The following is a 55,461-nucleotide window of genomic DNA, read 5'->3' as shown; positions in this document are numbered from 1 at the left end:
TGGGGTCATCCAGCTGATGCTGGTCGAGACCAGCACCAATTTCCTGGTGGACACTGCACGCATCCGCAACCGGGGCGGTTTTCTGACGTTCTACGATCAACGCCCGGAAGACCTGCTGGCGCCGCCGCTGCGCGACTATGCCCAGCGTCTGCTGGGGCTGAACACGAGGTGAGCATGAGCGAATCAGGCAAGGCCAACGATCTTCTGGCGCAGATCCCCAAGGGGGAAAAGAAAGGCCTGCCGCCCGTGCACTTGTGGAACCCCGACTTCTGCGGCGACATCGACATGCGCATCGCCCGGGACGGCACCTGGTACTACTTGGGAACACCGATCGGGCGAAAGCCAATGGTCAAGCTCTTCTCCACCATCATCCGGCGCGATGGCGACGATTATTTTCTGATCACGCCCGTGGAAAAGGTCGGCATCAGGGTGGACGACGCGCCGTTCGTGGCGCTGACGTTGCAGGTGGAAGGCGAGGGCGAGCGCCAGGTACTGCGCTTCATGAGCAATGTCGATGATGAAATCGTGGCCGGTGAAGAGCATCCGATCCGGGTGATGCTCGACAAGGACACCGCGGAACCTGCGCCTTATCTGCGGGTGCGCGGCAACCTCGATGCGCTGATTCACCGCAATGTCTTCTACCAGATGGTCGAGCTGGCGGTGCCGCGCGATCAGGATGGCGAGTGCTGGCTGGGTGTCTGGAGCAGCGGCGTTTTCTTCCCCATCGGACGGCTGCCGGCTTGATGCCCGCGCTTTTCCGCACCCCACAAAAAAGGCCCCGAGGGGCCTTTTTCATTACTCACATGTTGGGGTAGTTCGGCCCGCCGGTGCCTTCCGGGGCGACCCAGGTGATGTTCTGCGCCGGGTCCTTGATATCGCAGGTCTTGCAGTGGACGCAGTTCTGCGCGTTGATCTGGAAGCGCTTCTCGCCATCTTCCTGAGTCACCACCTCATAGACGCCTGCCGGGCAGTAACGCTGGGCCGGTTCGTCGTACAGCGGGAGGTTCTGGCCGATCGGAATGCTCGGATCGGTCAGTTTCAGGTGGATCGGCTGATCCTCTTCGTGGTTGGTGCTGGAGAGGAATACCGAGGAGAGCTTGTCGAAGCTGATCTTGCCGTCCGGTTTCGGGTAGCTGATCTTCTCGGCTTCCGCGGCTTTCTTCAGGCAGGTGTGATCCATGCGCGTGTCGTGCAGGGTCAACGGCAACTTGCCACCGAGCAGGTTGTACTCGACGAAGCTGAACGCCGGGCCGAGCAGCGGGCCGAACTTGTGCATCGCCGGGCCGAAGTTGCGGGTCTGGTACAGCTCGTCATGCAGCCAGCTGGCCTTGAAACCGTCCACGTAGTTGTTCAGCTCATCGGCCTCGCGACCGGCGGCGAGCGCCTCGGCGATGGCTTCGGCGGCGAGCATGCCGGACTTCATCGCGGTGTGGCTGCCCTTGATCTTGGCCGCGTTGAGTGTGCCGAGGTCGCAGCCGATCAGCGCGCCGCCGGGGAAGACCATCTTCGGTAGCGAGTTGTAGCCGCCCTTGACCAGCGCGCGTGCGCCGTAGGAAATGCGCTTGCCTCCTTCCAGGTACTGCTTGATCACCGGGTGGTGCTTGTAGCGCTGGAACTCGTCGAACGGCGACAGGTGCGGGTTGCTGTAGGCGAGGTCGACGATCAGCCCGACGACGACCTGGTTGTTCTCCAGGTGATAGAGGAACGAACCGCCCGGGTTTTCCTTGTTCAGCGGCCAGCCGGAGGTGTGTACCACCAGGCCTTGCTCGTGCTTGGCCGGGTCGATTTCCCAGAGTTCCTTGATGCCGATGCCGTAGTGCTGCGGGTCGGCATCCTTGGCCAGGTTGTAGCGCTTGCCCAGCTGTTTGCCGATATGACCGCGGCAGCCCTCGGCGAACAGCGTGTACTTGCCGCGCAGCTCCATGCCGGGGGTGAACACGCCTTCTTTCGGATGGCCTTCGCGATCGACGCCGAGATCGCCGGTGACGATGCCGCGGACGATGCCGCTCTCGTCGATCAGCGCTTCCTGGGCGGCGAAGCCCGGATAGATTTCGACGCCGAGGTTCTCCGCCTGCTGGGCCAGCCAGCGGCACAGGTTGCCGAGGGAAATGATGTAGTTGCCTTCGTTGTGCATCGGCTTGGGCACGAAGAAGTTCGGGACCTTGGTGGCTTTGTCTGCGCTATTCAGCAGATAGATGTCGTCGCGCTTCACCGGCGTGTTGAGCGGTGCGCCGAGCGCTTTCCAGTCGGGAAAGAGTTCGTTCAGGGCGCGCGGCTCGAACACGGCGCCAGATAGAATGTGGGCGCCGACCTCGGAACCTTTCTCGACCACGCAGACGCTGATTTCCTGGCCCGCTTCGGCGGCCTTTTGCTTCAATCGACAGGCGGCGGACAGACCAGCAGGGCCAGCGCCTACGATGACGACGTCGAATTCCATGTATTCGCGTTCCACAGCTATCTCCTAATCAAGGCTCTTCGGTTTTATGATGGTGCCGGTCTTTCCCTGACCAGAGCTGCGCGCATTATATCCACACCCTCGTGCGGGTCCAATACAAACGTTTGTTTGAATCTGCGCAAAGCCTGATAGAATAGGCTTTGGCGGCTGTTTTGGGATCTTTTCCTCGTATTGACCCGATTGGGCGATACGGTCAAGATACGAGCCATTTTGCGGTTGACGTACAGTTCGACAGTCGGTCCCGGCCGACATGCAATGCCCATCAGGCCTGTCTGACGGGTTTCTTTTTCACCGGAGAACAACGAGGAATCCATGAAGGTTCTTGTAGCTGTCAAACGAGTGGTTGACTACAACGTCAAGGTTCGCGTCAAAGCGGACAACTCCGGCGTTGACCTTGCGAACGTGAAGATGTCGATGAACCCCTTCTGCGAAATTGCCGTGGAAGAAGCGGTTCGCCTGAAGGAGAAGGGCGTGGCCACCGAGATAGTGGTCGTCAGCATCGGCCCGAGCGCCGCACAGGAACAGCTGCGCACCGCACTGGCACTGGGTGCCGACCGCGCCGTGCTGGTCGAGTCGAGCGAAGAACTGACCTCGCTGGCCGTGGCCAAGCTGCTCAAGGCCGTGGTCGACAAGGAGCAGCCTCAACTGGTGATCCTCGGCAAGCAGGCGATCGACAGCGACAACAACCAGACCGGCCAGATGCTAGCGGCGCTGACCGGCTACGGTCAGGGCACCTTCGCCTCCAAGGTCGAAGTCTCCGGCGACAAGGTCAACGTTACCCGCGAAATCGATGACGGTCTGCAGACCGTCGCTCTGAACCTGCCGGCGATCGTCACCACCGACCTGCGCCTCAACGAGCCGCGTTACGCCTCGTTGCCGAACATCATGAAAGCCAAGAAGAAGCCGCTGGAAACCCTGACGCCCGATGCGCTGGGTGTATCCGTGGTTTCCACCAACAAGACCCTGAAAGTCGAAGCGCCTGCCGTACGCAGCGCCGGTATCAAGGTCAAGTCGGTGGCTGAACTGGTCGAAAAACTGAAGAACGAAGCGAAGGTAATCTAAATGACGATCTTGGTTATCGCTGACTACGTCACCGTCGGGCAGGCCAACACCGCCGTTGCGCCCTCGACCCTGAATACCGTTGCCGCCGCCGCCAAGATCGGTGGCGACATCCACGTGCTGGTCGCCGGCGACGGCGTTGCCGACGTGGCCGCTGCCGCCGCGAAGATTGCCGGTGTGAGCAAGGTGCTGGTTGCCGACAACGCGGCCTACGCGCATCAACTGCCGGAAAACGTCGCCCCGCTGGTCGTCGAGCTGGCGAGTGGCTACAGCCACGTGCTCAGCGCCGCCACCGCCAACGGCAAGAACATCATGCCGCGCGTCGCCGCCAAGCTGGATGTCGACCAGATCTCCGAGATCGTGGCAGTCGAATCGGCTGACACCTTCAAGCGCCCGATCTATGCCGGTAACGCCATCGCCACCGTGCAATCGAGCGCCTCGGTGAAGGTCATCACAGTACGTGCCACCGGTTTCGACGCCGTCGCCGCAGAAGGCGGTTCGGCCAGCGTCGAGGCTGTCGGTGCTGCCCACGATGCAGGCGTTTCGTCCTTCGTCGGTGAGGAACTCGCCAAATCCGACCGTCCTGAGCTGACGGCCGCGAAGATCGTCGTATCTGGCGGTCGCGGCATGCAGAACGGCGACAACTTCAGCCACCTGTACTCGCTGGCCGACAAGCTCGGCGCCGCCGTGGGTGCATCGCGCGCCGCGGTCGACGCCGGCTTCGTGCCGAACGACATGCAGGTCGGCCAGACCGGCAAGATCGTCGCGCCGCAGCTGTACATCGCCGTCGGTATCTCCGGTGCGATCCAGCACCTGGCCGGCATGAAGGACTCCAAGGTGATCGTCGCGATCAACAAGGATGAAGAAGCACCGATCTTCCAGGTGGCCGATTACGGTCTGGTGGCGGATCTGTTCGAGGCCGTGCCGGAGCTGGAAAAGCAGCTCTAATCCGACGCCCGATCTGAAAAAGCCCGCTTTCGAGCGGGCTTTTTTGTGGGCGCGGAATGTGCCCAGATCACCGAATTGTCATTATTTCCTGTTCATGGGGCCGTGGATTTTGTACAAGGACGGATAGCGTAGCGGCGGATAGGCGGTAGGGCGTCCCGTTACGACAGACCGTTTTTGACTATCGGCCGAGATCCAGCATGGGCAGATACGCCTGGTTTACATCGTTGCTGTTGGGATTCGCTCTTGTTCCAAATTGGCTCATGGCCGCCGGCAAATGCGAGCGTCTGGTCGCTACCGGCAACCCCGAATATCCGCCTTACCTGTGGCGCGACCCGAAGAACCCCAAGCAATTGGTCGGGGCCAACGCCGATCTGCTCAAGCACATTGGCAAGGAACTCGGGGTCACGATCGATGTGATCTACACCGGCCCCTGGTCACGTGCTCAGGATGAAGTGCGTACCGGGCGCGTCGATCTTCTCGCCGGGGCCTTCCTGACCTCGGCGCGGCTGGACACCATGGACTACATCCATCCGGCCATTTACGAGACCCCCAGCGTGGTGTGGATTCGTCAAGGCGAGACGTTCCCCTACAGTGCCTGGGACGATTTGCGTGGCCACAGCGGGCGAACCCTGGTGAACAACAGCTTCGGCCAGGCATTCGATACCTTCGCCCAGGAAAACCTGCAGCTGGAAACGGTGCCGAGCCTGAACCAGGCCTTCCAGATGCTGCTGCTCGAGCGCAGCGATTACGTGATCTACGAGCAGTACCCGGGGCTCGCGCTGGCGCGCAAGATGAACATCGCCGACCAGCTCGAAGTGCTGTCTCCACCGGTTTCCAGCGAGGGGCTGTTTCTCACGCTGTCCCACGATTCGGCCTGCAACGAGCCCTGGTTGCGCGGACAACTGGCGAAGAAAATGACAGAATTGAGCGCTGCCGGTCTGCCGCAGACCCTGCTGCAGAGCAATCTCGAGCGCTGGGAGCAGGAAAACGCCCAGACGGCCAGTGAATCGACTCCATAGGAATCCGTTTTGAGTAATCGCTTATTCGCCGCCGGCGTGGCGTTCATGTTTCTCGCCGGTTGCGCCACCGATCCCATCCCCGCCGAACAGATTCGCCTGACCGAACAGGCCGTGGCCCAGGCCAAGGCCGTCGGTGCCGTCGAACAGATGGACGAACTGGTGCTTGCCGAGACCAAGCTGGCTGCCGCCCAGAGCGCCATCGCCGACCAGGACTACAAGCGCGCGCGGGTTCTGGCCGAGCAGGCCGAACTGGACGCACGGCTTGCCGAGGCGCGGGTGCTGACCAGCAAGAGCGAGGCTCAGTTGGCCGACCTGCACGGCAAGCTGAACCGCCTGCGCAAGCAACTGGGAGAGCAGCAATGAGCCGTTTTCTCGCTGCGGCGGGAGGTGTCTGCCTTCTTGCTCTTGCCGGTTGCGCCACCTCGCCTCAGGCTCAGCAGGCGCTGGAACAGGCGCATGCCGCGTTCGATGCGGTGAAGGACAACGCCGAGGTGTTGCACGCGGCGCCCAAGGATGTGATTCGCGCAGGCGAGTCGCTGGCGCGTGCCGACCGCTTGTCCAGCTATTCGGGGAGCGACGACGATGTCGTTCACTTCGCCTACCTGAGCCAGCGCTACAGCGCGATCGCCACCGAGCACGGCAAGCTGACCCAGAACAACGAGCGCCTGGCTGCCCTGGAACTCGAGCGTCAACGCCTGCAACTGACGCTGCGCGAGGCCAAGTTGCTCAGCGTGCAGCAGCAGGGCGCACTGCTCGATGCGCAGATGGCTAGCGTCCTGACCAGCAATACCGACCGTGGGCTGGTGATGACGCTGGGCGACGTGCTGTTCGACACCGGCCACTCGGAGCTGAAGGCTTCGGCCAACCGCACCGTGCTCAAGCTCGCGCAGTTCCTGCAACTCAACCCGCGTCGGATCGTGCGCATCGAGGGCTACAGCGATGCCCGCGGCGACGCCAAGATGAACCTGGAGCTTTCCCGCGCGCGGGCCCAGTCGGTGGCCGACATGCTCGAAGACCTCGGCGTGGACGCCAAGCGCATGCGCGTGCAGGCGCTCGGCGAGGCGTATCCGGTCGCGGAGAATGCGTCCTCCATCGGCCGTGCGCAGAACCGCCGCGTGGAGATCGTCTTCTCCGACGAGCAGGGGCACCTCAGCGACGAACGCTGAGTGGCCGCGGAGCCCAACCCGGCGTTCATCTCGAGCGCCGGGTTTTTTTATGGGCTAACGAACCAGCAGGCTGGCGCAATTGTGAAACGGACAGCAGAATGAGGTAACTGTGCCGGTGCACATCGGACTATCACGACACTGTTACGCACGCTACGGACCGCCGCCATGACCAACCTCCTGCTTTACCAGCGCATCGCCCAGCAACTGGCCGAGGACATCCGCCGTGGTGTCTACCAGCCAGGCGAGCGTGTGCCCTCGGTGCGCAAGATGAGTTCGCAGCTCAGCGTCAGCCACGCGACCGTCCTGCAGGCCTATGCCAATCTGGAAGACCAGGGACTGATCCGCGCGCGTCCGCAGTCCGGGTACTACGTGCACCAGACGCCGGCGCTGACCGCGCCGACGCCGGACATCGCCCGCGTCGAGTTGCCCGGGCTGGTCACGCGGGCGAGCATCATCAACCAGGTACTCACCGAGTCGCGCCGCGAAGGCGTGTTTCCATTCGGAGCGGCGGTGCCGCACGTGGATTACCTGCCCGTGCGCGCGTTGCACCAGCAGCTGGCCAAGGTCACCCGGTTCCAGAGCCCGCGGGCATTCAGCTACATGTTCAGCCCGGGCTTCGAGCCGCTGCGCCGGCAGGTAGCGATCCGCATGCGCGATGCCGGCGTGGTGGTCGACCCGTCGGAAGTGGTGATCACCCACGGCTGCGTCGATGCCCTGCAGATGTCGCTGCGCGTGCTGACCCAGCCGGGCGACCTGATCGCTACCGAGTCGCCGACCTATTACGGTCTGCTGCAACTGGCCGACCTGCTCGGCCTCAAGGTCATCGAGATCCCCAGCGATCCGACCACCGGGATCAGTCTCGAGGCATTGCAACTGGCCGCCAACCAGTGGCCGATCAAGGCGCTGGTGCTCACCGCGCGGTTGAGCAATCCGCTAGGCGGAACGATTCCGGAGGACCGCCAGAAGCAACTGCTGCGCCTGGCCAACGAGTTCGATATCCAGATCATCGAAGACGATATCTACGGCGAGCTGATGTTCGAGCAGGGCGGGGTGAAGGCACTCAAGGCCCATGACCGGCACGGGCGGGTGATCTACTGTTCGAGCTTTTCCAAGACCCTGTCGCCGGGCGTGCGAATCGGCTGGATAGTAGCCGGCAAATACCAGAACGATATCCAGCGGCTGCAGACGTTCACCACCCATTCGGCCTGCAGCGTCACGCAGATGGCGGTCGCCGCCTACCTTGAAAACGGCGGCTATGACCGTCATCTGCGTTACATACGCCAGGAGTACCGAAAGAACCTCAGTGCGTTCCAGCTCGCGGTGCAGCAGCATTTCCCGGAGGGTACGCAGATCACCCGGCCCAACGGCGGCTTCATCCTCTGGGTCAGTCTGCCGGCGCGGGTGAATACCAAGGAACTGCAGGTCCGGGCATTGCAGCAGGGCATCAGCATCGCGCCCGGGTTGATCTTCAGCAACACCGAGCAGTTCAACCATTGCGTCCGTCTGAACTGCGGAATTCCGTGGAACCGCGAGGCCGAGCGGGCGTTCATAACCTTGGGCCTGCTAGCGACTCAGCTGTGCCAGGATGCCGTGAGCCTGTTGTAGGAAATTGCCCATCGGGTCAACCCTTGGGCTGGCCTCAGCGCTATAGAATAGATGCCATGATTTCGCGAATGACCACCCTTTGCCTGGCGCTTCTGCTCGCCGCCTGTGACAGCGGCGACAAGCCGGCCGGGCCGCCGAACGAGCCTGCCAGGCCGAAGCCCGTCACCCAGGTCGAACCTGCCGCGCCGCGCAAGGAACTGCCGCCGCCGGTGGCGACCAAGCCCGTGGTGGCCGACACCTCCGCAGCCAAGCCGGCGCCGCAGGCACCTGCGCCGGCCGCGCCGGTGGTCAAATCCAAAGGCAAGGCGAAGGGTACGCCCGCAGACACGCCCGTCGAGGAAGTCACGCTGGCCAAACCCAAGCTGGACCTGAGCCTGCCCCGCGAACTGGTGCAAAGCCTCGAGCCCGAAGCCAAGCAGAAGGCCACCGCCAAGTCGGAGAGTGGCCTGCTGCCGCCGATGTTCGCCGAGAAGGAGAACGTGCAGCAGCCGTTCCAGCTCAGCGGGCGGGTCATCTCCAATGAGCTGGAGCGCAACAGCGGCATCGAAGGGGCCGAGCTGCAGTTCCATTTCCGCCAGTAGGTCGCCCGCGTCACCCCGACCGTTCTGCCTTGCGGTCAGTCGAGAAACAGATCGCTTATCAGGCTGCCGCCTTGGGGGTCGAAGCGGTATTGCTCGAATTCGCTTTGCCCCTGTTCACGCAGAATCTCCTCGTCGATCAGCAAACGCCCGCTGAGCTGCCGGCCTTCCGTGCAGAGGATGGCGTGGGCGGCGTCGGCCATGATCGCGGGCGTTCGGGCGCGCAGGAAGGCGTCGCGGCTGCCCAGCTCGAACTCGATCGCCGCGGTGGCGATCATCGTTTTCGGCCAGAGCGCGTTGACGCTGATGCCATAGCGGCCGAACTCCTCGTGCATCCCCAGGCTGAGCATGCTCATGCCGTACTTGGTCACCGTGTAGGGCCCGTGCTGGGCGAACCACTTGCCCGCCAGGTTCAGCGGCGGGCAAAGGCTGAGGATGTGCCCGTTGGCGCTTTGCTTCAGGTAGGGCAGCGCCGCCTGGCTGCAGACCATCACTGCGCGGGTATTTATCTGGAACATCAGGTCGAAGCGTTTGGGCTCAAGCTTCTCGACGCCGAGCAGCTTGATCGCGCCGGCATTGTTGACCAGCGCATCCAGCCCGCCGAAGTGTTCGGCCGCCTGCGCCATGGCGGCAGACACCGCGCTCTCATCGCGCACGTCGAGTTGCAGCGGCAGGGCCCTGCCGCCGGCTTCCTCCACTTCCTCGGCGACGCTGAAGATGGTGCCGGGCAGCTTGGCGTGGGGCTCGGCGCTCTTCGCCGCGACCACGATGTTGGCGCCGTCACGGGCCGCGCGCAGGGCGATCTCCCGGCCGATGCCGCGGCTGGCTCCCGTGATGAATAGCGTTTTGCCGTACAGGGACATGGTTGCTCTCCGCTCATTGTTGTTATGCAAGCCCTTGTCAGGCTTCGGATGGTTCGATCTCCACCAGCATCTGGCGATTCTTCACCTGCTCGCCCTTGTTCGCCTGGACCCGGACGACGATGCCGTCGAGGCCGGCCTTGAGCGAGTGCTCCATCTTCATGGCTTCCAGCACGACGAGCAGTTGCCCCTTGGCGACGCGCTCGCCCTCGCTCACCAGGACCTCGACGATGGCGCCGTCCATGGGCGCCTTGAGCGTGGTCGAGCCTTCCGCCTGTGAAGGGTCGGCCGCGGCCTGGGTCAGATCGACCAGTTCCAGATTGCCGGATGCGCCGTATAGCCAGAGTTTGTCGCCGGCCAGGTGGTAGGCCTGGCGCCGGCGGACTCCATCGATTTCCAGGGTCGCCCAGCGGCCGTCGCCATCGAGCAGCCGCAGCGCGATACGCGCGTCGCCAACCTGGGCGAGGAGCTGCGGCTGCGCGCCGGGTTCGATCACCCGCAGCTCCACCCGATGACGCTGCTCGGCCTGCCCGAGCTGGAAGCACGCTGTCGCCTGCGCCGCATTGCGCCAGCCCGTACGCTGGCGGTTCGCCTGCGCGTGGGACTGGTAGAGCAGGGCGGCGGCGCAGGCCAGCTCGCCGGTAGCAGCGCGCTGCGGAAACAGGCTGGCATCGTCGGCGAAATGCTCGGCGATGAAGGCGGTGCTGGCGCGTCCGGCGGCGAACTGCGGGTGCCTGAGCAGATTGGCGAGGAAACGCTGGTTGCCGTTCACCCCCAGCAGCACGCAGTCCTCGACCGCGCGGATCAGCTTGCGCCGCGCCTCGTCGCGGGTCGCGCCGTAGGCGATCACCTTGGCCAGCATCGGGTCGTAGAAAGGGCTGATGCGCTGGCCTTCGCGCAGGCCGTGGTCGATGCGGATGCCCTCGCGCTCGGCCGGCTCCCAGCGCAGCACCTCGCCGGTCTGTGGCAGGAAGCCGTGCGCCGGGTCCTCGGCGTACAGGCGCACCTCCATGGCGTGGCCGCTGAGCTGGATCTGCTCCTGGCGCAGCGGCAGCGGCTGGCCCTCGGCGACCTTGATCTGCCAGGCCACCAGGTCCTGGCCGGTGACCAGTTCGGTGACCGGGTGCTCGACCTGCAGCCGCGTGTTCATCTCCAGGAAGAAGAATTCGCCGTTTGCGTCCAGGAGAAACTCCACAGTGCCGGCGCCGACGTAGCTGACCGACGCCGCGGCCTTGACCGCCGCATCGCCCATCGCCTGGCGCAGCGCGGGTGTCATCACCGGGCAGGGCGATTCCTCGACGACCTTCTGGTGGCGACGCTGCACCGAGCAGTCGCGCTCGCCGAGGTGCACGACGTTGCCGTGTCTATCGCCGAAAACCTGGATCTCCACGTGGCGCGGCTGGACCAGCGCGCGCTCGAGGATCAGTTCGCCGTTGCCGAACGCGTTCTGCGCCTCCGAGCGTGCGGTGCGCAACCCGGCGATCAGCTCGCCACTGTCTTGCACCAGGCGCATGCCCCGGCCGCCGCCGCCGGCGCTGGCCTTGATCATCAACGGATAGCCGATGCGCGCGGCCTGTTCGGCCAGGTTCGCCTCGTCCTGATCGGCGCCCTCGTAGCCCGGAATGCAGGGCACGCCGGCGTCCAGCATGGCGATCTTGGACAGGCGCTTGCTGCCCATCAGGTGGATCGCCTCGACGCCCGGGCCGATGAAGACGATGCCCGCCGCTTCGCAGGCGCGGGCGAAGTCGGCATTCTCGGAGAGGAAGCCGTAGCCGGGATGGATGGCGTCGGCGCCGGTTTTCTGTGCCGCCGCGATGATGTTTTCGATCACCAGGTACGACTGGTTGACCTGGGCCGGGCCGATGCACACCGCTTCGTCGGCGAGTTCGACGTGGCGGGCGTCGGCGTCGGCCTCGGAATACACCGCCACGGTGCGGTAGCCGAGTTCGATGGCGGTGCGCATCACCCGGCAGGCGATCTCGCCACGGTTGGCGATGAGGATCTTGTCGAATGCAGCCATGTTGTTGTCCTACTCCTGCCGTTCGAACCACTGTGGTTTGCGTAGGGTGGATCGCGCTTATCGATCCACCGTGCGTGTTCTGGTGGTGTGAAGAGCGACATCCACCCTACGATCTGCCGTTAAAACGTAGGGTGGATCGCGCTTCATCGATCCACCGTGCGGTGTTTCGGTGGATGTGAAGAGCGACATCCACCCTACAAACGCTGGGTCTGTTTGTTCCCTCTCCGCCGACCTCCCTCCCGCAAGCGGGAGAGGGGAGAGCCACTACCGGGCCCACTTCGGCCTGCGCTTCTGCACGAAGGCCGTCGTGCCTTCCACGCCCTCGCTGCCCAGCACCGCGTCGGCGAACAGGCCGGCGGCGCGGTCGAGCAGGGCGTCCAGTGGTTCGTCTTCGCTGGCCAGCAGCAGCGCCTTGGTCGTCGCATTGGCGCCCGGCGCGCATTGGCGCACCTGTTCGAGCACCTGCTGCAGCCGCTGCTCCAGCTCCGCGTCAGGCTCGCTGAAATGCACCAGGCCCAGACGCAGCGCCTCCAGGCCGTCGAAACGTGTGGCGCTCAGCGCGAGGCGCCGGGCCTGGGTCAGGCCTATGCGTTTCACCACGAAGGGCGCGATCTGCGCCGGAACGATGCCCAGGCTGGTTTCCGGCAGGCCGAACCTGGCCGTCGTCGAGGCGATGGCGATGTCGGACACGCAGGCCAGGCCGAAGCCGCCGCCCAGTACCGCGCCTTCGAGAACGGCGATCAGCACCTGCGGAACCTGTTGCGCCTCTTCCAGCAGGGCGCCGAACGCGCGGTTCAGTTCGCGGTAGGCATCGCCGCCCCTGGCCCGCGCCCCGGCCATGTCCTTGATGTCGCCGCCTGCGCAGAAGTGCCCGCCCGCGCCGCGCAGCACCAGAGCGCGCACGTTGCGGTCCTGGTTCACGGCGGCGAGTACGGCGCGTAGCTCCCCGACCATCGCCAGGCTCATGGCATTGCGGCTGTCCGGGCGGTCGAGGGTGACGTGCAGCACGCCAGCGTCGAGCTTCAGCAGCAGGGTTTCGCAGTGGGGCAGGTCGTTCATGGGAATACCTTCGAGTCCAGCGTTTCGCGGCGCAGGCCGCTACAGCACGTCGGGTGGATCACGTCTCATCGATCCACCGTGGTGGTGGATCGATAAAGCGCGATCCACGCTACGATCACACCTTCTTCTTGCCCGGCAGGATGCCCATAAGCTTGCAGATGATGCCGAGCATGATTTCGTCGGCGCCGCCGCCGATGCTGACCAGGCGCACGTCGCGGTAGGCGCGCGCCACCGGGTTCTCCCACATGTAGCCCATGCCGCCCCAGTACTGCAGGCAGGCGTCGGTGACCTCACGGCCGAGGCGGCCGGCCTTGAGCTTGGCCATCGACGCCAGCTTGGTCACGTCGCGGCCCTTCACGTACATCTCGGTGGCCTGGTAGACCAGCGCGCGCAGCGCCTCGATCTCGGTCTGCAGTTCGGCCATGCGGAAGTGGATGACCTGGTTGTCGATCAGCGGCAGGCCGAAGGTGTGGCGCTGCTTGCAGTAATCGATGGTGGCGTCGACGCAGTGCTCGAGGCCCTTGATCATGTTGGCGGCGCCGAACAGCCGCTCTTCCTGGAACTGCAGCATCTGCATCATGAAGCCGGCGCCTTCGTGGCCGATGCGGTTGCGCTGCGGCACGCGCACGCTGTCGAAGAACACTTGGGCGGTCTCCGAGCTGCGCATGCCGAGTTTGTCCAGGTGCGGGCTGACGGTGATGCCGGGCGTCTTCATCGGCACCACGATCAGCGATTTGTTGACGTGTGGCTTGTCGTCGCTGGTGTTGGCCAGCAGGCAGATGAAATCGGCCGACGGCGAGTTGGTGATCCACATCTTGCTGCCGTTGATCACGTAGTCGTCGCCGTCCTTGCGCGCAGTGGTCTTCAGGCCCGCCACGTCGGAGCCGGCGCCGACTTCGGATACGCCGATGCAGCCGACCATTTCGCCGCTGATGGCCGGGCGCAGGAACTCTTCGCGCAGCTCGTCGGAGCCGAAGCGGGCCAGGGCCGGGGTGCACATGTCGGTCTGCACGCCGATGGACATCGGGATGCCGCCGCAATGGATGGTGCCGAACTCTTCGGCGGCGACGATCGAGTAGCTGTAGTCCAGGCCCATGCCGCCGAATTTCTCCGGCTTGGAGATGCCCAGCAGGCCCAGCTCGCCGGCCTTCTTGAAGATATCGTGGATCGGGAACCGGCCGTCCTTTTCCCACGCGTCGACGTGCGGGTTGATTTCCTTGTCGACGAAATTGCGCACCGTGCGGCGCAGCTCCTCGTGTTCCTGGGTGAAGATCATTGTTGTTGTTCTCCAGTAGGGGGTGCCGCGTAGGCTGTGCGCACCGCGATCTTGGTTGGTGCGCATGGCGCACCCTACGGTCGGTTCCTGCGCAGTTCTCCGTAGGGTGCGCTGTGCGCACCGATTCGTGTATCGGGATCAGAAACGCGCCACGCCGAAGCTGTTCTTCTTCAACGGCCGCCGTTCGGCCTCGGCGCAGATGTCCAGCAGATAGCCCAGCAGCGTCCGCGTGTCGCGCGGGTCGATCAGTCCGTCGTCCCACAGGTTGGCGGTGCCGTAGAGCGCGGTGGACTGGCTGTCGAGTTTCTGCGCGGTGACGCTTTCCAGCATGTCGAGCATCTTCGGGTCGGCGACCTTGCCGTCCTTGGCGTGCTTTTCCTCGGTGACGATACGCAGCACCTTGCCGGCCTGCGCGCCGCCCATCACCGCGGTACGGCTGTTCGGCCAGGCGAAGATGAAGCGCGGGTCGAGGCCGCGGCCGCACATCGCGTAGTTGCCGGCGCCATACGAGCCGCCGACCACCAGCGTCAGCTTGGGCACCGTGGCGTTGGCCACCGCCTGGATCATCTTCGAGCCGTGCTTGATCACGCCCTGGCGTTCGGACTCGGTGCCGACCATGAAGCCGGTGGTGTTGTGCAGGAACAGCAGCGGCGTGTTGCTCTGTTCGCAGAGCTGGATGAACTGCGCTGCCTTGGCCGCGCCCTGCGGGGTGATCGGGCCGTTGTTGCCGATCAGCCCGCAGGGCTGGCCTTCGATGCGCAGGTGGCCGCAGACGGTCTGCGCGTCGAACTCCTGCTTGAAGGCGAGAAACTCCGAGCCGTCGGCGATCCGCGCGATGATCTCGCGCACGTCGTAGGGCTTCCTGGGGTCGGCCGGAACCACGCCGAGCAGCTCCTCGGCCGGGTACAGCGGCTGCGCATGGGGCGCTCGCTGGCGCACCGGCAGCTGCGCGTTCCACGGCAGCATGGCGATGATCTCGCGGGCGATGCGCACGCCGTCGGCGTCGTTCTCCGCCAGGTACTCGGCGGTGCCGGCGACCTGGGCGTGCATCAGCGCGCCGCCCAGTTCCTCGTCGGTGGCGATCTCGCCGGTGGCGGCCTTGAGCAGCGGCGGGCCGGCGAGGAACATCTTGGCCTTGCCGCGCACCACCACCACGTAATCCGAGAGCCCCGGCTGGTAGGCGCCGCCGGCAGTGGATGAACCGTGCACCACGGTAATTTGCGGCAGGCCCATGGCGGAAATCCGTGCCTGGTTGGCGAAGCCGCGCGCGCCCTCGACGAAAATTTCCGCCGCGTAGTTGAGGTTGGCGCCGCCGCTTTCGGCCAGGGTCACCAGCGGCAACTTGTTTTCCATGGCGATCTGCTGCAGGCGCAGGGTCTTCTTCAGCCCGCTGGGCGAGATGGTGCCGCCCTTGATCGCACTGTTGCTGGCGTTGATCAGGCAGCGCACCCCGGCGATGTAGCCGATGCCGGAGATGATTCCGCCGCCGGCCTGGGTGCCGTCCTTGTCGTCGTGCAGCTTGTAGCCGGCCAGTGCGCAGAGTTCGAGGAACGGGCTGCCGGCATCCAGCAGCAGGTCGAGCCGTTCGCGCGGCAGCAGTTGGCCGCGGCGGTCGAACTTCTCCCTGGCCTGGGCGGCCTTTTCCAGGCATTGCCGTTCGACGCTGCGAAAGCCTTCGAGGGCCGCCAGCATGGCGTCGCGGTTGGCGGCGAAGGTGTCGCCGTGTACATCGAGTTCGGACTGGATCACCGGCATCGCGTCATTCTCCTTTCAGCACGTCCGGCAGGTAGGCCCGGTGGAAGCCGTTGTAGCCCTCGGGGTTCTTCGCAGCCCCAAGCGTCCAGGCCCGGCTGCCTTGGCTCGCCGCGCCGTCGATGCGGATGCTGTGGCCGCTGATGAAGGCCGCCGCCGGAGACAGCAGGAAGACGATGGCGGCAGAGACTTCCGACTCGCTGCCGATGCGTTGCAACGGCACGTGATCCTTGAGCGAGCGGATCATCTTCTTCATCGCCTCGGGGTAGGTGTCCATGCCGCTGGAGGCGATCCACCCCGGCGCCACGGCATTCACCCGCACCCCGGCATGACCCCACTCGACGGCGGCGGTCTTGGTGAAGTTCTCCATGCCTGCACGTGCCGCGCCTGAGTGGCCCATGCCGGGCATGCCGCCCCACATGTCCGCGAGCATGTTGACGATGCTGCCGCCGGTGCGGCTCATGCTCTGGTTGAAGACTTCGCGGGCGACCAGGAAGCCGCCCACCAGGTTGGTGCGCACCACGGTCTCGAAGCCCTTCTGGTTGATCGAGGCGAGCGGGGCGGGGTACTGGCCGCCGGCGTTGTTGACCAGGTGATGGATCGGCCCGTGCTCGGCGATCACCGCCGAAACCATGGCCTTCACCGCGTCTTCCTCGCGGATGTCGCAGACCCGCCAGGCGACGCTGCCACCGTCCTCGACGATCTCGCCGGCGGTGTTTTCCAGCTTGTCCTGCTTGCGCCCGACCAGCACCACCTGGGCGCCCAGAGCCGCCAGTTCGTGCGCGGTGCAACGGCCGATGCCGCTGCCGCCGCCGGTGACCAGCACGGTCCGGCCGCTGAACAGGCCGGGTTTGAAGATCGAGTCGTATGTCATTGTTGTTGTCCTTCGGCTCGTATCGGGCACCACCCTGTCAAGGTGGTGCCCTGTCTGTCGCGTAGGGTGGACGACCGCGAAGCGTTTTCCACCCACTGATTCGCCCGGCTACACCTCGTGCTCCACCGGCAGCGTCTGCGCCAGTACGCGAGGCACCGGCACCGGGAATTCCAGCAGTTGCTGGGCGAACGCCTTGCCTTGCGGGTCGATGCGCAGGCTGGCCACGCCACCCCCGCCCAGGGCGTTCTCCAGCAGGAAATTCAGGCTGTGCGTGCCGGGTAGGTACCAGCGGGCGACGCGCCCCGTGACCGGGTCAAGCACTTGGCGCATCCACTCCACCACGGCATCGCAGGTCAGCGCTTCGGCGATCCACGGCAGGTACTCGGGGCGGCGCGCCATCACACCGATGTTGGCGTGGTCGCCCTTGTCGCCGGAACGGGCCACGGCGAGGCGGATCAGCGGCACGCTGGTGTCCGCTTCGCCCTCGGGGCGCGGCGGTTGCAGGTCCTCGGGAAGTTCCCGGGTATCCAGCGCCGGGCGGGGCGGCAGGGCGACGGGCAGGCGTTCTCCGTTCAGCTCGACGCTCAGCGCGCAGGCGCCCTTGTCGATCAGGAAGGAGAACAGGCGGATCACCGGGTACACCGTCGGCCGTCCGCCGACGATGCCGGTCAAGCCCGGCGCCATGCCGGTCGCCGCCTGGGCGATCTCGCGGGAGAACAGCAGCAGGGCTTCCTTGCGCGGATGGCGCACGCCGATCTTCACCACCACCTCGCGGGCGTCGCGGCGTTCGGCCCGCGCGCCGTAGGTGGCTTCGGCGCCGAGCAGCTCGATGTCGACCTGGGCGAAAGGCGCCCAGTGGCGCTGGGCGAACATTTCCTCGCAGCGTGCGACGATCGCCCGGCTTACCCGTTCCGCCTTGCGCACCGCGTCGATCCCGGCGATGAGGAAGCTGGCGACGCAGCGGAAACCGTCCGGCCAGGTGGCGTTGACCTTGTAGCGTTCGGTGGGCGCAAGGCCACGGGCGCCCTGCACGGCGACGCGGTTTTCGCCGACCTGCTCGAGCGTCACCTGGGTGAAGTCGCAGACCACGTCCGGCAGCAGGTAGGCGCGCGGGTCGCCGATCTCGTAGAGCAGTTGCTCGCCGACGCTGAACGGGCTGACCAGGCCGCCGCTTCCCGGCGGTTTGCCGACCACGAAGCGGCCATCGGCGGCGACCTCGACGATGGGAAAGCCGATGTGCTCGTAGTCCGGCACGCGTTCCCAGTCGGTGAAGTTGCCGCCGGTGCACTGCGCGCCGCACTCGATGATGTGCCCGGCCAGCGCGGCCTGGGCCAGCCGGTCATAGTCGTCCCAGGCCCAGCCGAACTCATGCACCAGTGCGGCGCTGACCACAGCGCTGTCGACCACCCGGCCGGTGATGACGATGTCCGCGCCCTGTTGCAGCGCCGCGACGATGCCCGGCGCGCCGAGGTAGGCATTGATCGATACGCACATCGGCGGCAGCGGGTCGCCGCTGAACATCTCCTGGATGCCGGCCTTGCGCAGCTCGGCGAAGCTCGGCTGCAGGTCGTCGCCGTGCAGGACGGCGATCTTCAGGTCGACGCCGGCCTTGGCGCAGGCGCTGGCGAGGGCCTGGGCGCAGGCGTGCGGGTTGACCCCGCCGGCGTTGCTGATGACGCGGATGCGCTTGCTGGAGATGTCCTCCAGCAGCGGCGCCAGCACCTCGACGAAATCCGTCGCGTAGCCGGCTTCGGGGTTCTTCATGCGCGCGCCGGCCATGATCGACAGGGTGATCTCCGCGAGGTAGTCGAACACTAGGTAGTCCAGTTGCGCACCCTGGACCAGCTGTGCGGCGGCCGTGGACGTATCGCCCCAGAAGGCGGAGGCGCAGCCGATGCGAACGGTCTTTGACATGGAGAATTCCTGCAGCGGGATTCGATTGCAGTGGAGACTACCAAGCAAGCGCTTGGTTGAAAACCCTGTCGCGATGCTTTTCTTGCCCAAGCGCTTGCTTGGCGACTCGGTGGGGCATAAATTCCTTCGCATACACAATGACTTGCGTATATCGGACGGTTTTGCCGATGGCGCATCAGACAGTAAGTGGGGAATTCAGCGTGGACGATCGGCAGGCCCAGGCAGTGATGGCGGAATTGCTCGCCAGCGGACAGATCACCGATCCTGAAAGCGCCCGCGGCAAGTTGCTGCAAACGGCGGCGCACCTGTTCCGCAGCAAGGGCTACGAGCGCACCACGGTGCGCGACCTGGCCAGCGCGGTGGGCATCCAGTCCGGCAGCATCTTTCATCACTTCAAGAGCAAGGATGAGATCCTCCGTTCGGTGATGGAGGAAACCATCCGCTACAACACCGCGCTGATGCACGCCGCGCTGGCGCAGGCCGAGGATCTGCGCGGGCGGGTGCTGGCGCTGATCCGCTGCGAGCTGCAATCGATCATGGGCGGCACCGGCGAGGCGATGGCGGTGCTCGTCTACGAATGGCGGTCGCTGTCCGAGGACAGCCAGCGCTACATCCTCGGCCTGCGCGATACCTACGAGCAGCTCTGGCTCGACGTGCTCGACGAGGCCCGCGCGGCGGGCTATTTCAGCGGCGACAGCTTCATCCTGCGGCGTTTCCTGACCGGCGCGCTGAGCTGGACGAACACCTGGTTCCGCCCCGAGGGTCCAATGAGCCTCGATCAACTGGCCGAGCAGGCGCTGTCACTGGTCATCAAGGAACGCTGAAACCGGCCGATAACGAGTAGCCCCGAATCCGCGGGGCGCCGCACTCGTCATCGGGGAACCCTTCGTGTTCGCGCCTAGCAAAATCCTCTTTCTGCTCTGCTGTCTGCTGACTCAGTCGCTGCTTGCCGCGCAGCGCGTGGTGGTCGGCGCGACCGAGTATCCGCCCTATGTGACGATGCCGGCGCAGGGTGAGCCGAGGGGCTTGCTGCCGGAGCTGCTGGAGGCGATGAACGCGGTGCAGGACGACTACCGCTTCGAGATCACGCTGACCTCCACGGGGCGGCGCTACCGCGACTTCACCCGCGGTCGTATCGACCTGGTGCTGTTCGAGTCGCGGCAGTGGGGCTGGCAGGACATCCCCATGCAGACCCTCGACCTGGGTATCGACGACTCGGAAGTCTTCGTCGCCCGCGCGGTGCCTGGCCGCGACCAGAGCTACTTCGCCACGCTGGAAGACAAACGCCTGGGGCTGCATATCGGCTATCACTATGCCTTCGCCGATTTCGAGAGCGATAGCGAGCGCCTGCACCAGCGCTTCGACGTCGTCGTCAGCCGCTCCCACGAGACCAACCTGGAAATGCTCCTGCGCCAGCGCATCGATCTCACGGTGATGGCCAAGTCCTACCTGCGCATGGACTTCGACGCGCGCCCCGAGCTGCGTGAGCGGTTACTGGTTTCCACGCGCGTGGACCAGACGTTTCGCCCGCTGGCGCTGATTCGCCCGAACGGGCCGATCGACGCCGAGCGCCTCTCGGCGATCCTCGAAGCGCTGCGCCGCGACGGTCGCTATGCCGCGCTGCTGGCGCGCTATCACCTCGACGCCGCGACCGCGCAGGACGACGCCAGGCATTAGCGCTGCGTTCGAGCCGTGAGCTGACGAGAAGGAGGCGGGCTTCGCCCACGCTGCGCCAGGCGCGGCCGCTGGCGTAGGTGAAGCCCGTGGAGTCGCGGGGAGGGCGGTCAGCGGTCGTCCGCGTCCTGGGCGTCCGCTTCGGCGTTGCGCTGGTGGACGCGGTCGAGTTGTTCCTTGGACAGCGGCACTTCCTTCGCCGTGTCGCGCAACATCATCAGGCCGCCGACGATGGAGCCGATGGCGACCAGCAGAATCAGCCAGGCATACCAGGGCATGGGAATCTCCTTCTTGTCTTTGGGTGTCCTTACCTTAGGACGCGCGAACCAGCCTGTCAGTTCGCGGGCAGTACGTCATGCAGCGTGCTGTCGTCCTTCAGCGCCACGCCGGAGAGCTGCAGGCGCAGCGCGCCGCGCACCAGGTGGTCGAGCTTGTGGGCGGCTACGCCATAGGGCAGGCCTTCCGGGCGCACGTTGGAGATGCAGTTGCGCTCGCTGTCCATCAGGCCGACCTTCGGCGCGTAGCTGACGTACAGCCCGAGGCTGTCCGGCGACGTCAGCCCGGGGCGTTCGCCGATCATCACGATCACCAGCCTGGCCCGCAGCGCCTCGCCGATGCCGTCGCCGATCGCCACGCGTCCCTGTTCGGCGAGCACCACCGGCGTGTTCGCCCAGTCGGCCTCGAAGCGTTCGCGGAACAGGCGCAGCAGCGGCAACGCGTGGTTCTGCACGGCGATCGAGGACAGCCCGTCGGCGATCACCACGGCCAGTTCCGGCGCCGGTGCCTCCTCGCGCAGGCGCTCGCGGCACGCTTCGTCGAGGCTGCGGCCGCGGTCCGGGCGCAGCAGGTAGACATGCCGGTCCTCGGCGTCGCTCTTCACCCGCAGGGTGCGGAAACCGGCGGCCTGGAGTTCGTCGCCGAGGGCGTCGAAGTCCAGCGGCCGGTGCACCGCGTCGCGCGCCTGGGCGTGCGCCAGGCCGAACTTGAGTACCTCGCTGGTCGGCAGGCTGGAGCCGACCCGGCCGAGCGCGATGCGCGCCGAGGTGTGCGCGCGCAGTTCGTCCCAGGGGTTGCCTTGCGTCAGGGTCAGGTCGCTCATCAGGCGGCTCCGGAAAGGAAGGGCAGTTGCTTGAGCAGATGGTGGCCGCGTCCGATCTCGCGCAGTTGCCCGGAGGCCTCGGTGATCGCCATGCGCGTCAGCCAGGCATCGAATTCCGGCGCGCGTTTCAGGTCGAGCACGCTGCGCAGGTAAAGCGCGTCGTGGAACGAGGTGCTCTGGTAGTTGAGCATGATGTCGTCGGCGCCGGGAATGCCCATGATGAAGGTAATGCCGGCGGCGCCGAGCAGGGTCATCAGGGTGTCCATGTCGTCCTGGTCGGCTTCGGCGTGGTTGGTGTAGCAGACGTCGCAGCCCATCGGCACGCCGAGGAGCTTGGCGCAGAAATGGTCTTCCAGCCCGGCGCGGATGATCTGCTTGCCGTCGTAGAGGTACTCCGGCCCGATGAAGCCGACCACGGTGTTGGTCAGCAGCGGCTTGAACTCGCGGGCCACGGCATAGGCGCGCGCCTCGCAGGTCTGCTGGTCGACGCCGTGGTGGCCGCCGGCGGAAAGCGCCGAGCCCTGGCCGGTCTCGAAGTACATCAGGTTGTCGCCTACGGTGCCGCGGCCGAGGCTCTGCGCGGCGTCGTGCGCCTCGCGCAGGATCGACAGGTTGATGCCGAAGCTGGAATTGGTCTTCTCGGTGCCGGCGATCGACTGGAACATCAGGTCCAGCGGCGCGCCGGCCTCGATGGCCTGGATCTGCGTGGTGACGTGGGTGAGCACGCAGCTCTGCATCGGAATGTCGAAGTGCTGGCGGACTTCATCGAGCATCTGCCACAGGCGCATCAGGGTCGGCAGCGAGTCGCTCGCCGGGTTGATGCCGACCACCGCGTCACCCGAGCCGTAGAGCAGGCCATCGAGCATGCTCGCCGCGATGCCGCGCACGTCGTCGGTGGGGTGGTTGGGTTGCAGGCGCACGGAGAGGTGCCCGGGCAGGCCGATGGTGTTGCGGAAGCGGGTCACCACGCGGCACTTCTTCGCCGCCAGGATCAGGTCCTGGTTGCGCATCAGCTTGCTCACCGCTGCCGCCATTTCCGGCGTGATGCCTGGCGCCACGGCGCTCAGCGTGGCGCTGTCGGTGGAATCGAGCAGCAGCCAGTCGCGCAGGTCGCCGACGGTGAGGTGGGAGATCGGGGCGAACGCCGCGAGGTCGTGGCCGTCGATGATCAGGCGGGTGACTTCGTCGGCTTCGTAGGGAATCAGCGCTTCCTCGAGGAAGCGTTTGAGCGGCACGTCGGCGAGGGCGATCTTCGCCGCCATGCGTTCCTCGTAGGTCGCCGCGGCGAGGCCGGCCAGATAATCGCCGGAGCGCGCGGGGCTGGCCTTGGCCAGCAGGGTCTTGAGGTCGGCGAAGCGGTAGGTCTGGCTGCCGACGGATGTGCTGTAAGGCATGGCGGGGCTCCGTGGGGCGGGCCGCGGCGCGTCGGGGTCCGGTGCGCGACGGCGGGCTCGGAAACGACGACGCCGGGCGCAAGCGTCCGGCGTCGGCACTCAGGCGTCACTAAACGTCAGGCGGCACCACCGGTCAACAGCACGTCGCTGCGGGCGTTGGCGCGCTGATGGCCGGTCAGCAGGAAGTAGACGAAGCCCACCACCATGAAGCCCAGGAAGATCAGCCCGATGATCGCGTTGAACCAGGCCATCGCCACCAGGCAGACGACTGCCAGCACCAGGGCGATGCCCGGCACGATCGGGTAGCCCGGCGCGCGGAAGGTGCGCTCCAGGTTCGGCTCGCTCTTACGCAGCTTGAACAGGCTGAGCATGCTCATGATGTACATGACGATGGCGCCGAACACACTCATGGTGATCATCGCCGCGGTCAGGGTCATGCCTTGCAGGTTGATCAGGCCGTCGCTGTAGATCGCCGCGATACCGACCACGCCGCCGGCGATGATCGCCCGGTGCGGCGTCTGGAAGCGCGACAGCTTGGCCAGGCTGGCCGGCAGGTAGCCGGCGCGGGCGAGGGCGAAGAACTGCCGCGAGTAGCCGAGGATGATGCCGTGGAAGCTGGCGACCAGACCGAACAGGCCGATCCAGACCAGCATGTGCAGCCAGCCGGAGCTTTCCCCGACCACCACTTTCATCGCCTGCGGCAGCGGGTCGTTGATGTTCGACAGGGCCGCCCAGTCGCCGACGCCGCCGGCGAAGATCATCACGCCCATGGCCAGCGTGACCAGGGTCAGGATGCCGGCGATGTAGGCCTTGGGAATGGTGCGTTTCGGGTCCTTGGCTTCTTCGGCGGCCATGGCGGCGCCTTCGATGGCGAGGAAGAACCAGATGGCGAAGGGGATCGCGGCGAAGATGCCGGAAATCGCCGCGCCGCCGAACTCGTTGGAGCCGGCCCAGCCGTTGAGCACGAAGTTGCTGAAGCTGAAGCCCGGTGCGACCACGCCCATGAACACCAGCAGCTCGGCCACCGCGAGGATGGTCACCACCAGCTCGAAGGTCGCGGCGATGCTCACGCCGAGGATGTTCAGGGTCATGAAGACGATGTACGCGCCAACCGCGGCCAACTTCGGATCGAGACCGGGGAACTGCACGTTGAGGTAGGCGCCGATGGCCATGGCGATGGCCGGCGGCGCGAAGACGAACTCGATCAGCGTGGCGAGGCCGGCTATCAGCCCGCCTTTTTCACCGAAGGCGCGGCGGCTGTAGGCGAAGGGGCCGCCGGCGTGGGGAATGGCGGTGGTCAGCTCGGTGAAGCTGAAGATGAAGCAGGTGTACATCGCCGCCACCAGCAGCGCGGTAACCAGGAAACCGAGCGTTCCCGCTACGCCCCAGCCATAGCTCCAACCGAAGTACTCTCCGGAAATCACCAGGCCGACGGCGATACCCCACAGGTGCAGGGTGCCGAGGGTGGGTTTGAGTTGCGTGCTCATGCTGACCTCTCAATGGATTTTCGACACGTTCTGTTACGTTTTGCAGCCCCCGTGCCATTCTTGCGTTTTGCACGAAACAGAGCATGGCCCAGCGGTTCCCATGGCCTCGCACGGCGTGACCGGCGGGTCAGCGTGCGTCGCGCTGGTGCGTCGAGCGGAGAAAGTGAATCGATTCAGCGCGCGCCGCCGAGCCAAAGTCGAGCGCGCCAGCCGGGAGGATCGGGGCGAGGCCAAGTCGCCCGCAGGCGTGCGGAGAGGTCGGAAAATCGTCCTTCGGCACCTCGCGCGGCTACGGAAAACTCCGGCTTTCTGCGACAATGCGCGCCGTTTTCGATCCGCCGTGAGAGCCCGCCATGTCCGCCTGCCAGTCCCCGATCATCGTCGCTCTGGATTTCCCGTCCCGCGACGCCGCGCTGAAACTCGCCGATCAGCTCGATCCGGCGCTGTGCCGGGTCAAGGTCGGCAAGGAGCTGTTCACCCGCTGTGGCTCGGACATCGTTGGTACATTGCGCGACCGGGGCTTCGAGGTTTTCCTCGACCTGAAATTCCACGACATCCCCAACACCACGGCGATGGCGGTGAAGGCGGCGGCGGAGATGGGCGTGTGGATGGTCAACGTGCACTGCTCCGGCGGGCTGCGGATGATGGCTGCCTGCCGCGAGATGCTGGACCGCTTCAACGGGCCGAAGCCGTTGCTGATCGGCGTGACCGTGCTGACCAGCATGGAGCGCGAGGACCTGGCCGGAATCGGCCTGGACGTGGAACCCCAGGTTCAGGTGCTGCGCCTGGCGGCGCTGGCGGAGAAAGCCGGGATGGATGGCCTGGTCTGCTCGGCGCAGGAGGCCAGTGCATTGAAAGCGGCGCATCCACGGCTGCAGCTGGTCACTCCCGGCATTCGCCCGGCCGGCAGCGCGCAGGACGACCAGCGTCGCATCCTCACCCCGCGCGAGGCGCTGGACGCCGGCTCCGACTATCTGGTGATCGGCCGCCCGATCAGCCAGGCGGCCAACCCGGCGCAGGCGCTGTCAGCGGTGGTCGCCGAACTGGCCTGAGGCTTCGTCGATAGCTCGGACCCCAGACGGACCGTAGGGTGGGCTTCAGCCCACCGCTTCGGCGCTGAGCGCACTGTGGTGGGCTGAAGCCCACCCTACGCAAGGCGTCGTTCAGCTGAGCTTCAGTGCCCGCTTGCCGAACTTTTCGCCCCACCCCGCGCGAGGCGCTGGACGCCGGCTTGGATCACTGGTGATCGGCCGCCGAAGACGCAGCTTCGCGTAGCTAAGAACGTAGGGTGGGCTTCAGCCCACCGCTTCGGCGCTGAGCGCACTGTGGTGGGCTGAAGCCCACCCTACGCAAGGCGTCGCTCAGCTGACCTTCAGCACCAGCTTGCCGAAGTTCTCGCCCTTGAACAGTTTGCCGAGGGTTTCCGGGAAGGTTTCCAGGCCTTCGACGATGTCCTCGCGGCTCTTCAACTGGCCGCTGGCCAGCCAGCCGCCGATCTCCTTCATCGCCGCCGGGAAGCCGGCCGCGTGGTCCATCACCACGAAACCTTCCATACGCGCGCGGTTCACCAGCAGCGACAGGTAGTTGGCCGGGCCCTTCATCGCCTGCTTGTTGTTGTACTGGCTGATGGCGCCGCAGATGACCACCCGCGCGCCGCGGGCGAGACGGCTCAGCACGGCGTCCAGCGTGTCTCCGCCGACGTTGTCGAAATAGACGTCGACACCTTTCGGGCATTCGCGCTTGAGGCCTTCGGCAAGATCCTCGCTCTTGTAGTCGATGGCGCCGTCGAAGCCCAGCTCGTCGATCAGGTAGCGGCACTTCTCGGCGCCGCCGGCGATGCCGATCACGCGGCAGCCCTTGATCTTGGCGATCTGCCCGGCAACGCTGCCGACCGCGCCAGCGGCGCCGGACAGCACCACGGTATCGCCGGCTTTCGGCGCACCGGTTTCCAGCAGGGCGAAGTAGGCGGTCATGCCGGTCATGCCGAGGGCGGACAGGTAGACCGGCAGTGGCGCGCGCTGCGGGTCGACCTTGTACAGCCCGTTCGGCGCGCCGAGGTAATAGTCCTGCACGCCGAGCACGCCGTTGACGTGGTCGCCGACGGCGAAGTCGGGGTGCTGCGAGGCGACCACTTCGCCCACGCCCAGGGCGCGCATCACCTCGCCCAGGCCCACCGGCGGAATGTACGACTTGCCCTCGTTCATCCAGCCACGCATGGCCGGGTCGAGGGACAGGTACTTCACGCGGACCAGGATCTGCCCCTGGCCGGGTTCGCCCACCGGCTTCTCGACGTACTCGAAAATGTCGCGGGTGGCTTCGCCGACGGGGCGTTTGGCGAGGAGGAATTGGCGATTGGTGGCGGCAGTCATGGCAGGTACTCGAATCGATGGGTAGGTGACTGTGATAGTTCGCCCGGCGCCCGGGTTCAAGTTTCGTCTGCCCGGGGAATGCCCGCCGATCCGTTCGACTGATGGTGGGGCAGGGTGCTTCATCAGCAGGATGGATCGCCAGCCAACCGGCGTCCTGATAGTGATGCCGACCTGCGTGGGTGCGTGGATAGACTGCGGCACACCATTACTCGCCACTGCTGAGGACTGACGATGAGCATGACGTTTTCCGGCCAGGTTGCCCTGGTCACCGGCGGCGCGGCCGGTATCGGCCGCGCGACCGCCCTGGCGTTCGCCAGCGAAGGGTTGAAGGTGGTGGTGTCCGACCTGGATGCCGCCAATGGCGAAGCCACCGTCGAGGCGATCCGCGCCGCCGGCGGCGAGGCCTGCTTCCTGCGCTGCGATGTCACCCGCGAGGCGGACGTGAAAGCCCTGATGGAAGGCGTGATCGGCGCCTACGGTCGCCTGGACTACGCGTTCAACAACGCCGGCATCGAGATCGAGAAGGGCAAGCTGGCCGACGGTGGCGAGGACGAGTTCGACGCCATCATGGCGGTCAACGTGAAGGGCGTCTGGCTGTGCATGAAGCACCAGATCCCGCTGCTGCTGGCCCAGGGCGGCGGCGCGATCGTCAACACCGCCTCGGTGGCCGGCCTCGGCGCGGCGCCGAAGATGAGCATCTACGCCGCCTCCAAGCATGCGGTGATCGGCCTGACCAAATCCGCGGCGATCGAGTATGCGAAGAAGAAACTGCGGGTCAACGCGGTGTGCCCGGCGGTGATCGATACCGACATGTTCCGCCGCGCTTACGAGGCGGACCCGCGCAAGGCCGAGTACGCCGCCGCCATGCACCCCGTCGGTCGCATCGGCCTGGTCGAGGAGATCGCCGCCGCGGTGCTCTACCTGTGCAGCGACGGCGCAGCCTTCACCACCGGTCATGCACTGGCCGTGGACGGCGGCGTCACCGCGATCTGATCGCCTCGCCAGGTCGCCGCTTCGACGGCCTTCGGGCGGAACGGCAGGGATGCTTTTTCCGCCTACGCGCTCTCTTTCACGCGTGGTACGGGACAAGCGGCCGTTTCGCTTGTCGCACACTGCGATCGTCCTAGAAGAAGAGAGAAACTTCATGCCCGTGCCCCTTTTGCTGCAAGGCCTATCCCTGGCCCTGTTCGGCGGATTCGTCGCCACCTCGCTGGCGGCCGAGACACCCAAGCCGGCCACCGCGCTGACCGCATCGGTCAACGCCGCCTGGAACGAGCGCCTGCCGTTCGCCGACCAGGCCGATTTCCAGGCGGCCCGTCGCGGCCTCATCGAGGCCTTCGACGGCGTGATCCGCGACGAGGACGGCAAGCCGGCCTGGGACCTTCCCGCCTATGCCTTCCTCAACGGAAAGCCGGCGCCGGACTCGGTCAACCCCAGCCTCTGGCGCCAGGCGCAGCTGAACAACATCGCCGGGCTGTTCCAGGTCAGCGAGCGGCTGTACCAGCTGCGCGGCATGGACCTGGCGAACATGAACGTCATCGAGGGCGACACGGGGCTGATCATCGTCGACCCGCTGCTCAACCAGGCCACGGCGAAGGCCGCGCTGGAGCTGTACTACAAGCACCGCCCGCGCAAGCCGGTGGTCGCGGTGATCTACACCCACGCGCACGTCGATCATTTCGGCGGCGTGCGCGGGGTGGTCGACGAGGCGGACGTCAAGGCCGGCAAGGTGCGCATCTATGCGCCGGAAGGCTTCTTCGAGCACGCCATCAGCGAGAACGTGATGGCCGGCCCGGCGATGAGCCGCCGCGCGCAATACATGTACGGCGCGCCGCTGCCACGCGGCGAGCGCGGCCAGGTCGACGCCGGGCTCGGCAAGTCGGTGCCCAGCGCCGGCACCATCACACTGATCCGGCCCACCGACGTGATCGCGCAGCCCATCGAGCGGCGTCGCATCGACGGCATCGACATCGAGTTTCAGCTGACCCCCGGCACCGAGGCGCCGGCGGAGATGAACCTGTACTTCCCGCAGTTCCGCGCGTTGTGCATGGCCGAGAATGCGGCGCGCGTACAGCACAACATCCTTACCCTGCGGGGCGCGCTGGTACGCGATCCGAAGGTCTGGGCCGGCTATCTCGACCAGGCGCTGCAGCGCTACGGCGACAAGTCCGACGTGCTGTTCGCCCAGCATCACTGGCCGACCTGGGGCCGGGCGGAGATCCAGACCTTCCTCGCCGACCAGCGCGACATGTACGCCTTCATCAACAGCCAGACGCTGCGCCTGCTCAACCAGGGGCTCACGCCGATGGAGATCGCCGAGAAGCTGAAGACGCTGCCGCCCAGGCTGGCCAACAAGTGGTACACCCGCGATTACTACGGCTCGCTGAGCCACAACGTGCGCGCCGTGTACCAGCGCTACATGGGCTTCTACGACGGCAATCCGGCCAACCTGAACCCGCTGCCACCGGTCGAGGCCGGCCAGCACTACGTGGCGGCCATGGGCGGGGCGGACAAGGTGTTGGCGCTGGCCCGCGAGTCGTTCAAACAGGGCGACTACCGCTGGGTGGCGCAACTGACCAACCACCTGGTGTTCGCCGAGCCGGACAACAAGGCCGCCCGCGAGCTGCAGGCCGACGCCCTCGAGCAGCTCGGCTATCAGAGCGAGAACGCCACCTGGCGCAACGCCTACCTGATGGGCGCCAACGAGTTGCGCAACGGTGTTTCCAGGCAGCCCAGCGTCGGCAGCAACGCGCCAGACCTGGTCCGCTCGCTGACCCCGGCGATGTTCTTCGACTACCTGTCGGTGCGCATCGACGCCGAGAAGGAGGCCGGCGAGGACCTGCTGATCAACTGGAGCTTCAGCGACCTCAAGGAAGACTACGCACTGACGCTGCGCAACGGCGTGCTCACCCATCGCGACGGTGTGTTGCATCCGCAGGCAGATGTCAGCGTGACCATGGACAAGGAGCTGCTCGACCGCATCGCCCTCAAGGAAACCAGCTTCCTCAAGCAACTCATGGTCGGCAACATCAGCATGCAGGGCGAACGTCTCAAGCTCGGCCGGCTGCTGGGCGGCATGGACGAACCGGACGGCAACTTCAACATCGTCACGCCCTGAAGCCGCCGTCCAGCTGGCGTTTTCCTCCTCCCCGAACGCGGCTCCGGCCGCGTTTTTCCTGCCTGTCGTTCGGCGGCGCGCCGCCCATTGGCTGTCGCAGAACTGTTCTGCCTGTCTCGGCGAATGCGACAGCTGTAGCGGCGCGCGATGCCGCCAAAACCGCCTCTCTGATCGCTGAAGGCCGCGTCGCTCCTGGCCTGCAAGGGCTCCGCCGGTGGCTGGCATAGCGGTTGCTCTTCTGAATGGGACTGCAGCGAAACGCTCCAGCCCCTAATAAGAAATCGGGAGAAACCCATGAAACAGATTGGCCTCGCTTCGCGCGCAGCCCGCTTGCCTGAAAGCGGGCGTGCCTCCGGCGCCGTTCCACTGAATTCCCTGTGCATCGCCATCCTTCTCGTCCTCGGCTCCACCACCTCGCTGGCCGCACCTCAGCCGGCCGCTGTGGACGGCGCGCGGATCGCCGCCGCGGACAAGGAACCCGGCAACTGGATGTCCACCGGGCGTACCTACGACGAGCAACGCTTCAGCCCGCTGAAACAGGTCAACGACGGCAACGTCGACAAGCTCGGCCTGGCCTGGAGCTACAAGCTGGACATCGACCGGGGCGTCGAAGCCACGCCCATCGTGGTGGATGGCGTGATGTACACCACCGGACCGTTTTCCATCGTCTACGCGCTGGATGCGCGCAACGGCAAACTGCTGTGGAAATACGACCCGCAGTCCGACCGTTCGCGCGCTGGCGAAGCCTGCTGCGATGCGGTGAACCGCGGCGTGGCGGTGTGGAATGGCAAGGTCTATGTCGGCGTGCTCGACGGCCGCCTGGAAGCCATCGATGCCAAGACCGGGCAGAAGGTCTGGAGCGTCGACACCCGCAGCGACCACACCCGCAGCATCACCATCACCGGCGCGCCGCGCATCGTCAAAGGCAAGGTCATCATCGGCAACGGTGGCGCCGAATTCGGCGTGCGCGGCTACATCACCGCCTACGATGCCGAGACCGGCAAGCAGGACTGGCGCTTCTTCACCGTACCGGGTGACCCCAAGGAAATGCCCGAAGGCAAGGGCATGGAAATCGCCGCCAAGACCTGGTTCGGCAACAACTACCACAAGCAGGGCGGTGGCGGGACGGTGTGGGATTCGATGTCCTACGACCCCGAGCTGAACCTCCTGTACATCGGCGTAGGCAACGGCTCGTCGTGGAACCCGCGCATCCGCAGCGAGGGCAAGGGCGACAACTTGTTCCTCTCGTCCATCGTCGCCATCAAACCGGACAACGGCGAGTACGTCTGGCACTACCAGACCACGCCGGGCGATGCCTGGGACTACACCGCGACCCAGCACATCATGCTGGTGGACTTGGAACTCGACGGCAAGAAACGCAAGGTGCTGATGCAGGCGCCGAAGAACGGCTTCTTCTACGTGATCGACCGTGAAACCGGCGAGCTGCTCTCGGCGAAGAACTTCATCCCGATCAACTGGGCCACCGGCATCGACATGAAGACCGGCCGGCCGATCCGCAACGAGAAGGTCGCCGAATACTGGAAGGACCCGGAGAAAAAGGCCCGCCTGATCCAGCCCGCGTTCTGGGGGGCGCACGACTGGCAGCCCATGTCGTACAACCCGCAGACCGGGCTGGTGTACATCCCGGCGCACATCATGTCGGCCATGTACCAGGACGTCGATGGCGCACCGCCGCGCTCCAAGTTCAAGAGCATCTATCAGCTCGACGTGAACACCGGGATGATGCCCGAAGACCCCGAAGGCCTGCGCAAGATCGCCGACACCTGGACCGGCAAGCTGATCGCCTGGGACCCGGTCAAGCAGGAAGCCGCGTGGGAAGTGCCGTACACCACCATCTTCAACGGCGGCACCCTGAGCACCGCCGGCAACCTGGTGTTCGAGGGCACCGCCAACGGCCGCGTGGTGGCCTACGCCGCCGACACCGGCAAGAAGCTCTGGGAACAGCCCGCCAACACCGGGGTGATGGCGGCGCCGGTGACCTATGAAGTGGACGGCGAGCAGTACGTGACCTTCATGGCCGGTTGGGGTGGCGCCTTCTCCACCTTCGCCGGCGCCCTGTCGCTGCGCGCCGGGGTCAAGCCCAACGCCCAGGTGCTGACCTACAAGCTCGGCGGAACCGCCACGCTCCCCGACCTCAAGGACCGCTTCGCCGACCGCAAGCCCGAGCCGCCGAAACTCACCGGCACCCAGGCACAGATCGACCAGGGCCGCGAACTGTTCAATTCGAGCTGCTCGCAATGCCACGGCATCAATGCCATCAGCGGCGGCGTGGTGCCTGACCTGCGCACCCTGAGCAAGGAAAACCACGAGCGCTTCCTCGGCATCGTCTATGGCGCGCGCATCCCGGACGGCATGCCGTCGTTCGAGGGCCATCTCGACGCGAAGCAGGCCGAAGCGGTGCATCAGTACCTGATCAAGCGTGCCTACGACCTGCAGGAACAGCAGGCCGCCGCCAAGAAGACCGCCGCCAACTGACCCCCGGACGCCCGCTGCGGCGGGCTTTTACTCGTGGATGGGAGAAACGCAATGAGCACCATCGTCACCTACCAGAACTACATCGATAACGCCTTCATCGGCAGCGAAGAGCTGATCGAGGTGCATAACCCGGCCAACGCCGAGCTGCTGGCGCGAGTGCCGCAGGCGACCAATGTGCAGGTCGAGCGTGCCATCGCCGCCGCGCGCAAGGCGCAGAAGGGCTGGGCCGCCAAGCCGGCCATCGAACGTGCCGGCTACCTGCGCAGGATCGCCCAGAAGGTGCGCGACAACGCCGAGCGCCTGGCCCGTGTCATCACCCAGGAGCAGGGCAAGGTGCCTGGCCTGGCGCTGGTGGAAGTCAACTTCACCGCCGACTACCTCGATTACATGGCCGAATGGGCGCGCCGCCTGGAAGGCGAAATCCTTACCAGCGACCGCGCCGGGGAAAACGTCTTCCTGTTCCGCAAGCCGCTCGGCGTGGTCGCCGGCATCCTGCCGTGGAACTTCCCGTTCTTCCTCATCGCCCGCAAGATGGCGCCGGCGCTGATCACCGGCAACACCATCGTGATCAAGCCCAGCGAGGAAACCCCGATCAACTGCTTCGAGTTCGCCCGCCTGGTGGCCGAAACCGACCTGCCTGCCGGGGTGTTCAACGTGGTCAGCGGCACCGGCGCCGGCGTCGGGCATGCCCTCACCAGCCATCCCGGCGTCGACCTGATCAGCTTCACCGGCAGCATCGCCACCGGCTCGCGGATCATGGCCGCCGCGGCGCCGAACATCACCAAGCTCAACCTGGAACTCGGCGGCAAGGCGCCGGCCATCGTCCTGGCCGATGCCGACCTCGAGCTGGCCGTGAAAGCGATCACCGCCTCGCGGGTGATCAACACCGGGCAGGTGTGCAACTGCGCCGAGCGGGTTTACGTCGAGCGCAAGGTGGCCGATCAGTTCATCGACAAGCTGGCCAGCGCCATGGCCGCCACCAAGTACGGCGACCCGTCCACCGACGCCGACCTGGACATGGGCCCGCTGGTCAACCAGATCGGCCTCGACAAGGTCGCGCAGATGGTCAAGACCGCCAGCAGCCAGGGCGCGCAGATCGTCACCGGTGGCGCCGTGGCCGATTTGGGCAAGGGCTTCCACTACCAACCGACGGTGCTGGCGGGCTGCAAGTCCGACATGGAGATCATGCGCAAGGAAATCTTCGGTCCGGTGCTGCCGGTGCAGATCGTCGATGACCTGGATGAAGCCATCGCCCTGTCCAACGACTGCGAATACGGCCTGACCTCATCGATCTACACCCGCAGCCTCGGCGCGGCGATGAAGGCCTGCGCCGAGATCGACTTCGGCGAGACCTACATCAACCGCGAGAACTTCGAGGCCATGCAGGGCTTCCATGCCGGCGTGCGCAAATCCGGCATCGGCGGCGCGGACGGCAAGCACGGCCTCTACGAGTTCACCCACACCCACGTCGTCTACATCCAGAACTGACGAAGGACGGTTCCTCCTCGCATTGCCAGCCTTCTCCCCCTCGCGGGAGAGGGCCGGGGAGAGGGGGGAATACCTTCATCTGGCGCCGATCGCCAACGCCGCCCTGCAGCGGGTTAGCTAGCCCAGCGCATTCGGCGGCACGATGCCGTGCTTCTTCATCTTGCGGTAAAGCGTCGAGCGCGAGATGCCGAACTGCTCGGACGCCGCCGTGACGTTCCATTTGTGCTGACGCAGCGCCTCCAGCAGCGCCTGGCCTTCGACATCGCCGATGCGTTCCTGAAGGCTGCCCCCGGCGACACCTTCGGGCGTCTGCAACAGAGGCAACGTCCGCGTCGCGCGCGTCAGCTCCGCCGGCAGGCAGTCCATGCCGATACAGCCGTTTTCCGCCAGCGCCACGGCGTAGCGCAGGGTGTTGAGCAACTGACGGATGTTCCCCGGCCACGGACACGCCAGCAGCGCCTCCAGCGCCTGGGGTTGCAGGTAGGCGCCTTGCTGCTCTGCCTCCAGCAGCGTGCGGATCAGCCAGGCCTTGTCGCTGCGTTCACGCAGGGCCGGCAGGCGGACCACCGCGGCGCCGAGCCGGTAGTAGAGGTCCTCGCGAAAACTCTTGGTCTGGATCATCGCCTGCAGGTCCTGGTGCGTCGCGGAGATCACCTGGACGTCCAGCGGTACCGGCTCCTCGGCGCCGAGGGCGAAGATTTCCCGCTCGGCCAGCACCCGCAACAGGCGCGTCTGCAGGTGCGCCGGCATGTCGCCGATCTCGTCGAGAAACAGGGTGCCGCCGTTGGCCAGCTCCAGCTTTCCCTTCATGCCCTTGCGGTTGGCGCCGGTGAAGCTGCCGCTGCGGTAGCCGAACAGTTCGCTCTCGATCAGGGTTTCCGGAATCGCCGCGCAATTGAGCGCGACGAAAGGCCCGCGCGCGCGTCGGCTGGCGGCGTGGATGGCGCGGGCGAAGGCTTCCTTGCCGGTGCCGGTTTCGCCCTCCAGAAGAATCGGCAGTCCCTTGTCCAGCAGCTTGCGCAGGCGCTGCACGCTGGCCTGCAGACCGGCGTCGCGGCCGCTGAGCTGCTCGAGATCGGGCGAGGCGGGCTTCGACCGGTTCAGCTCTCCGTTCGGCGCGACGTAGGAACCGACCGGGCGCGTAGCCGCAGGTGCGCCGGCCGGGATGCGCAGGGCGACTTCGATCAGCGCTTCCTCGTCGAGGGTACGCAGCATCAGGCTGCGCGCGCCGCCCTTACTGAGGTCGAGCAACTCGTCGACCCGTAGCGGCAGCAGGCTGTCGATGGCCCGGCCGATCAGCTGGCGGCCCTTCTGGTGGGCAACGAAAGCGGCATGGTTGGCGCCGACGACGTTGCCGCCTTCGTCCAGCGCCAGCAGTTGCTCGCTGGCCAGATCGCTGATCTCGTCGCGCGGTTTCAGCGCGAGGGTCAGACAGTCGCGATAGCTGTGGCGGAAGTAGGCGTTCTCGATCATCCGCGCGTACATGACCACCAGTTGCAGGGTCAGGTGCTGGGCCTCCTTGGGGCCGTCCATATCCAGGCAGGAGGCATTCAGGCAGCCCTTGAGCTTGCCCAGCGGGTCGAAGATCGGCGAGACCGAACAGCTCATCCGCGCATTGGCGGCCAGGAAGTGTTCCTCGCGATGGATCGTCAGCGCGTGTTGCGACACCAGCGAGGTGCCGATGCCGTTGGTGCCGACCACCGATTCGTCCCAGCGTGCGCCAACGATCAGCCCGGACTGGGTGTAGGGATCGCGTTGCGCAGGCAGGCGCGAATCCAGGGTGATGCCGTTCTCGTCGCTGAGCAGCACGGCGAAGCCAGCCTGGGCAACGCGTTTGGACAGGCCGGTGACGCCTTGCCCGGCGATCGCCAGGTATTCCTGGTTGAGCTCCTGGTGGCGACGGATCTCGGCGGCGGTGAGGATGACCTTCTCGTTGCGCCCGCGCGGGTTGAGGCCGTGCTGGACGATGCTGCGGTGCCAGGACTGGGCGATCACGCCCTCCGGACGTACCGAGCGCTCGGCGAAATGATCGAGGATGAAACGGTTCAGGTCCTGACTGCCCGGCTGGGCCAACGGCGAAGGGTTCATGGCGACTCCAACTGCTGGCGCTCGGCCCACGCATCGGCGGACGAGCTGTCCTGTTCTTGTTGTTGCGACGCAAGCGGCTTGGGTGCTTCCTCAGACTAACTCTACAGGCAGCCTGCGACCATTCCGCCTGCCCATTGGTCGGGTTCCCCGGCCAACCGTGCCTTGCAGGGTGCGACACCTGTCGCACTGCTGCGTCACTGCACGCCATCGGTCCAGTGGAAAACGGGGGTGCGGCAATCAGACCGTTTCTTGCCTGACATCAGTGTCGGTGGAGATCGCCGGGAGTAGCTTCGGTGCGGCATACAAACACAGTCCTGCGAAACGCACAGGAGGAGCACCCTGATGAGCAGCACGTTCTTCATCCCCGCGGTAAACATGATGGGCAGTGGCAGTCTCGAAGAGGCCATGCTGGCCATCCGCAACTTCGGATTCCGTCACGCTCTTATCGTCACCGATGCAGGTCTCGCCAAGGCCGGCGTGGCCGACAAGGTCGCCGCGCTGCTGTCGGCGCAGGACATCCAATCCAGCCTGTTCGATGGCGCGCAGCCCAACCCCACCGTCGGCAACGTCGAGAAGGGCCTGGCCCTGCTGCAGCAGAAAGGCTGCGACTTCGTCATCTCCCTCGGTGGCGGTTCGCCCCACGACTGCGCGAAGGGCATCGCCCTGTGCGCCAGCAACGGCGGCAAGATCGCCGACTACGAGGGCGTCGACCAGTCGGCGAAGCCGCAGCTGCCGCTGGTGGCGATCAACACCACCGCCGGCACCGCCAGCGAAATGACCCGTTTCTGCATCATCACCGACGAAAGCCGCCACGTGAAAATGGCCATCGTCGACCGCAACGTGACCCCGATCCTTTCGGTCAACGACCCGTCGCTGATGGTCGGCATGCCGGCCGGGCTGACCGCCGCCACCGGCATGGACGCCCTGACCCATGCGGTCGAGGCCTACGTTTCCATCGCCGCGACGCCGATCACCGATGCCTGCGCCCTGAAAGCGGTGACGCTGATCTCGCAGAACCTGCGCCAGGCGGTCAACGACGGCAAGAACATGGAAGCGCGCGAGGCGATGGCCTACGCACAATTCCTCGCCGGCATGGCGTTCAACAACGCCTCGCTGGGTTACGTGCACGCCATGGCCCACCAGCTCGGCGGTTTCTACGACCTGCCGCACGGCGTGTGCAACGCGGTGTTGCTGCCGCATGTGGAGAGCTTCAACGCCGCCGTCTGTCCGCAGCGCCTGGCCGATGTGGCGCAGGCCATGGGCGTCGACGTGCAGGGCCTGGACGCCGAGGCCGGCGCCGCGGCCTGCATCGCGGCGATTCGCGCGCTGTCGGCGGACGTCAACATCCCTGCCGGCCTGATTGCCCTCGGAGCCAAGGCCGAGGACATCCCGATCCTCGCCGCCAACGCGCTGAAGGATGCCTGCGGCCTGACCAACCCGCGTCCGGCCAGCCAGGAGCAGATCGAGGCGATCTTCCGCGCCGCGCTGTAAGCCTCATCGCACGACCAAAACGCGGCCCAGGCCGCGTTTTTTTTTGCCTGCGATTCCCTGCAGAGTCCTGTCGTTGAACAGCTGTAGCAGCTCTGCGGCAGTTGTTACCGGCGGGCACTACCGAAGCAGGGCGCTGTCTGCTTCCAAAGTACCATTTCGCTTTTTGCGAAATGGCGCGAACGTGGGGTACCGGAGTTTTTCCGGCCCATAAATCCAAGAGAGGAAACGCCATGTGGACTAAGCCCGAGTACACCGACCTGCGCATTGGCTTCGAAGTGACCATGTACTTCGCCAACCGCTGATCCGTTCCGCCCCGGCCCTGCCGGGGCTTCCTGCCAGGGCTCCCCATGCATATCCAGATTCTCGGTTCCGCGGCGGGCGGTGGCTTTCCGCAATGGAACTGCAATTGCCGCAACTGCCGCGGCTTGCGCGAAGGCACCCTGAACGCCCGCGCCCGCACCCAGTCCTCCATCGCCCTGTCCGACAACGGCGTCGACTGGATCCTGTGCAACGCATCTCCCGACATCCGTGCCCAACTCGAAGCCTTCCCCGTGCTGCAGCCGGCGCGCAAGTCGCGTGACACGGCGATCGGCGCGATCATCCTGCTGGACAGCCAGATCGACCACACCACCGGGCTGCTCAGCCTGCGTGAAGGCTGCCCGCATGAAGTCTGGTGCACGGAGATGGTCCACCAGGACCTGACCACCGGCTTTCCGCTGTTCAACATGCTCGAACACTGGAACGGCGGCCTGCGCTGGAACCCCATCGGTCTGGAAGGCAGCTTCGTCATTCCGGCGTGCCCCGGCCTGCGTTTCACCCCGATCCCCCTGCGCAGCGCGGCGCCGCCGTATTCGCCGCATCGCCACGACCCGCACCCGGGCGACAACCTCGGCCTGCTGGTGGAGGACCTGAACGGCGGCGGTACGCTGTTCTATGCGCCGGGGCTTGGCCAGGTCAGCGACGCGTTGCGCCAGACCATGGCTCGCGCCGACTGCCTGCTGGTTGACGGCACGCTGTGGCGCGATGACGAGATGCGCGTCTGCGAGGTCGGCGACAAGCTCGGCAGCGAGATGGGGCATCTGCCGCAGAGCGGGGAGGGCGGCATGCTCGAACTGCTCGACGGACTGGCCGCGCCGCGCAAGGTGCTCATCCACATCAACAACACCAATCCGATCCTCGACGAGGACTCCGCCGAGCGCGCGCAGCTGGCTGCGCATGGCGTGGAAGTCGCATTCGACGGAATGAGCATCACCCTGTAGATGCGCGCCGCGCATCGCCGTATGAACAGTGCCGCCAACGCTGCGCCCGCGCAGCCCGGGAGAGCGGCGTCGCCACGGAGTGCTTCGATGTCCATGACTGCCATGACCCCCGCCGAATTCGAGCAGGCGCTGCGCGCCAAGGGCGCCTACTACCACATTCATCATCCCTATCACCGGGCGATGTACGAGGGGCGTTCCAGCCGCGAGCAGATCCAGGGCTGGGTCGCCAACCGCTTCTACTACCAGGTGAACATCCCGCTCAAGGACGCCGCGATCATGGCCAACTGCCCGGATCGCGACACCCGCCGCGAGTGGGTGCAGCGCATCCTCGACCACGATGGCGCGCCCGGCGAGGAGGGCGGTATCGAAGCCTGGCTGCGCCTTGGCGAAGCGGTGGGGCTGGATCGCGAGCAGATTCTCTCGCAGGAGCTGGTACTGCCGGGCGTGCGCTTCGCGGTGGATGCCTACGTCAACTTCGCCCGCCGCGCGAACTGGCAGGAAGCGGCGAGCAGTTCGCTGACCGAGCTGTTCGCGCCGCAGATCCACCAGTCGCGGCTGGACAGCTGGCCGCAGCACTACCCGTGGATCGACCCGGCGGGTTACGACTACTTCCGCAATCGCCTGAGCCAGGCGCGGCGCGACGTCGAGCACGGCCTGCGGATCACCCTGGCGCACTACACCACGGCCGAGTCGCAACAACGCATGCTGGATATCCTCCAGTTCAAGCTGGACATCCTCTGGAGCATGCTCGACGCCATGAGCATGGCCTATGAGCTGAACCGGCCGCCTTACCACTCGGTGACCGGCGAGCGCGTCTGGCACAAGGGGATCGCCCTGTGAAACCTTCAATCGTAGGGTGCGCCATGCGCACCAAAGTCTCCGTCTGCATATCTCGTGGTGCGCACGGCGCACCCTACGGGAGATGCTCATGACCTCCCTGGCGCGAGTACCGGCGCTGCGCCGCGGCTACCGCTTCCAGTTCGAGCCGGCGCAGGACGCCCACGTGCTGCTCTATCCGGAGGGGATGATCAAGCTCAACGGCAGCGCCGCGGAAATCCTCAAGCAGGTGGATGGCCAGCGCGACACCGCCGCCATCGTCGCCGCGTTGAGCGCGCAGTTCCCCGATGCGCCCGACCTGGCGCCGGATGTTCTCGAATTCCTGGATATCGCCCATGCAAAGCACTGGATCGAGTTTCGCTAAACCGGGCCACACGCCCGGGCCGCCGCTCTGGTTGCTGGCCGAGCTGACCTACCGCTGCCCGTTGCAGTGTCCGTACTGCTCCAACCCGCTGGACTTCGCCCAGCAGGGCGCCGAGCTGAGCACGGCGGAGTGGGTCGAGGTTTTTCGCCAGGCCCGCGAGCTGGGTGCGGCGCAACTGGGCTTTTCCGGCGGCGAACCGCTGGTGCGCCAGGACCTCGCCGAGCTGATCAAGGCGGCGCGCGACCTGGGCTACTACACCAACCTGATCACCTCCGGCATCGGCCTGACCGAAAAGCGCATCGCCAGCTTCAGCGAGGCGGGGCTGGACCATATCCAGATCAGCTTCCAGGCCGCCGACGAAGAGGTGAACAACCTGCTCGCCGGCTCGAAGAAGGCCTTCGCCCACAAGCTGGAAATGGCCCGCGCGGTGAAGGCCCACGGCTATCCGATGGTGCTCAACTTCGTCACCCACCGGCACAACATCGACCGCATCGAGCGGATCATCGAGCTGTGCATCGAGCTGGAAGCGGACTTCGTCGAACTCGCCACCTGCCAATTCTACGGCTGGGCCGAACTCAACCGTGCCGGCCTGCTGCCGACCCGCGAGCAACTGCAGCGCGCCGAGCGCATCACCAACCAGTGGCGCGAGAAACTCGAGGCGCAGAACCACCCGTGCAAGCTGATCTTCGTCACCCCGGACTATTACGAGGAGCGCCCCAAGGCCTGCATGAACGGTTGGGGCAACCTGTTCCTCGACATCACCCCGGACGGCACCGCGCTGCCGTGCCACAGCGCGCGGCAACTGCCGGTGCAGTTTCCCAACGTGCGCGAGCACAGCCTGGCGCACATCTGGCACGACTCGTTCGGCTTCAACCGCTTCCGCGGCGACGACTGGATGCGCGAGCCGTGCCGCTCCTGCGACGAGAAGGGCAAGGATTTCGGCGGCTGCCGCTGCCAGGCGTTCATGCTCACCGGCGATGCGAGCAACGCCGACCCGGTGTGCAGCAAGTCAGCGCAGCACGGGGTGATCCTCGACGCGCGCCGCGAGGCCGAAGAAGCCGCGCTCGGCATGGACCAGCTGCAATTTCGCAACGAGCGCGCCTCACGCCTCATCGCCAAGGCCTGACGGTCGCTTGCCATGTCCCGCGTGAGCACCGCCCACCGCTACGGATTCTGGCCCAGCCGCTGGGGCGCCGGGAACGCCGCCGCGGCCAGCCGCGATTTCGCCGAGCTGCGTGCCGGACATGGCGGCGTGCTGTGGATCGAGTTCGACCCCGCGGATGCGCGCAGCACTCTGTGGTTTCACCGCGCCGGCGAGCGCCGTTGCCTGTCGCCGGCTGGCGTTTCGCTGCGCAGCCGGGTTTATGAGTACGGTGGCGGCGCGTTCTGCGTGACCCGCGACGGCGTCGCCTTCGTCGGCGAGGCGGATCAGCAGGTCTATCGGCAGGCCCTGGTCGGCGATCCCAAGGCGCTCACCGACTGCGCCGCGCGCCGCTACGGCGATCTGCAGCACGATGCGTTCGGCGAAGCGATCCTTGCCGTCGAGGAAGAACACGGCGAAGCGGGCGTGCGGCACCGGATCGTTTCCCTGTCGCTGCGCGATGGGGCCCGCGCCGTCGTCATCGACGGGGCGGATTTCTACGCCGCTCCCACGCTTCGCGCCGATGGCCGTCGGCTTGCCTGGATCGAATGGAACCGCCCGGAGCAACCCTGGACCGCCACCCGGCTGTGCGTCGCCGAGCGCGACGCGGACGGGCGCTGGGGTAGCCCGCGTTGCCTGGCCGGTGCGGAGGGGGGCACGTCACTGCAGCAGCCGCGGTTCGCCCAGGATGGTCGCCTGCATTGCCTGAGCGATGCCGGTAGCTGGTGGCAGCCGTGGGTGGAGCAGGGCGGCCAGTGGCAACCGATGGACGACAGGGCGATCGTACAGTCGGACCATGCCGCCGCGCCCTGGCAATTGGGCGCCTGCAGCTACCTGCCACTGGCGAGCGGCCTGCTGCTGAGTCGTTTCGAGGACGGCTTCGGCGTGCTGGCCGAAGCCACGTCCGCCGGCGAACGACGCCTCGCCGAGTCATTCACCCGCTTCCGTCAGGTCGCCGCGGACTACCGGCATTTCTATGCGATTGCCGCCTCGCCCGAACGCAGCAGCGCGATCCTCGCCATCGAGCGGACCAGCGGCGCGGTCAGTGTGCTCGCTGGCGGCGACGTCGCGCTGGGCGAGGGCGACCTGTCGCGTCCCGAGGCGCTGCGTTTCGCCAGCGGCGATGGCGAGGCGCACGCGTTCTTCTATCCGCCGCGCAATGCCGACTGCCGTGCCATCGACGACGAAAAGCCACCGCTGGTGGTGTTCCTCCATGGCGGCCCGACGTCGGCGTGCTACCCGGTGTTCGATCCGCGCATCCAGTTTTGGACCCAGCGTGGTTTCGCCGTCGCCGATCTCAATTACCGCGGCAGCAGCGGCTTCGGCCGCGACTATCGCAACAGCCTGAGGACGCAGTGGGGCATCAGCGACGTGCAGGACGCCTGCAGCCTGCTGCAGCATCTGGCGCAGCGTGGCCTCGTCGACGCGCGCCGCGCGTTCATTCGCGGCGGCAGCGCGGGCGGCTACACGGCGCTCTGTGCGTTGGCGTTCGCCGATGCTTTCCGCGGCGGCGCCAGCCTCTACGGCGTCAGCGATCCGCTGGCGCTGGGCCGGGTCACGCACAAGTTCGAGGCCGACTATCTGGACTGGCTGATTGGCGATCCGCAGCGCGATACCGAGCGTTACGCGGCGCGCACGCCGTTGCTGCACGCGCAGCGGATCAGCGCGCCGGTGATCTTCTTCCAGGGCGGACGCGATGCAGTGGTACTGCCCGCGCAGACCGAGGCGATGGTCGCGGCGTTGCGACGCAACGGCATTGCCGTCGAGTACCGCCTGTATCCCGACGAGCGCCACGGCTTTCGCCAGGCCGCGCACCTGGCCGAGGTGCTGGAGTGCGAGTGGCGCTTCTACCAGGCGCTGCTCTGATGGGCGCCGTTTGTCCTTGGTGAACGCGGGCATCACCGATATGCTCAGCGCCACCTTTTTCCAGTGCCGCCTTCCGATGCCCACACTGAAACGTCTGCTTCCCCTGGCCCTGCTCGTGCTGCTATCCGCCTGCTCAAGCGAGCCGGTTCTTTCGCCGATCACTTCGCGTCTTCCCGAACGGGTCGAGCTGAGCGATGTGCCGTTCTTCCCGCAGAACGCCTTCCAGAGCGCTCCGGCGGCGATGGCCAGCATGCTCCTGCAGCGCGGCGTGAACACCGACCCCGGCCTGCTCAAGGACCGCGTCTACATCGTCGGTCGCGACGACATGCGGCCGGCGATGGTCGCCACCGCGGAAGCCCACGACATGCTGGTCTATCCATTGCAGCCGACGATGGACGCGCTGCTCGGCGAGGTGGCCGCGGGCAACCCGGTGCTGGTGCTGCAGAACATCGGCATGGACATGTGGCCGGAATGGCATTACGCGGTGGTGGTCGGCTACGACCTGCACAAGCAGACGCTGACGCTGCGCTCCGGCGGTTCGCGCCGGCTGCAAAGCGATTTCGCGGCGTTCGAGAAGACCTGGAAAAGCAGCGAGCGCTGGGCCGTGCTGACGCTGCCCGCCAGCCTGCTGCCGGCAAGTGCGCAGCGCCCGGTCTGGCTCAAGGCCGCGGCAGAATTGAAGGAGGCCGGCCGTGCCGACGCCGCGCAGCGCGCCTACCGCACGGCGGCCGAACGCTGGCCGACGCAAACGACCGCGCAGTGACGAAAAAACGGGGCTTACGAGCCCCGTTTTTCATTCGCCTTCAGAGGCCGAACCTGTCGCGCAGCGTGTAATACCAGGCGCCCAGCGCACTGAACGGCACCTGCAACAGCCGACCGCCGGGGAAGGGGTAGTGCGGCAGCCCGGCGAAGGCATCGAAGCGTTCGGCCTGGCCGCGCAGCGCTTCGGCCAGGACCTTGCCGGCCAGGTGCGTGTAGGTCACGCCATGCCCGCTGCAGCCCTGGGAGTAGTAGATATTGTCGCCCAAGCGGCCGACCTGCGGCAGGCGTGAGAGGGTGAGCAGGAAGTTGCCGGTCCAGGCGAAGTCGATCTTCACGTCTTTGAGCTGCGGGAAGGTCTTGAGCATCTTCGGCCGGATGATCGTCTCGATGTTCGCCGGGTCGCGGGCGCCGTAGACCACGCCACCGCCGTAGATCAACCGACGATCGCCGGAGAGGCGATAGTAGTCCAGCAGGTAGTTGCAGTCCTCCACGCAGTAATCCTGGGGCAGCAGCGAGCGCGCCAGGTCCTCGGACAGCGGCTCGGTGGTGATCACCTGGGTCCCGCACGGCATCGATTTCGCGGCCAGCTCCGGGATCAGGTTGCCCAGGTAGGCGTTGCCGGCGACCACCACGAACTTCGCCCGTACACGACCCCGAGGCGTGTGCACGACCGGATTGGCGCCACGCTCGATGCGCGTGGCGGGCGATTGCTCGTGGATCGTGCCGCCAAGGGATTCCACCGCCGCGGCTTCGCCAAGCGCCAGGTTCAACGGGTGGATATGCCCGCCGCTCATGTCCAGCAAGCCGCCGAGGTAGTTGTCGCTGGCCACCACATCGCGCATGCCCTGACGGTCGAGCAATTTCAGCTGGCTGTGGCCATAGCGCTCCCACAGCGCCTTCTGCGACTCCAGGTGACCCATCTGCTTGGCGCTCAGCGCGGCGAAGACCCCGCCCTCCTTGAGATCGCAGGCGATCCCGTAGGTGGCGATCCGCTCCCGGATGATGCGCCCGCCCTCGAACGCCATCTCGCCGAGCAGCCGCGCCTGCTGTGCGGGCAGCGTGCGCTCGATGACGTCGATGTCGCGGCTGTAGCTGTTGACGATCTGCCCGCCGTTGCGCCCGGACGCGCCGAAGCCCACTTTCGCCGCTTCCAGGACGGTCACGCGGAAACCGTTCTCCAGGAGGAACAGGGCTGTCGACAGGCCGGTATAGCCGGCGCCGATGACGCACACGTCGGTTTCCACCTCGCCGTCCAGCGCCGGGCGCGGCGGCACCGGGTTGGCGGAGGCGGCGTAATAGGACTGCGGGTAGGTTGTGTGCGACATATTGGAGTCTCTGTTCTTTATTTTTTACGGATGAGTCGATGCTAACCGAGAAGCTCACTCCGCCGCCAGCGCTGTTCGGTTCACTTAGAGTTTTAAAAAACACGGTTTTTTCAGCACGTTAGCGAAAAAATGGTTGACACCCCTGCGGCGCTCCGTAAAATGCGCGGCCAATGCAGGCACATAGCTCAGTTGGTTAGAGCACCACCTTGACATGGTGGGGGTCGTTGGTTCGAATCCAATTGTGCCTACCAAACAGAACCCGTACTGCACGGGGCTTAGAAGGCGATCCGAAAGGATCGCCTTTTTTGTTTTGGGCAATCATTGGGAATAGATTGGGAAAACGCACCACCCGATCTACAGCTTCAACCCCGCCTGAACCCTCGTGAAATGGGCCTCCTGCTTCACGTGCCCTCCCTGGTAATAAGCGGTCATTTCCCCGTCAGCGTGACCCATCAGCGCCTGCACATACTCCAGCGGATACCCCTGCTGTTCGTAGAGCCAGGCACCGAGCGCGCGGAGTTCATGCACGGTCGGTCGCGCTCGTGGGTCCTCGATTTGGTCGTAGGCATGAGCCGCGTCGCGGGCTTTCCGAAACTCGTTCGTCAGGTAGTTTTCGGTAATTGCTGACCAATGCTGCTTCGCGTCGATCTGCTCGCGGCGGCGCGCCATAGGCCGGTAGCGGAGTAGGGTGGGACCGGCGATCGGATCCGCCAGGCATTCCTGGACTACGGCGCGCAGATCAGGACCCATTTCTATTTCCAAGTGGATAGGATTCTCGTAGCCGGCGGTTTTCCCAGGGCTTACTCTGATGATGCCTTCCGCCATATCGACAGCGGTCCGCTGCCACGTCACCAAGTCCTCGCGCCGCTGCAGGCTGAGCAGGGCCAGGCGGATCGCGCGCCGCAGCCAGTCCGGTGTTGTGTCCGCGGAGAGGATCTTCTGCACGCCCTCCAGGGTGTGGCGCTGGCGTTTCTTCTCGGCCTCCTTCTTCTTCAGCGTCATATCGGCGACGTTGCGTTCGGCCAACCCCTTGGCCACGGCGAAGTCCCAGATCTGGATCAGCAACCCGCGGTGCTTGGTGTAGGCGTTGTTCGTGAACTGGTCGAGGTAGTCGGCCATGGCGAGCACGTCGATCTGCCCGACCAATTTCCCGCTGAAGTCGGCGCGGTAGCGCTCCAGCTTGATGCGCACCTCTTTCGCCGTCGACTCCGCGAGCCCGCGAGAGGGCAGCCACTCCAGCTCGAAGCGCTGGAGCAGGCGCTTCACGGTGGGCGCCTCTTCTCCGGTGATCAGCGCTAGCAGTGCACCGTCGTCGGCCATGAGCGGCGCCAGCTTCGCGTTGGCCGCTCTGGCGAGTTTGATTGCCTCGGCCAATGGCTTGTTGATGCTGGTCTTCTTGCCGGTGATGGGGTTGCGGTACTGCCAGTAGCGCCCGTTGGGGTACAGGTTGGGCGGGAGATCGCGATTTTTCGCATTGCGGCGGCGCGGCGGCATGTCAATGCTCCAGCATTCGGGCCAGAAGCGGATCGCTGCTGCCCAGCAGGGCGGCCTGCAAATCCACGAAGTACACGCCGCCTCGGATTTCCCCTTCCAATTCACCTTCCTCGATCCACTTCTTCAACTGCTGCAGACTCGGTTTTCCGCCGGCGTACCGAAGTTTGCGGTACTCGCTGGCCTCCATAAGGCGGGGCAGTTGCACCGTCATCTGTGAAATGACCCTGGCCATGCTCATTCTCCTTTGCGCACCTGCCTTCCGGCACTGGCGATGAACTCGGTGATTTCGGCGCCCAGCTTCTGGCCGCCGATGCTGGCGTGCACGCTGACGTAGCGATTCGCGCGTTTGAGCAGGGCGAGGGCGGCCGGCAGCGGGTCGGGCGGGCCGAGGTCGAGCCACTCGACCACCTCGAACTCATCCGGCTTCAGGCCGAGGCGCTGGCCGTCTGGGAGAACTGCAGCGACCGCACCGTGGCGGTTGGTCCAGACCGGGATCAGCGCCTCTGCCGACGCTTCGGGGATCGGCTTGTCTTGGTCCAGGAAGGCCAGACCGATCCCCGGCATCGGGTCCGGGGTTACGTGGCGGAGCATGCGCACGGTCTTCGGTACGCGTCGGCCGAAGGGGTAGTCGGCGCTCTGCTGGTGCAGGGCCGGGCAGTCGATGACGTCGTCGTTCATCTGTCGTTCTCCAGCAGCTTCTGAGCGTGCTCGACCAAGCGCTTGCCGTTCGGTAGCAGCATGTGGGGCATGAAGACTTCCTCGAGCGTCATGAGCTGGCACTCGACCATGGTGACCTGGGCCTTCACCCAGTCGCGGAGCACCGAGCACACAGCGATCTGCGCGATCTCCATCGCTCGCTCGCGATACTCCGCCTGGGTGCAGCGCATGCGGGAAGTGTGCGGGTGCTCGCGCAGCCACGTAGTGGCGTAGCCACCCCAGTTCGCCGGCACCTGGACCGTTCGGCCGTGCCATTCGAATTGAAGCAGCGTCACCTGCTCGGCGCGCTTCTGCATGATCCCGTAGTTGTCGCAGCCGAAGCGGGCGAGGATCTTCTGGATTTCGGCGAAGGCCTTGTCGCCCGACGTGGCGTTTTCGTAGGGGAGGCTCATCGCGCACCGTCCTTGCCGCGCCTCGCGCGCTCGCAGTCTGCCGCCAGGCGCAGCAGGTTTCGCGTTGTTGGTCGAAAGGTCCCTGTATCCGGGCAGCCTTCATACTCATGGCCTTCCGGGTATGATTTGAATGGGCCATGCCAGTACCAGTTCATACGCCAATCAGCCCAGACGGTGTACGCGTCCATGCCTTCGCCCCAGTAGTCGGTGCCTCCACCAACGCTGCGAATGTGGCTTACCCTGGTGCGTTGCTTCCAGGCCAGTTCGCTGACCTCCTTGTCTACCCAAGAGCGAGGGAACTGCGACGGCGCGATTTGAGTAAGCCGATTGCTCAGCTTCTTTTCTATTCGGGCCTTCACGGCTTCACTTCCTGCTGGGTGATGGAGAGGGCTGCGCGGTCCAGACGTTCGATCTCGGCGAGGATCAGGGCGCCTGCAATCACCAGCTCGCGCCGCCGGTCGCCGGTCTTGGTCTGCCAACCTTCGGGGACGATAGCCTGGCCGAGGGTGAGGCCATAGCCGGTGCTGGTAGCGTCCCATTCCCTCGCCGCCGGGGGCATGGCGTAGAAGCTTGCGAAAGCCGCGATCTCATCGCAGACATGCTCATCGTCATGCTCGGGTGTCCAAAGCTCGAAGGCGATCTGCCGCTGGCGCTCGGCCAGGACGTCACGCGCAGCGTCGGTCTGCTGCTCGGCAGGCGAGGCGTTGAGGCGGGCTACTTCGTCGCGCACCTTGTTCACCGCACGCCCCGCTTGAAGCGCATATTTCACCGGCGGAAGGTCGTTGATGTTCTCGACCGCATCACAGAGCTCAGTTGCGAGCCGCTGCAGCTCAGGCATCACGACCCGCGTAGTGGCTGACGGCTGCCCTTCAACCGCGCGAAGAACAGCGCTTGCTTCGAGATGCCAGGCCGCGTGCTCCTCGGCGAATGCTGGGTCGATCATGGTCTCGGACGGGATCAGTCGCCATGCGCGGCGGATCAGTTCGAGCAAATCAGGCGTGTTCTTCTCCATGGCTACGGAGCCTCCTGGTGGACGTTCACTGACAGATCGTCTGGATAGGTAATGAGGCCGGTGGCGCCTTGGTCGGCGTCGTTGGCGATCTGGATGAGTTGGCGGGCGAGGGCGCGGAGGTCTTTCGGGTAGAGCTCGGCGCGGTTGCCGGGCATGCCGTCGAGGACGATCAGCCGGCGGCCGATGACGTCCTCGCAATGGCTGGCGATCAGGCGGTGGGGCTCGGGCATGGCGTGGGCTCCGGCGGGTTGCAGCGGAAGCACGGGCATTCGCTGGCGGGTTTGCGGTGGGTGCGGCAGAAGGTGCGGGCGGTCATCGCTTTCTCCAGGCGAATGGAACGGGCGCTGGCGGCAGCCAGAGGTGGCGCATGTTGGCGACGTTCACCACGTCGCGGTCTGCCGGGTAAACCTCCAGGGCATCCCGGTCACCGCGGCCGCATTCGCGCTTGCACTGCATGAGTTCGTCCCAGGTGATCTGGTCGACCCAGCTGTCGCCGTTGTGGCTGGTGCGGCAAACGCTGAGACGCTGCACGCCCTCAGCCTCGTCGAAGACCTGCACGAGGTAGTGGCGGCTGCGCCACACCTCGATCAGGCTTGGCTGGTTGTGTGCTGGCCAGGCCGCGCGCGGCACCTGCGCGAGGTAGCGAGGTTGCGACTGGTTGGATCGATTCAGCGCCCGGCGTTCGTTGCGGGAGAGGCTCATGGCTTCACCTGCTTGAATTCGACGACCCAGACCCAGGGGTTGGCGTTCCAGGAATCGGCGCCGTTGATGGAGACCCAAAGCTCGCGCCAGGCGTCAAACGGATCGCACCAGTTGCCTGGACCGGGCTCGTCTTTGAAGGCGTGGAAGTAATAATCACCGTCACCGTGATGGATTCGATGGATGCCTTCGGCGACATAGCGGCTTTCAAATGCCGTCTCCCCTTCACCGGCCTGCAACCGCTCGACGCGCACTGCGGTGATCTCCAGCAGGATGCGGGAGGCGCCCCGCGGCATGTGAATCGATGGTTTCCACGCCGAACGCGGTTCGCCGCCACCATCGTCATCGCCTGCCCATTCCGCGGGACCATCCGCTGCATAGATGGCGTGGCCAGAGTAGTAGCCACGCCCGAAACGCAACTCGCGGATTGGCGTTGCGGGCCGATCAGGAACCCAATCAGCCATTTCTCCACGCTCATCCCAGGTGTGACTGATGACGCCCCAGGTCTCGCGAACCCACAACCGGTCACCGGGCTGGCCGTAGGGGCATTTGATTGGATGCTCTGTGCCGCTTCGGTCGAAGCGGGATTCGTCGAAGGTGTGGTAAGGGTTCCAGCTGCCGTCTGCCTCCTGCTGAAGATCAAACTGGAGGTCGGCGCTGCGCATAATCGGCTTGATCGCGCGCCTGGTAACAGTCTTCCGGCCATCCAGAATTGCGCGAACCATCTCCTCGCTGAACAAAATCGGACGTTCCTTCATGCTTGCTTCCTCGGCTGCTCTGTTGCCCATGCCTCGTACTGATCGACCAGCTTGCTGATCGCGCTGTTTGGTAGATCGGCGAAGGCTTGTTGCTCCCGGATGAGATGCGGCGAGCCGAGCAGGGCCTGGAGGATGGTGCGCAGCGCGTCGGCATCCACTGCGATGGTGCCGGCTGCCGCCGGCGCTTCTGGTGCTGGAATCTCCGCCGTCGTCAGCACGCGCATGCCCAAGCGGTGGGCCAGTTGCAGCTCGACCATCGCGCCGTTGGAATCCGCCCAGCCGGGCAGCAGCACCAGGGCATCGCAGGTCATCAGTGCGGCGATGTCGGTGCGCATGCACTCGGACCAGGTGGCGTTCGCCGGGTTGAGCGACGCGGGGTTCACCACCTCGTAGCCCATCGCCTCAAGGCGCGCAGCCTCGGCGTAGAACGCGGGGAAGTTGAGGTCGGGCAGGCCGGTCATCGGGCCGCTCACGTAGATGCGCTTGAGGGTTGGTGCATGCATAGCGACTCCTTGCCGCCTGGCAGATGGCGGTGATCGGTAAGGGAAAGATGGGATACTCCGCGGGCGCCGCTCGCCCGGCTGCGCATCGGGCAAGGATGGCAGCCGGGTGGGGCGGCCTATTCGCACGAGCCTTCCCGCCCAGCGGGTGGTGCAATGCGGAGTTGGCGGGCTGTGTCCCGCCAGTCGATTGCGTGACAGCCAGTCACGTCCGTTTTTCTTCATGGAGCGAAGAATGAAAGTCATCCTGCCTAGCGATATCGCGAGAGTGGACTTCACCCAGGTGTGCCAAGTGGTCGTTGCACCCACCGGCGAAAGGGAACTTGGCGTTCACATCTGGGGCGAGCCGCCGGCCGACCCGAACGACCCCTGCCGCCTCATCATCGAAACCCGGCAATTGCTCACCCTCTCGGTGCTCGACGAGATAGCCGAGGGGCTGCAGGCGGCTGGGTTGCCGATTCAGGTGCCGCTTCCGTAGCGCTGGCCCATTACGTCAACTCGAACTGCTGCGGGCGCAGCGCCGCGGGCTCGCTGGTGCTGGGAATGGCGACTCCCTGCTCCTTGAGGAAGCGCTGGGCGAGTTGCCGCAGTTGGTTCTCGCCGATATCGCGGCGCTCCACCAGGTTGTCGCCGGGGTTGCGCACGCCCTCGATCTGCTCGCGCTTCACGCCGAGCACGTCGGAGACGATCGGGTCACTGCCTTCATCCGAGATCAGGAAGAACGCCTGCACCGGCTCGGCCTGGCCATCGCGGTGGACGCGGCCGATGCACTGCTCGTGCACGCCGGGCGACCAGTCCAGCTCGCCGAACACCACGGTGCTGCAGCCATACTGCAGGCCGTCGATGCCGGCTCCAGCGCGCAGGCTGATCAGCATCACGCGGCTGTCGCCAGCGATGAAGGCCTCCTTGGCGGCCTGCTTCTCCTTCGGCGACTCGCTGCCGGTGTACATCACCGGGTTGAACGCGGCGAGTTTTTCCAGCCAGATGCCGTACACCTCGCGGTGCCAACCGAAGAGCAGCACCTGCTGGCCGCTCTCGACCAGCAAGCGGACGAACTCGGCCACGTAGGGCGCCTTGGCCACACCGGTAGCCTGGCGCACCAACCTGTCGAACTCGCCGGCGGCGCGCATCTTCTCGCCGCTGAACGCCTCATTCGCCTTGAGGATGGTCTTGGCCAGGGCGACGGCGTCCCCGGTGATGTTCTCCAGCACGCGGCTGTCGGACTCGATCTCGTGCGGGATCTTCGAAAGCGCCGGCAGCTCGCGGCCAACCTCGGCGCGCGTGCGGCGCAGCATGATGCCCTCACGGCGCAGGTAGGTGCCGAACTGCTCGGCGTCGCGCAGCTTGGGCTTCTCGCCCGGCGAGCCGATGCACCACTCGCGGAGGAACTCGTCGTAGCCGCCCAGGCAATCCGGAATCAGCGGGTTCACCACGTGGTAGAACTCTGAGCCGTAGTTGTAGATTGGCGTGGCGGTGAGGCCCATGCGCAGGCGGGCGTGCTCGGCCAGGTGGCAGCAGGCGCGGTAGATGTCGCTGTCTGGGCTGCGCAGTTGCTGGCATTCCTCGAACACCGCGTACTGGACGATTTCAGCCAGGGTTTCCGCCCAGCCGCGCAGCTTGTGGTAGCTGACCAGAATCACGTCCGGCAGGGTGTCCCACAGGTCGATGATGCGCTGGCGCGGCTGGCGGATCAGCGGGTAGGGCTGGCCCTTGCGGATGTGATGCACACGCAGGTTCGGCACGAACTCGGCAAGCTTCTCCGGCCAGTGGTTCGGCAGCGCGGCGGGGTATACCACCACGGCCGGCAGGTTCTCCGGTATTGCCAACGGGCACATGCCCGTCACGGTCTTGCCCAGGCCGAGGTCGTCCGCCACCAGCAGCCCGCCACGGATGGCCACCTGCGCGCCGGCGTAGCGCTGGTACTCGCGCGGCGGCTTGGCCAACTCGAAGGCTGGCAGGTGCAGCCGGCCGGCAACCAGTGCCGCCAGGCTCTGCTCCATCTCCACATGCCGGGCTGCCAGGTGCTCGAGCGCGGCCTGGACCTCGGCCTCCATCGTCATCGGGTAGCGCTGCAGGAACCACAGCAGCTCGCGGCTGTTCTCTGGGCTCCCCACCAGGTCGACGTGGTTGGCGGCACCCTGCGGCACGCGGGGAAACACGCGCTTGAGGCGGGAGCGCACCTGCGGCTCGCAGGTGATCCGCCAGGTGCGACCGTTGAAGGCGACCTGGCCGTAGCTGTCCGTGGTCATAGGGCTTGTCGTCCCAGGCGAATCATGTGGAAGGGTTTTCCGCCCCAGGCGGGGCGCTCCGTGAGCGGCATGCTCGCCCAGCGCTGGGTGCTGGCCAGCAGCACGCCGTTCACGACCGGCAGGTTCTGGTACCGCCCGCACTGGCGCAGCGCTTCCGCCAGCGTGCCGTCAACCTTCACCTCGATGACCAGCCGGCTCTCGGGAAACCAGAAGTCGGCGCGGTTCTTCGCGTCGAGGATCTGCTCACGCACGAAGGTGTGGCCAGCTTCGGTAAGCACCCGCGCCATTGCCTCGTGCAACTGCACTTCGCTGCCGTAGCGATAGAGGAAGTTGCCCAGCGTGCGGGCGAGGGCGGAGAGGTGCATGTGGTAGGGGCTGGCAGACGCGTTTGCCGTATTTTCCGGAAGCAATGGGGGCACCTCGCTGTGGCGTGATGGCGGGGAATGGTCTTGGAGCGAGAGATGGAAGTGAGCCGAATAGCAGGGATTATTCGGCTCACGCCGGGCCAGGCGTTCTGATCCACCAGGACTGGGCGTACGCCGCGCCGTCGACCAGTTCGATGCCGGTGATGGTGGCGCCGTTGCTGGCCATACCGTGGATCACGGCGTCGTAGAGCCTGGGCAACTGGTCCAAGTCGTGGTGTTGGTTCTGCAGGTAGGCGACGGTGGAGGCGCGGCCAAGCGGCGTTTCGCGCGCCTGCACCATGTGCACGTCGCCGCGCACCGGCTGGGCGTTGCGCAGGTCTCGCGGCTCGCGCGGCTTACCCCGGACGCGCATCGGGACGATGTCGAAATACATGGCGGCATTTACTGGTTGGATATCCAGCATTCTGCGGGGTGCAGGCGGCCGCGTCGATGGGGTTTCGTCGGTCACGCTGTATATTCACTCTGCCTAGGAGGGTGAATTGAAGAGTTGAACGAAATTGGGCCGGCTATTTCTTCGATTCAGCGTAAGCGGTCGCGCGTTTTGTAATGCCTTCGTCGAATTCCATGAGAAAAAAATCCTGGTCGGGATAGTGTGTCTTTATTTCTCTTCTCAGTCTTTCCCAGTGCGATTTAATACAATGATAGTATTCGGCTTTTTCGATGCTATCGTCTAAAAGAATAAGGTTTCCAAATTCAACGGCCTCATTCGGATCTCTCTCGTAGCGCTGAATGAAATTGGATCCACACGTTATAAATACCTGATGAGCAAGCCAGCCAATACGCTGCTCGTCAAGGTCTATTCCAAATTCATTTTTAAACGCTGGTGACATTATCTGCCTAGCCATTGCTCTCATGGCGAATTGAAAGCGTATTGCTGGATGAGGGTGCTTGCCTAATGCTTTTCCATTAAAAGGGGATGGATTGCATCTATAGAATAATAAAAAAACTGAAGCCATGCTGCCGAGTATTAGCCATATGTCGGTCTCGTTCATGTTTTGATCGGGTACTAAACCGTCTTTGGCTGCCAATCTCTTACTTATTGCTATAGAGATAAGCAATCGATAGATGGCTTCATAATCAGCGGCTAGCTCAGTAACGTGCGATATCTCGGAGGCATAGCCGGAAATGCTATTCGCTTCCTCGCTTCCGAACTCTGCCACGGATAACGATGACTGTGTGTGCCCGTTTCCGTCGAGGCGATACAGTGCGTGATTCTGAAGGAGGTGAGCTGCTTCGTGATGGAATATCCATTCTAACGCGTGGAAATATAGTCTTTGCTGACATTTGGCTGGTTCCAAGCCTTCAGGAAGAATGCCGTGGCAGTTGAGGTTCGGGGTTTTTCCAAACTGCTTGTAAAGGTCGGCAAGTTCTCCACTCCTTATACCCGCTGAAAATCTAGTTAAAGCGTGCGCATCGCAAGATAGCTCCATTAGAGTGCCGTAACTTATGCGAACTTCATGATGCTTTCCCGGTAAGTTAAGTGCTACGGCCTCAGCATATAACCCATTATATTCGTACCATGTTAGCTTGATACTCTCGTTTTCACCTCGATAGTGATCTTTATTGAATCCAATAAAGAACTCTAGGTGATTCTGTGCTTGCTCAATTAACGTAGGGTAATCAAAAATAGCTTCCTCGAACTTCCGTTTCTTGTCTGCACTTAGGTCGGAGTATCCAGTCATTGTTAGATGCGCCTTTGCCGTTGAAAAGCCTTAGAAGATTAACCCGACTGCATCGTTGCATCCAATCATGTCGCCCGTCGCTGCCATTCCTCCTTCCACCGATCACTCGCTCGGGCAATCACTGCCACCGTGTGGTGCACCGGCGATTGAAGCTGAACGCCATGAGCGACGACAGTCAAACTGCGGGATAGCACTCCATGTACGCGGCTATGAACTGCGTTGCCGCTTCAGCATTGATGGCGTTTCCGTAGGCGCGCAGTCGTCCCACTCGGGCGGGAGCCCCATCAGCCAGCGGGAATGTGCCGGGTTCAACTGGCCGCCACTTTCCATCCCGGCAGAAGAGCCAGTCAGCATCTGCCCAGAGGCCGTTAACCGGGCTGGCCCGCACCAGTTCGACGACAGATTCAGGCCATGCCCCTTGATCGCCCGACCGCATATCGCTTCGGTCTTGCGTGTGAAGTCCGAGTTGCCGGCCATGTTGTTTCCGCGCTGCGCTGGTGTGCCCGCCATCGGAGTTGGCCAGCCGGCAAGGGATGCAGCTCTCGGCACATCCCGATAGCTCAGTCCGGAGCCCGCGCTGGCGTTGTGGTCTAGCGCAAGGGGTGTCGGCCATCCTGCCAGGCACACGGCAGCTGCCAAGTCCGGACCATGATTTCGCATGGCTTCCAGCAGCCCGCCTTCCAGCGTGCG

55 protein-coding genes and 1 tRNA gene (2 of these 56 only partly in view) are annotated in these 55,461 nt (G+C 65.3%); 26 read left to right on the top strand and 30 right to left on the bottom strand.

The window, feature by feature from the left end; genetic code table 11:
* Both BLV15_RS18860 and BLV15_RS18855 read left to right on the top strand, forming a co-directional pair.
* Positions 1 to 172, top strand: the end of a protein-coding gene (locus BLV15_RS18860; RefSeq protein WP_090231250.1) for a DUF4823 domain-containing protein. The gene continues 434 nt to the left of window position 1, outside the view; only the last 172 of its 606 coding nucleotides appear in the window; its start codon lies beyond the left edge, outside the window; the stop codon is at positions 170 to 172.
* Positions 173 to 174: 2 nt separating this feature from the next.
* Positions 175 to 744 (top strand): DUF1285 domain-containing protein, encoded by a 570-nt coding sequence (locus BLV15_RS18855; protein ID WP_090231249.1) that lies wholly within the window; start codon positions 175 to 177, stop codon positions 742 to 744.
* 55 nt (positions 745 to 799) lie between these two features.
* On the opposite strand, the gene BLV15_RS18850 is transcribed toward BLV15_RS18855, so the two are convergent.
* Positions 800 to 2,452: an electron transfer flavoprotein-ubiquinone oxidoreductase gene (locus BLV15_RS18850; protein WP_090231248.1), complete on the bottom strand. Its 1,653-nt coding sequence runs from the start codon at positions 2,450 to 2,452 to the stop codon at positions 800 to 802.
* A 315-nt stretch (positions 2,453 to 2,767) separates the two neighbouring features.
* On the opposite strand from BLV15_RS18850, the gene BLV15_RS18845 reads away from it, so the two are divergent.
* The 7 genes from BLV15_RS18845 to BLV15_RS18815 all read left to right on the top strand — a co-directional run bounded on the left by BLV15_RS18845 (position 2,768) and on the right by BLV15_RS18815 (position 8,833).
* Complete coding sequence (locus BLV15_RS18845; RefSeq protein WP_090231247.1) at positions 2,768 to 3,517, top strand: electron transfer flavoprotein subunit beta/FixA family protein; 750 nt, start codon at positions 2,768 to 2,770, stop codon at positions 3,515 to 3,517.
* Complete coding sequence (locus tag BLV15_RS18840) at positions 3,518 to 4,462, top strand: electron transfer flavoprotein subunit alpha/FixB family protein (RefSeq protein ID WP_090231246.1); 945 nt, start codon at positions 3,518 to 3,520, stop codon at positions 4,460 to 4,462.
* Positions 4,463 to 4,659: 197 nt separating this feature from the next.
* Positions 4,660 to 5,481, top strand: a complete 822-nt coding sequence (locus tag BLV15_RS18835) for a substrate-binding periplasmic protein (protein ID WP_090231245.1) — start codon at positions 4,660 to 4,662, stop codon at positions 5,479 to 5,481.
* A 45-nt stretch (positions 5,482 to 5,526) separates the two neighbouring features.
* Positions 5,527 to 5,844, top strand: a complete 318-nt coding sequence (locus BLV15_RS18830; protein ID WP_090231350.1) for a DUF4398 domain-containing protein — start codon at positions 5,527 to 5,529, stop codon at positions 5,842 to 5,844.
* A complete protein-coding gene (locus BLV15_RS18825; RefSeq protein WP_090231244.1) occupies positions 5,841 to 6,647 on the top strand; it encodes an OmpA family protein in 807 nt (268 codons plus the stop codon). The genes BLV15_RS18830 and BLV15_RS18825 overlap by 4 nt, the downstream gene beginning before the upstream one ends.
* Positions 6,648 to 6,812: 165 nt before the next feature.
* Positions 6,813 to 8,252 carry an aminotransferase-like domain-containing protein gene (locus tag BLV15_RS18820; RefSeq protein WP_090231243.1) on the top strand — a complete coding sequence of 480 codons (1,440 nt, stop codon included), beginning with the start codon at positions 6,813 to 6,815 and terminating at the stop codon, positions 8,250 to 8,252.
* A 68-nt stretch (positions 8,253 to 8,320) separates the two neighbouring features.
* Positions 8,321 to 8,833 (top strand): hypothetical protein, encoded by a 513-nt coding sequence (locus BLV15_RS18815; RefSeq protein ID WP_245728229.1) that lies wholly within the window; start codon positions 8,321 to 8,323, stop codon positions 8,831 to 8,833.
* Between the two features lie 35 nt (positions 8,834 to 8,868).
* Here BLV15_RS18815 and BLV15_RS18810 read toward each other — a convergent pair whose 3' ends face one another.
* The 7 genes from BLV15_RS18810 to BLV15_RS18780 all read right to left on the bottom strand — a co-directional run bounded on the left by BLV15_RS18810 (position 8,869) and on the right by BLV15_RS18780 (position 18,585).
* Positions 8,869 to 9,693: an SDR family oxidoreductase gene (locus BLV15_RS18810; RefSeq protein ID WP_090231242.1), complete on the bottom strand. Its 825-nt coding sequence runs from the start codon at positions 9,691 to 9,693 to the stop codon at positions 8,869 to 8,871.
* 37 nt (positions 9,694 to 9,730) lie between these two features.
* Positions 9,731 to 11,710 carry an acetyl-CoA carboxylase biotin carboxylase subunit gene (locus BLV15_RS18805; protein WP_090231241.1) on the bottom strand — a complete coding sequence of 660 codons (1,980 nt, stop codon included), beginning with the start codon at positions 11,708 to 11,710 and terminating at the stop codon, positions 9,731 to 9,733.
* Positions 11,711 to 11,974: 264 nt separating this feature from the next.
* Positions 11,975 to 12,769: an enoyl-CoA hydratase/isomerase family protein gene (locus BLV15_RS18800; RefSeq protein WP_090231240.1), complete on the bottom strand. Its 795-nt coding sequence runs from the start codon at positions 12,767 to 12,769 to the stop codon at positions 11,975 to 11,977.
* Between the two features lie 115 nt (positions 12,770 to 12,884).
* Complete coding sequence (atuD, locus tag BLV15_RS18795; RefSeq protein WP_090231239.1) at positions 12,885 to 14,045, bottom strand: citronellyl-CoA dehydrogenase; 1,161 nt, start codon at positions 14,043 to 14,045, stop codon at positions 12,885 to 12,887.
* A gap of 138 nt (positions 14,046 to 14,183) precedes the next feature.
* Positions 14,184 to 15,800: a geranyl-CoA carboxylase subunit beta gene (gene atuC, locus BLV15_RS18790; protein ID WP_090231238.1), complete on the bottom strand. Its 1,617-nt coding sequence runs from the start codon at positions 15,798 to 15,800 to the stop codon at positions 14,184 to 14,186.
* 4 nt (positions 15,801 to 15,804) lie between these two features.
* Positions 15,805 to 16,671 (bottom strand): SDR family oxidoreductase, encoded by an 867-nt coding sequence (locus BLV15_RS18785; protein ID WP_090231237.1) that lies wholly within the window; start codon positions 16,669 to 16,671, stop codon positions 15,805 to 15,807.
* A gap of 108 nt (positions 16,672 to 16,779) precedes the next feature.
* On the bottom strand, positions 16,780 to 18,585 hold the full coding sequence (locus tag BLV15_RS18780; RefSeq protein WP_090231236.1) for an acyclic terpene utilization AtuA family protein: 1,806 nt from the start codon (positions 18,583 to 18,585) through the stop codon (positions 16,780 to 16,782).
* A 200-nt stretch (positions 18,586 to 18,785) separates the two neighbouring features.
* Here BLV15_RS18780 and BLV15_RS18775 point away from each other — a divergent pair, with 200 nt between their 5' ends.
* A complete protein-coding gene (locus tag BLV15_RS18775; RefSeq protein WP_217632902.1) occupies positions 18,786 to 19,409 on the top strand; it encodes a TetR/AcrR family transcriptional regulator in 624 nt (207 codons plus the stop codon).
* A gap of 64 nt (positions 19,410 to 19,473) precedes the next feature.
* On the top strand, positions 19,474 to 20,262 hold the full coding sequence (locus BLV15_RS18770; protein WP_090231235.1) for a substrate-binding periplasmic protein: 789 nt from the start codon (positions 19,474 to 19,476) through the stop codon (positions 20,260 to 20,262).
* Positions 20,263 to 20,369: 107 nt separating this feature from the next.
* On the opposite strand, the gene BLV15_RS18765 is transcribed toward BLV15_RS18770, so the two are convergent.
* The 4 genes from BLV15_RS18765 to eat all read right to left on the bottom strand — a co-directional run bounded on the left by BLV15_RS18765 (position 20,370) and on the right by eat (position 24,239).
* Positions 20,370 to 20,537 carry a DUF2897 family protein gene (locus tag BLV15_RS18765; protein ID WP_090231234.1) on the bottom strand — a complete coding sequence of 56 codons (168 nt, stop codon included), beginning with the start codon at positions 20,535 to 20,537 and terminating at the stop codon, positions 20,370 to 20,372.
* 56 nt (positions 20,538 to 20,593) lie between these two features.
* Positions 20,594 to 21,358, bottom strand: a complete 765-nt coding sequence (gene eutC / locus BLV15_RS18760) for an ethanolamine ammonia-lyase subunit EutC (protein WP_090231233.1) — start codon at positions 21,356 to 21,358, stop codon at positions 20,594 to 20,596.
* Entirely contained in the window at positions 21,358 to 22,752 is a 1,395-nt protein-coding gene (locus BLV15_RS18755) for an ethanolamine ammonia-lyase subunit EutB (RefSeq protein ID WP_090231232.1), read from the bottom strand. Before BLV15_RS18755 ends, eutC begins: the two co-directional genes overlap by 1 nt.
* Before the next feature lie 116 nt (positions 22,753 to 22,868).
* Positions 22,869 to 24,239: an ethanolamine permease gene (eat, locus tag BLV15_RS18750; protein WP_090231231.1), complete on the bottom strand. Its 1,371-nt coding sequence runs from the start codon at positions 24,237 to 24,239 to the stop codon at positions 22,869 to 22,871.
* A 353-nt stretch (positions 24,240 to 24,592) separates the two neighbouring features.
* Between eat and pyrF the strand changes: the two genes are divergently transcribed.
* Complete coding sequence (gene pyrF / locus BLV15_RS18745; RefSeq protein ID WP_090231230.1) at positions 24,593 to 25,291, top strand: orotidine-5'-phosphate decarboxylase; 699 nt, start codon at positions 24,593 to 24,595, stop codon at positions 25,289 to 25,291.
* Positions 25,292 to 25,600: 309 nt separating this feature from the next.
* Here the strand turns inward: pyrF and BLV15_RS18740 are convergent, their stop codons facing one another.
* The gene (locus BLV15_RS18740) at positions 25,601 to 26,608 is read right to left on the bottom strand and encodes an NADP-dependent oxidoreductase (protein ID WP_090231229.1); all 1,008 of its coding nucleotides are present in this window, start codon (positions 26,606 to 26,608) and stop codon (positions 25,601 to 25,603) included.
* Positions 26,609 to 26,839: 231 nt separating this feature from the next.
* Here BLV15_RS18740 and BLV15_RS18735 point away from each other — a divergent pair, with 231 nt between their 5' ends.
* The 4 genes from BLV15_RS18735 (at position 26,840) to aldA (ending at position 33,710) form a co-directional block, all read left to right on the top strand.
* On the top strand, positions 26,840 to 27,601 hold the full coding sequence (locus tag BLV15_RS18735) for an SDR family oxidoreductase (protein ID WP_090231228.1): 762 nt from the start codon (positions 26,840 to 26,842) through the stop codon (positions 27,599 to 27,601).
* A 157-nt stretch (positions 27,602 to 27,758) separates the two neighbouring features.
* Entirely contained in the window at positions 27,759 to 29,726 is a 1,968-nt protein-coding gene (locus BLV15_RS18730) for an alkyl/aryl-sulfatase (RefSeq protein WP_407072450.1), read from the top strand.
* A 294-nt stretch (positions 29,727 to 30,020) separates the two neighbouring features.
* Positions 30,021 to 32,222 (top strand): PQQ-dependent dehydrogenase, methanol/ethanol family, encoded by a 2,202-nt coding sequence (locus tag BLV15_RS18725; protein ID WP_245728228.1) that lies wholly within the window; start codon positions 30,021 to 30,023, stop codon positions 32,220 to 32,222.
* Between the two features lie 51 nt (positions 32,223 to 32,273).
* Entirely contained in the window at positions 32,274 to 33,710 is a 1,437-nt protein-coding gene (gene aldA, locus BLV15_RS18720; protein ID WP_090231226.1) for an aldehyde dehydrogenase, read from the top strand.
* 117 nt (positions 33,711 to 33,827) lie between these two features.
* Here the strand turns inward: aldA and BLV15_RS18715 are convergent, their stop codons facing one another.
* Positions 33,828 to 35,798, bottom strand: a complete 1,971-nt coding sequence (locus BLV15_RS18715; protein ID WP_090231225.1) for a sigma-54-dependent Fis family transcriptional regulator — start codon at positions 35,796 to 35,798, stop codon at positions 33,828 to 33,830.
* A 342-nt stretch (positions 35,799 to 36,140) separates the two neighbouring features.
* On the opposite strand from BLV15_RS18715, the gene yiaY reads away from it, so the two are divergent.
* The 8 genes from yiaY to BLV15_RS18675 all read left to right on the top strand — a co-directional run bounded on the left by yiaY (position 36,141) and on the right by BLV15_RS18675 (position 43,519).
* Complete coding sequence (gene yiaY / locus BLV15_RS18710) at positions 36,141 to 37,289, top strand: L-threonine dehydrogenase (protein WP_090231224.1); 1,149 nt, start codon at positions 36,141 to 36,143, stop codon at positions 37,287 to 37,289.
* A gap of 230 nt (positions 37,290 to 37,519) precedes the next feature.
* The gene (gene pqqA, locus BLV15_RS21970; RefSeq protein WP_003291121.1) at positions 37,520 to 37,591 is read left to right on the top strand and encodes a pyrroloquinoline quinone precursor peptide PqqA; all 72 of its coding nucleotides are present in this window, start codon (positions 37,520 to 37,522) and stop codon (positions 37,589 to 37,591) included.
* 45 nt (positions 37,592 to 37,636) lie between these two features.
* On the top strand, positions 37,637 to 38,548 hold the full coding sequence (pqqB, locus tag BLV15_RS18700) for a pyrroloquinoline quinone biosynthesis protein PqqB (RefSeq protein ID WP_090231222.1): 912 nt from the start codon (positions 37,637 to 37,639) through the stop codon (positions 38,546 to 38,548).
* 87 nt (positions 38,549 to 38,635) lie between these two features.
* Positions 38,636 to 39,388 (top strand): pyrroloquinoline-quinone synthase PqqC, encoded by a 753-nt coding sequence (gene pqqC, locus BLV15_RS18695; RefSeq protein ID WP_090231221.1) that lies wholly within the window; start codon positions 38,636 to 38,638, stop codon positions 39,386 to 39,388.
* An 82-nt stretch (positions 39,389 to 39,470) separates the two neighbouring features.
* Entirely contained in the window at positions 39,471 to 39,749 is a 279-nt protein-coding gene (pqqD, locus tag BLV15_RS18690; RefSeq protein WP_090231220.1) for a pyrroloquinoline quinone biosynthesis peptide chaperone PqqD, read from the top strand.
* Positions 39,721 to 40,875 carry a pyrroloquinoline quinone biosynthesis protein PqqE gene (pqqE, locus tag BLV15_RS18685; RefSeq protein ID WP_090231219.1) on the top strand — a complete coding sequence of 385 codons (1,155 nt, stop codon included), beginning with the start codon at positions 39,721 to 39,723 and terminating at the stop codon, positions 40,873 to 40,875. Before pqqD ends, pqqE begins: the two co-directional genes overlap by 29 nt.
* Positions 40,876 to 40,887: 12 nt before the next feature.
* Positions 40,888 to 42,756 (top strand): alpha/beta hydrolase family protein, encoded by a 1,869-nt coding sequence (locus BLV15_RS18680; RefSeq protein ID WP_090231218.1) that lies wholly within the window; start codon positions 40,888 to 40,890, stop codon positions 42,754 to 42,756.
* A 76-nt stretch (positions 42,757 to 42,832) separates the two neighbouring features.
* The gene (locus BLV15_RS18675; RefSeq protein WP_139210757.1) at positions 42,833 to 43,519 is read left to right on the top strand and encodes a PA2778 family cysteine peptidase; all 687 of its coding nucleotides are present in this window, start codon (positions 42,833 to 42,835) and stop codon (positions 43,517 to 43,519) included.
* Between the two features lie 40 nt (positions 43,520 to 43,559).
* Here BLV15_RS18675 and BLV15_RS18670 read toward each other — a convergent pair whose 3' ends face one another.
* Positions 43,560 to 44,843, bottom strand: a complete 1,284-nt coding sequence (locus BLV15_RS18670) for an NAD(P)/FAD-dependent oxidoreductase (RefSeq protein WP_090231216.1) — start codon at positions 44,841 to 44,843, stop codon at positions 43,560 to 43,562.
* 174 nt (positions 44,844 to 45,017) lie between these two features.
* Here BLV15_RS18670 and BLV15_RS18665 point away from each other — a divergent pair.
* Positions 45,018 to 45,094, top strand: a tRNA-Val gene (locus BLV15_RS18665).
* 103 nt (positions 45,095 to 45,197) lie between these two features.
* Here BLV15_RS18665 and BLV15_RS18660 read toward each other — a convergent pair.
* The 10 genes from BLV15_RS18660 to BLV15_RS18615 form a co-directional block, all read right to left on the bottom strand.
* The gene (locus BLV15_RS18660; RefSeq protein WP_090231215.1) at positions 45,198 to 46,337 is read right to left on the bottom strand and encodes a tyrosine-type recombinase/integrase; all 1,140 of its coding nucleotides are present in this window, start codon (positions 46,335 to 46,337) and stop codon (positions 45,198 to 45,200) included.
* A gap of 1 nt (position 46,338) precedes the next feature.
* Entirely contained in the window at positions 46,339 to 46,569 is a 231-nt protein-coding gene (locus BLV15_RS18655; protein WP_090231214.1) for a hypothetical protein, read from the bottom strand.
* A 2-nt stretch (positions 46,570 to 46,571) separates the two neighbouring features.
* The gene (locus BLV15_RS18650) at positions 46,572 to 47,015 is read right to left on the bottom strand and encodes a hypothetical protein (RefSeq protein ID WP_090231213.1); all 444 of its coding nucleotides are present in this window, start codon (positions 47,013 to 47,015) and stop codon (positions 46,572 to 46,574) included.
* On the bottom strand, positions 47,012 to 47,446 hold the full coding sequence (locus BLV15_RS18645; protein ID WP_090231212.1) for a hypothetical protein: 435 nt from the start codon (positions 47,444 to 47,446) through the stop codon (positions 47,012 to 47,014). The genes BLV15_RS18650 and BLV15_RS18645 overlap by 4 nt, the downstream gene beginning before the upstream one ends.
* Positions 47,443 to 47,805: a hypothetical protein gene (locus BLV15_RS18640; RefSeq protein WP_090231211.1), complete on the bottom strand. Its 363-nt coding sequence runs from the start codon at positions 47,803 to 47,805 to the stop codon at positions 47,443 to 47,445. The genes BLV15_RS18645 and BLV15_RS18640 overlap by 4 nt, the downstream gene beginning before the upstream one ends.
* Positions 47,802 to 48,458, bottom strand: a complete 657-nt coding sequence (locus BLV15_RS18635) for a hypothetical protein (protein WP_090231210.1) — start codon at positions 48,456 to 48,458, stop codon at positions 47,802 to 47,804. Before BLV15_RS18635 ends, BLV15_RS18640 begins: the two co-directional genes overlap by 4 nt.
* Before the next feature lie 2 nt (positions 48,459 to 48,460).
* Positions 48,461 to 48,688 (bottom strand): hypothetical protein, encoded by a 228-nt coding sequence (locus BLV15_RS18630; RefSeq protein ID WP_090231209.1) that lies wholly within the window; start codon positions 48,686 to 48,688, stop codon positions 48,461 to 48,463.
* Positions 48,689 to 48,770: 82 nt separating this feature from the next.
* Positions 48,771 to 49,160: a DUF7694 domain-containing protein gene (locus tag BLV15_RS18625; RefSeq protein WP_090231208.1), complete on the bottom strand. Its 390-nt coding sequence runs from the start codon at positions 49,158 to 49,160 to the stop codon at positions 48,771 to 48,773.
* Positions 49,157 to 49,915 (bottom strand): hypothetical protein, encoded by a 759-nt coding sequence (locus tag BLV15_RS22175; protein ID WP_090231207.1) that lies wholly within the window; start codon positions 49,913 to 49,915, stop codon positions 49,157 to 49,159. The genes BLV15_RS18625 and BLV15_RS22175 overlap by 4 nt, the downstream gene beginning before the upstream one ends.
* Positions 49,912 to 50,418, bottom strand: a complete 507-nt coding sequence (locus tag BLV15_RS18615) for a DUF4406 domain-containing protein (RefSeq protein ID WP_090231206.1) — start codon at positions 50,416 to 50,418, stop codon at positions 49,912 to 49,914. Before BLV15_RS18615 ends, BLV15_RS22175 begins: the two co-directional genes overlap by 4 nt.
* Positions 50,419 to 50,650: 232 nt before the next feature.
* Between BLV15_RS18615 and BLV15_RS18610 the strand changes: the two genes are divergently transcribed.
* Complete coding sequence (locus tag BLV15_RS18610) at positions 50,651 to 50,893, top strand: hypothetical protein (RefSeq protein ID WP_090231205.1); 243 nt, start codon at positions 50,651 to 50,653, stop codon at positions 50,891 to 50,893.
* A 10-nt stretch (positions 50,894 to 50,903) separates the two neighbouring features.
* On the opposite strand, the gene BLV15_RS18605 is transcribed toward BLV15_RS18610, so the two are convergent.
* The 5 genes from BLV15_RS18605 to BLV15_RS18590 all read right to left on the bottom strand — a co-directional run.
* Positions 50,904 to 52,664 (bottom strand): DEAD/DEAH box helicase, encoded by a 1,761-nt coding sequence (locus tag BLV15_RS18605; protein WP_090231204.1) that lies wholly within the window; start codon positions 52,662 to 52,664, stop codon positions 50,904 to 50,906.
* Complete coding sequence (locus BLV15_RS18600; RefSeq protein WP_090231203.1) at positions 52,661 to 53,029, bottom strand: hypothetical protein; 369 nt, start codon at positions 53,027 to 53,029, stop codon at positions 52,661 to 52,663. Before BLV15_RS18600 ends, BLV15_RS18605 begins: the two co-directional genes overlap by 4 nt.
* Positions 53,030 to 53,159: 130 nt before the next feature.
* Entirely contained in the window at positions 53,160 to 53,492 is a 333-nt protein-coding gene (locus BLV15_RS18595) for a hypothetical protein (RefSeq protein WP_245728227.1), read from the bottom strand.
* A gap of 103 nt (positions 53,493 to 53,595) precedes the next feature.
* Entirely contained in the window at positions 53,596 to 54,771 is a 1,176-nt protein-coding gene (locus tag BLV15_RS21960; RefSeq protein WP_139210756.1) for a hypothetical protein, read from the bottom strand.
* A 175-nt stretch (positions 54,772 to 54,946) separates the two neighbouring features.
* Positions 54,947 to 55,461, bottom strand: the 3' end of a protein-coding gene (locus BLV15_RS18590; RefSeq protein ID WP_090231201.1) for a DNA cytosine methyltransferase. 532 nt of this gene lie beyond the right edge of the window; only the last 515 of its 1,047 coding nucleotides appear in the window; the start codon falls outside the window, past its right edge — the gene reads right to left on this strand; it ends in the stop codon at positions 54,947 to 54,949.

This window comes from Pseudomonas kuykendallii (assembly GCF_900106975.1).
GTDB classification, from domain to species: domain Bacteria; phylum Pseudomonadota; class Gammaproteobacteria; order Pseudomonadales; family Pseudomonadaceae; genus Pseudomonas_O; species Pseudomonas_O kuykendallii.
The sequence above is the reverse complement of the archived record's forward strand: the minus strand, read 5'-3'. Positions and strand labels throughout refer to the sequence as shown.

Bases quoted from the DNA above. Each gene is read 5' to 3' on its own strand.
- BLV15_RS18595 (WP_245728227.1), bottom strand. From the start codon at position 53,492: ATGCTGGATATCCAACCAGTAAATGCCGCCATGTATTTCGACATCGTC.
- pqqE (WP_090231219.1), top strand. From the start codon at position 39,721: ATGCAAAGCACTGGATCGAGTTTCGCTAAACCGGGCCACACGCCCGGG.
- BLV15_RS18615 (WP_090231206.1), bottom strand. From the start codon at position 50,418: ATGCATGCACCAACCCTCAAGCGCATCTACGTGAGCGGCCCGATGACC.
- BLV15_RS18845 (WP_090231247.1), top strand. From the start codon at position 2,768: ATGAAGGTTCTTGTAGCTGTCAAACGAGTGGTTGACTACAACGTCAAG.
- BLV15_RS18855 (WP_090231249.1), top strand. From the start codon at position 175: ATGAGCGAATCAGGCAAGGCCAACGATCTTCTGGCGCAGATCCCCAAG.
- pyrF (WP_090231230.1), top strand. From the start codon at position 24,593: ATGTCCGCCTGCCAGTCCCCGATCATCGTCGCTCTGGATTTCCCGTCC.
- BLV15_RS18600 (WP_090231203.1), bottom strand. From the start codon at position 53,029: ATGCACCTCTCCGCCCTCGCCCGCACGCTGGGCAACTTCCTCTATCGC.
- BLV15_RS18670 (WP_090231216.1), bottom strand. From the start codon at position 44,843: ATGTCGCACACAACCTACCCGCAGTCCTATTACGCCGCCTCCGCCAAC.
- aldA (WP_090231226.1), top strand. From the start codon at position 32,274: ATGAGCACCATCGTCACCTACCAGAACTACATCGATAACGCCTTCATC.
- BLV15_RS18650 (WP_090231213.1), bottom strand. From the start codon at position 47,015: ATGAACGACGACGTCATCGACTGCCCGGCCCTGCACCAGCAGAGCGCC.
- BLV15_RS18800 (WP_090231240.1), bottom strand. From the start codon at position 12,769: ATGAACGACCTGCCCCACTGCGAAACCCTGCTGCTGAAGCTCGACGCT.
- BLV15_RS18715 (WP_090231225.1), bottom strand. From the start codon at position 35,798: ATGAACCCTTCGCCGTTGGCCCAGCCGGGCAGTCAGGACCTGAACCGT.
- pqqB (WP_090231222.1), top strand. From the start codon at position 37,637: ATGCATATCCAGATTCTCGGTTCCGCGGCGGGCGGTGGCTTTCCGCAA.
- BLV15_RS18830 (WP_090231350.1), top strand. From the start codon at position 5,527: ATGTTTCTCGCCGGTTGCGCCACCGATCCCATCCCCGCCGAACAGATT.
- BLV15_RS18725 (WP_245728228.1), top strand. From the start codon at position 30,021: ATGAAACAGATTGGCCTCGCTTCGCGCGCAGCCCGCTTGCCTGAAAGC.
- yiaY (WP_090231224.1), top strand. From the start codon at position 36,141: ATGAGCAGCACGTTCTTCATCCCCGCGGTAAACATGATGGGCAGTGGC.
- atuC (WP_090231238.1), bottom strand. From the start codon at position 15,800: ATGCCGGTGATCCAGTCCGAACTCGATGTACACGGCGACACCTTCGCC.
- BLV15_RS18840 (WP_090231246.1), top strand. From the start codon at position 3,518: ATGACGATCTTGGTTATCGCTGACTACGTCACCGTCGGGCAGGCCAAC.
- BLV15_RS18645 (WP_090231212.1), bottom strand. From the start codon at position 47,446: ATGAGCCTCCCCTACGAAAACGCCACGTCGGGCGACAAGGCCTTCGCC.
- BLV15_RS18810 (WP_090231242.1), bottom strand. From the start codon at position 9,693: ATGTCCCTGTACGGCAAAACGCTATTCATCACGGGAGCCAGCCGCGGC.
- BLV15_RS18675 (WP_139210757.1), top strand. From the start codon at position 42,833: ATGCCCACACTGAAACGTCTGCTTCCCCTGGCCCTGCTCGTGCTGCTA.
- BLV15_RS18735 (WP_090231228.1), top strand. From the start codon at position 26,840: ATGAGCATGACGTTTTCCGGCCAGGTTGCCCTGGTCACCGGCGGCGCG.
- BLV15_RS18625 (WP_090231208.1), bottom strand. From the start codon at position 49,160: ATGAGCCTCTCCCGCAACGAACGCCGGGCGCTGAATCGATCCAACCAG.
- eat (WP_090231231.1), bottom strand. From the start codon at position 24,239: ATGAGCACGCAACTCAAACCCACCCTCGGCACCCTGCACCTGTGGGGT.
- atuD (WP_090231239.1), bottom strand. From the start codon at position 14,045: ATGATCTTCACCCAGGAACACGAGGAGCTGCGCCGCACGGTGCGCAAT.
- BLV15_RS18825 (WP_090231244.1), top strand. From the start codon at position 5,841: ATGAGCCGTTTTCTCGCTGCGGCGGGAGGTGTCTGCCTTCTTGCTCTT.
- BLV15_RS18835 (WP_090231245.1), top strand. From the start codon at position 4,660: ATGGGCAGATACGCCTGGTTTACATCGTTGCTGTTGGGATTCGCTCTT.
- BLV15_RS18660 (WP_090231215.1), bottom strand. From the start codon at position 46,337: ATGCCGCCGCGCCGCCGCAATGCGAAAAATCGCGATCTCCCGCCCAAC.
- BLV15_RS18805 (WP_090231241.1), bottom strand. From the start codon at position 11,710: ATGGCTGCATTCGACAAGATCCTCATCGCCAACCGTGGCGAGATCGCC.
- BLV15_RS21960 (WP_139210756.1), bottom strand. From the start codon at position 54,771: ATGACTGGATACTCCGACCTAAGTGCAGACAAGAAACGGAAGTTCGAG.
- BLV15_RS18815 (WP_245728229.1), top strand. From the start codon at position 8,321: ATGACCACCCTTTGCCTGGCGCTTCTGCTCGCCGCCTGTGACAGCGGC.
- pqqC (WP_090231221.1), top strand. From the start codon at position 38,636: ATGTCCATGACTGCCATGACCCCCGCCGAATTCGAGCAGGCGCTGCGC.
- BLV15_RS18635 (WP_090231210.1), bottom strand. From the start codon at position 48,458: ATGGAGAAGAACACGCCTGATTTGCTCGAACTGATCCGCCGCGCATGG.
- BLV15_RS22175 (WP_090231207.1), bottom strand. From the start codon at position 49,915: ATGAAGGAACGTCCGATTTTGTTCAGCGAGGAGATGGTTCGCGCAATT.
- BLV15_RS18785 (WP_090231237.1), bottom strand. From the start codon at position 16,671: ATGACATACGACTCGATCTTCAAACCCGGCCTGTTCAGCGGCCGGACC.
- eutC (WP_090231233.1), bottom strand. From the start codon at position 21,358: ATGAGCGACCTGACCCTGACGCAAGGCAACCCCTGGGACGAACTGCGC.
- BLV15_RS18765 (WP_090231234.1), bottom strand. From the start codon at position 20,537: ATGCCCTGGTATGCCTGGCTGATTCTGCTGGTCGCCATCGGCTCCATC.
- BLV15_RS18740 (WP_090231229.1), bottom strand. From the start codon at position 26,608: ATGACTGCCGCCACCAATCGCCAATTCCTCCTCGCCAAACGCCCCGTC.
- BLV15_RS18755 (WP_090231232.1), bottom strand. From the start codon at position 22,752: ATGCCTTACAGCACATCCGTCGGCAGCCAGACCTACCGCTTCGCCGAC.
- BLV15_RS18780 (WP_090231236.1), bottom strand. From the start codon at position 18,585: ATGTCAAAGACCGTTCGCATCGGCTGCGCCTCCGCCTTCTGGGGCGAT.
- BLV15_RS18820 (WP_090231243.1), top strand. From the start codon at position 6,813: ATGACCAACCTCCTGCTTTACCAGCGCATCGCCCAGCAACTGGCCGAG.
- BLV15_RS18610 (WP_090231205.1), top strand. From the start codon at position 50,651: ATGAAAGTCATCCTGCCTAGCGATATCGCGAGAGTGGACTTCACCCAG.
- BLV15_RS18630 (WP_090231209.1), bottom strand. From the start codon at position 48,688: ATGCCCGAGCCCCACCGCCTGATCGCCAGCCATTGCGAGGACGTCATC.
- pqqD (WP_090231220.1), top strand. From the start codon at position 39,471: ATGCTCATGACCTCCCTGGCGCGAGTACCGGCGCTGCGCCGCGGCTAC.
- BLV15_RS18680 (WP_090231218.1), top strand. From the start codon at position 40,888: ATGTCCCGCGTGAGCACCGCCCACCGCTACGGATTCTGGCCCAGCCGC.
- BLV15_RS18655 (WP_090231214.1), bottom strand. From the start codon at position 46,569: ATGGCCAGGGTCATTTCACAGATGACGGTGCAACTGCCCCGCCTTATG.
- BLV15_RS18605 (WP_090231204.1), bottom strand. From the start codon at position 52,664: ATGACCACGGACAGCTACGGCCAGGTCGCCTTCAACGGTCGCACCTGG.